The 56,452-nt window shown below is 51.9% G+C and carries 60 protein-coding genes and 1 other RNA gene (1 of these 61 cut by a window edge); 43 read left to right on the forward strand and 18 right to left on the reverse strand.

Going from position 1 to position 56,452, the window contains the following annotated elements:
* Window positions 1-207: 207 nt before the first annotated feature.
* On the reverse strand, window positions 208-540 hold the full coding sequence (locus FJ147_02090; GenBank protein ID MBM4254668.1) for a hypothetical protein: 333 nt from the start codon (window positions 538-540) through the stop codon (window positions 208-210).
* Between the two features lie 124 nt (window positions 541-664).
* The gene (msrA, locus tag FJ147_02095; GenBank protein ID MBM4254669.1) at window positions 665-1,234 is read right to left on the reverse strand and encodes a peptide-methionine (S)-S-oxide reductase MsrA; all 570 of its coding nucleotides are present in this window, start codon (window positions 1,232-1,234) and stop codon (window positions 665-667) included.
* Window positions 1,235-1,342: 108 nt separating this feature from the next.
* Here msrA and FJ147_02100 point away from each other — a divergent pair, with 108 nt between their 5' ends.
* The gene (locus FJ147_02100) at window positions 1,343-2,011 is read left to right on the forward strand and encodes a ribonuclease T(2) (GenBank protein ID MBM4254670.1); all 669 of its coding nucleotides are present in this window, start codon (window positions 1,343-1,345) and stop codon (window positions 2,009-2,011) included.
* A 46-nt stretch (window positions 2,012-2,057) separates the two neighbouring features.
* On the opposite strand, the gene FJ147_02105 is transcribed toward FJ147_02100, so the two are convergent.
* Complete coding sequence (locus FJ147_02105) at window positions 2,058-3,356, reverse strand: OmpA family protein (protein ID MBM4254671.1); 1,299 nt, start codon at window positions 3,354-3,356, stop codon at window positions 2,058-2,060.
* Between the two features lie 400 nt (window positions 3,357-3,756).
* Between FJ147_02105 and FJ147_02110 the strand changes: the two genes are divergently transcribed.
* The 3 genes from FJ147_02110 to mtnA all read left to right on the forward strand — a co-directional run bounded on the left by FJ147_02110 (window position 3,757) and on the right by mtnA (window position 6,841).
* Window positions 3,757-4,917 (forward strand): cobalamin-independent methionine synthase II family protein, encoded by a 1,161-nt coding sequence (locus tag FJ147_02110; protein ID MBM4254672.1) that lies wholly within the window; start codon window positions 3,757-3,759, stop codon window positions 4,915-4,917.
* 170 nt (window positions 4,918-5,087) lie between these two features.
* Window positions 5,088-5,666 carry a hypothetical protein gene (locus FJ147_02115; protein ID MBM4254673.1) on the forward strand — a complete coding sequence of 193 codons (579 nt, stop codon included), beginning with the start codon at window positions 5,088-5,090 and terminating at the stop codon, window positions 5,664-5,666.
* Between the two features lie 95 nt (window positions 5,667-5,761).
* The gene (gene mtnA, locus FJ147_02120) at window positions 5,762-6,841 is read left to right on the forward strand and encodes an S-methyl-5-thioribose-1-phosphate isomerase (protein ID MBM4254674.1); all 1,080 of its coding nucleotides are present in this window, start codon (window positions 5,762-5,764) and stop codon (window positions 6,839-6,841) included.
* Between the two features lie 77 nt (window positions 6,842-6,918).
* Here the strand turns inward: mtnA and nagZ are convergent, their stop codons facing one another.
* A complete protein-coding gene (nagZ, locus tag FJ147_02125) occupies window positions 6,919-8,004 on the reverse strand; it encodes a beta-N-acetylhexosaminidase (GenBank protein MBM4254675.1) in 1,086 nt (361 codons plus the stop codon).
* Window positions 8,005-8,358: 354 nt separating this feature from the next.
* On the opposite strand from nagZ, the gene panB reads away from it, so the two are divergent.
* From panB to FJ147_02155, 6 genes are all read left to right on the forward strand, one after another.
* Window positions 8,359-9,183, forward strand: coding sequence for a 3-methyl-2-oxobutanoate hydroxymethyltransferase (panB, locus tag FJ147_02130; protein ID MBM4254676.1), 825 nt, complete (start codon window positions 8,359-8,361; stop codon window positions 9,181-9,183).
* A 76-nt stretch (window positions 9,184-9,259) separates the two neighbouring features.
* Window positions 9,260-10,102, forward strand: coding sequence for a pantoate--beta-alanine ligase (locus tag FJ147_02135; protein MBM4254677.1), 843 nt, complete (start codon window positions 9,260-9,262; stop codon window positions 10,100-10,102).
* A gap of 104 nt (window positions 10,103-10,206) precedes the next feature.
* Window positions 10,207-10,698, forward strand: coding sequence for an SsrA-binding protein SmpB (gene smpB / locus FJ147_02140; GenBank protein MBM4254678.1), 492 nt, complete (start codon window positions 10,207-10,209; stop codon window positions 10,696-10,698).
* A gap of 90 nt (window positions 10,699-10,788) precedes the next feature.
* Window positions 10,789-11,143: a transfer-messenger RNA gene (gene ssrA, locus FJ147_02145) on the forward strand.
* A gap of 111 nt (window positions 11,144-11,254) precedes the next feature.
* On the forward strand, window positions 11,255-11,509 hold the full coding sequence (locus FJ147_02150) for a DUF433 domain-containing protein (GenBank protein MBM4254679.1): 255 nt from the start codon (window positions 11,255-11,257) through the stop codon (window positions 11,507-11,509).
* Window positions 11,490-11,858 carry a hypothetical protein gene (locus FJ147_02155; GenBank protein MBM4254680.1) on the forward strand — a complete coding sequence of 123 codons (369 nt, stop codon included), beginning with the start codon at window positions 11,490-11,492 and terminating at the stop codon, window positions 11,856-11,858. Before FJ147_02150 ends, FJ147_02155 begins: the two co-directional genes overlap by 20 nt.
* Window positions 11,859-11,881: 23 nt before the next feature.
* Here the strand turns inward: FJ147_02155 and FJ147_02160 are convergent, their stop codons facing one another.
* Both FJ147_02160 and FJ147_02165 read right to left on the reverse strand, forming a co-directional pair.
* Window positions 11,882-12,814, reverse strand: coding sequence for a hypothetical protein (locus FJ147_02160; protein ID MBM4254681.1), 933 nt, complete (start codon window positions 12,812-12,814; stop codon window positions 11,882-11,884).
* Between the two features lie 36 nt (window positions 12,815-12,850).
* Window positions 12,851-13,474: an ATP-binding protein gene (locus FJ147_02165; protein MBM4254682.1), complete on the reverse strand. Its 624-nt coding sequence runs from the start codon at window positions 13,472-13,474 to the stop codon at window positions 12,851-12,853.
* Window positions 13,475-13,641: 167 nt separating this feature from the next.
* On the opposite strand from FJ147_02165, the gene FJ147_02170 reads away from it, so the two are divergent.
* Both FJ147_02170 and FJ147_02175 read left to right on the forward strand, forming a co-directional pair.
* Entirely contained in the window at window positions 13,642-14,730 is a 1,089-nt protein-coding gene (locus FJ147_02170) for a DUF4236 domain-containing protein (GenBank protein MBM4254683.1), read from the forward strand.
* Window positions 14,731-14,911: 181 nt separating this feature from the next.
* On the forward strand, window positions 14,912-15,421 hold the full coding sequence (locus tag FJ147_02175; protein MBM4254684.1) for a hypothetical protein: 510 nt from the start codon (window positions 14,912-14,914) through the stop codon (window positions 15,419-15,421).
* 11 nt (window positions 15,422-15,432) lie between these two features.
* Here the strand turns inward: FJ147_02175 and FJ147_02180 are convergent, their stop codons facing one another.
* Both FJ147_02180 and FJ147_02185 read right to left on the reverse strand, forming a co-directional pair.
* A complete protein-coding gene (locus FJ147_02180) occupies window positions 15,433-15,933 on the reverse strand; it encodes an outer membrane lipid asymmetry maintenance protein MlaD (protein MBM4254685.1) in 501 nt (166 codons plus the stop codon).
* A gap of 122 nt (window positions 15,934-16,055) precedes the next feature.
* The gene (locus FJ147_02185; protein ID MBM4254686.1) at window positions 16,056-16,634 is read right to left on the reverse strand and encodes a hypothetical protein; all 579 of its coding nucleotides are present in this window, start codon (window positions 16,632-16,634) and stop codon (window positions 16,056-16,058) included.
* A gap of 115 nt (window positions 16,635-16,749) precedes the next feature.
* On the opposite strand from FJ147_02185, the gene FJ147_02190 reads away from it, so the two are divergent.
* The 7 genes from FJ147_02190 (at window position 16,750) to FJ147_02220 (ending at window position 25,511) form a co-directional block, all read left to right on the forward strand.
* Complete coding sequence (locus tag FJ147_02190; protein MBM4254687.1) at window positions 16,750-17,670, forward strand: cytochrome C; 921 nt, start codon at window positions 16,750-16,752, stop codon at window positions 17,668-17,670.
* A gap of 31 nt (window positions 17,671-17,701) precedes the next feature.
* On the forward strand, window positions 17,702-18,184 hold the full coding sequence (locus FJ147_02195; GenBank protein ID MBM4254688.1) for a cytochrome c: 483 nt from the start codon (window positions 17,702-17,704) through the stop codon (window positions 18,182-18,184).
* A gap of 284 nt (window positions 18,185-18,468) precedes the next feature.
* Window positions 18,469-19,779, forward strand: a complete 1,311-nt coding sequence (locus tag FJ147_02200) for a VWA domain-containing protein (GenBank protein ID MBM4254689.1) — start codon at window positions 18,469-18,471, stop codon at window positions 19,777-19,779.
* Window positions 19,780-19,821: 42 nt separating this feature from the next.
* Window positions 19,822-20,400 (forward strand): FHA domain-containing protein, encoded by a 579-nt coding sequence (locus FJ147_02205; GenBank protein MBM4254690.1) that lies wholly within the window; start codon window positions 19,822-19,824, stop codon window positions 20,398-20,400.
* Window positions 20,401-20,438: 38 nt separating this feature from the next.
* A complete protein-coding gene (locus FJ147_02210; GenBank protein ID MBM4254691.1) occupies window positions 20,439-22,115 on the forward strand; it encodes a Stp1/IreP family PP2C-type Ser/Thr phosphatase in 1,677 nt (558 codons plus the stop codon).
* Between the two features lie 15 nt (window positions 22,116-22,130).
* Window positions 22,131-24,632, forward strand: a complete 2,502-nt coding sequence (locus FJ147_02215; protein ID MBM4254692.1) for a hypothetical protein — start codon at window positions 22,131-22,133, stop codon at window positions 24,630-24,632.
* A gap of 24 nt (window positions 24,633-24,656) precedes the next feature.
* Entirely contained in the window at window positions 24,657-25,511 is an 855-nt protein-coding gene (locus FJ147_02220; GenBank protein MBM4254693.1) for an FHA domain-containing protein, read from the forward strand.
* A 62-nt stretch (window positions 25,512-25,573) separates the two neighbouring features.
* On the opposite strand, the gene FJ147_02225 is transcribed toward FJ147_02220, so the two are convergent.
* Window positions 25,574-25,729, reverse strand: coding sequence for a twin-arginine translocation signal domain-containing protein (locus FJ147_02225; GenBank protein ID MBM4254694.1), 156 nt, complete (start codon window positions 25,727-25,729; stop codon window positions 25,574-25,576).
* Window positions 25,730-25,811: 82 nt separating this feature from the next.
* Here FJ147_02225 and FJ147_02230 point away from each other — a divergent pair, with 82 nt between their 5' ends.
* Window positions 25,812-27,140 (forward strand): FHA domain-containing protein, encoded by a 1,329-nt coding sequence (locus tag FJ147_02230; GenBank protein ID MBM4254695.1) that lies wholly within the window; start codon window positions 25,812-25,814, stop codon window positions 27,138-27,140.
* Window positions 27,141-27,187: 47 nt separating this feature from the next.
* On the opposite strand, the gene FJ147_02235 is transcribed toward FJ147_02230, so the two are convergent.
* Together FJ147_02235 and FJ147_02240 are read right to left on the reverse strand one after the other, a co-directional pair.
* Window positions 27,188-28,426, reverse strand: coding sequence for a CoA transferase (locus FJ147_02235; protein MBM4254696.1), 1,239 nt, complete (start codon window positions 28,424-28,426; stop codon window positions 27,188-27,190).
* A gap of 88 nt (window positions 28,427-28,514) precedes the next feature.
* Complete coding sequence (locus FJ147_02240; GenBank protein ID MBM4254697.1) at window positions 28,515-29,756, reverse strand: CoA transferase; 1,242 nt, start codon at window positions 29,754-29,756, stop codon at window positions 28,515-28,517.
* A gap of 204 nt (window positions 29,757-29,960) precedes the next feature.
* On the opposite strand from FJ147_02240, the gene FJ147_02245 reads away from it, so the two are divergent.
* From FJ147_02245 to FJ147_02255, 3 genes are all read left to right on the forward strand, one after another.
* The gene (locus FJ147_02245) at window positions 29,961-31,331 is read left to right on the forward strand and encodes a short-chain fatty acid transporter (GenBank protein ID MBM4254698.1); all 1,371 of its coding nucleotides are present in this window, start codon (window positions 29,961-29,963) and stop codon (window positions 31,329-31,331) included.
* Window positions 31,332-31,484: 153 nt separating this feature from the next.
* Window positions 31,485-31,724 (forward strand): DUF4258 domain-containing protein, encoded by a 240-nt coding sequence (locus FJ147_02250; GenBank protein MBM4254699.1) that lies wholly within the window; start codon window positions 31,485-31,487, stop codon window positions 31,722-31,724.
* A 31-nt stretch (window positions 31,725-31,755) separates the two neighbouring features.
* Complete coding sequence (locus tag FJ147_02255) at window positions 31,756-32,031, forward strand: YgiT-type zinc finger protein (GenBank protein MBM4254700.1); 276 nt, start codon at window positions 31,756-31,758, stop codon at window positions 32,029-32,031.
* Window positions 32,032-32,368: 337 nt separating this feature from the next.
* Here the strand turns inward: FJ147_02255 and FJ147_02260 are convergent, their stop codons facing one another.
* From FJ147_02260 to gap, 7 genes are all read right to left on the reverse strand, one after another.
* Entirely contained in the window at window positions 32,369-32,902 is a 534-nt protein-coding gene (locus FJ147_02260; GenBank protein ID MBM4254701.1) for an HNH endonuclease, read from the reverse strand.
* Window positions 32,899-33,210: a hypothetical protein gene (locus FJ147_02265; protein ID MBM4254702.1), complete on the reverse strand. Its 312-nt coding sequence runs from the start codon at window positions 33,208-33,210 to the stop codon at window positions 32,899-32,901. Before FJ147_02265 ends, FJ147_02260 begins: the two co-directional genes overlap by 4 nt.
* 46 nt (window positions 33,211-33,256) lie before the next feature.
* Window positions 33,257-35,080, reverse strand: coding sequence for a sulfate adenylyltransferase subunit CysN (gene cysN / locus FJ147_02270; GenBank protein ID MBM4254703.1), 1,824 nt, complete (start codon window positions 35,078-35,080; stop codon window positions 33,257-33,259).
* The gene (cysD, locus tag FJ147_02275) at window positions 35,080-35,979 is read right to left on the reverse strand and encodes a sulfate adenylyltransferase subunit CysD (protein MBM4254704.1); all 900 of its coding nucleotides are present in this window, start codon (window positions 35,977-35,979) and stop codon (window positions 35,080-35,082) included. Before cysD ends, cysN begins: the two co-directional genes overlap by 1 nt.
* 172 nt (window positions 35,980-36,151) lie before the next feature.
* Window positions 36,152-36,721, reverse strand: a complete 570-nt coding sequence (gene secG / locus FJ147_02280) for a preprotein translocase subunit SecG (protein ID MBM4254705.1) — start codon at window positions 36,719-36,721, stop codon at window positions 36,152-36,154.
* A 12-nt stretch (window positions 36,722-36,733) separates the two neighbouring features.
* On the reverse strand, window positions 36,734-37,492 hold the full coding sequence (locus FJ147_02285) for a triose-phosphate isomerase (protein ID MBM4254706.1): 759 nt from the start codon (window positions 37,490-37,492) through the stop codon (window positions 36,734-36,736).
* Window positions 37,493-37,495: 3 nt separating this feature from the next.
* On the reverse strand, window positions 37,496-38,500 hold the full coding sequence (gene gap, locus FJ147_02290) for a type I glyceraldehyde-3-phosphate dehydrogenase (GenBank protein ID MBM4254707.1): 1,005 nt from the start codon (window positions 38,498-38,500) through the stop codon (window positions 37,496-37,498).
* A gap of 288 nt (window positions 38,501-38,788) precedes the next feature.
* Here gap and tolQ point away from each other — a divergent pair, with 288 nt between their 5' ends.
* The 20 genes from tolQ to FJ147_02390 all read left to right on the forward strand — a co-directional run.
* The gene (tolQ, locus tag FJ147_02295; GenBank protein ID MBM4254708.1) at window positions 38,789-39,460 is read left to right on the forward strand and encodes a protein TolQ; all 672 of its coding nucleotides are present in this window, start codon (window positions 38,789-38,791) and stop codon (window positions 39,458-39,460) included.
* A 96-nt stretch (window positions 39,461-39,556) separates the two neighbouring features.
* Window positions 39,557-39,898, forward strand: coding sequence for a protein TolR (locus tag FJ147_02300; protein MBM4254709.1), 342 nt, complete (start codon window positions 39,557-39,559; stop codon window positions 39,896-39,898).
* Window positions 39,898-41,307, forward strand: a complete 1,410-nt coding sequence (locus FJ147_02305) for a TonB family protein (GenBank protein ID MBM4254710.1) — start codon at window positions 39,898-39,900, stop codon at window positions 41,305-41,307. The genes FJ147_02300 and FJ147_02305 overlap by 1 nt, the downstream gene beginning before the upstream one ends.
* The gene (gene tolB, locus FJ147_02310) at window positions 41,304-42,632 is read left to right on the forward strand and encodes a Tol-Pal system beta propeller repeat protein TolB (protein ID MBM4254711.1); all 1,329 of its coding nucleotides are present in this window, start codon (window positions 41,304-41,306) and stop codon (window positions 42,630-42,632) included. Before FJ147_02305 ends, tolB begins: the two co-directional genes overlap by 4 nt.
* Window positions 42,633-42,665: 33 nt before the next feature.
* Complete coding sequence (gene pal, locus FJ147_02315; protein ID MBM4254712.1) at window positions 42,666-43,235, forward strand: peptidoglycan-associated lipoprotein Pal; 570 nt, start codon at window positions 42,666-42,668, stop codon at window positions 43,233-43,235.
* 30 nt (window positions 43,236-43,265) lie between these two features.
* The gene (gene ybgF / locus FJ147_02320) at window positions 43,266-44,132 is read left to right on the forward strand and encodes a tol-pal system protein YbgF (protein ID MBM4254713.1); all 867 of its coding nucleotides are present in this window, start codon (window positions 43,266-43,268) and stop codon (window positions 44,130-44,132) included.
* Between the two features lie 42 nt (window positions 44,133-44,174).
* Window positions 44,175-45,101, forward strand: a complete 927-nt coding sequence (locus FJ147_02325) for a bifunctional riboflavin kinase/FAD synthetase (GenBank protein ID MBM4254714.1) — start codon at window positions 44,175-44,177, stop codon at window positions 45,099-45,101.
* A gap of 18 nt (window positions 45,102-45,119) precedes the next feature.
* The gene (locus FJ147_02330) at window positions 45,120-46,106 is read left to right on the forward strand and encodes an RluA family pseudouridine synthase (GenBank protein MBM4254715.1); all 987 of its coding nucleotides are present in this window, start codon (window positions 45,120-45,122) and stop codon (window positions 46,104-46,106) included.
* A gap of 211 nt (window positions 46,107-46,317) precedes the next feature.
* Entirely contained in the window at window positions 46,318-47,643 is a 1,326-nt protein-coding gene (locus FJ147_02335; protein ID MBM4254716.1) for a transcription termination factor Rho, read from the forward strand.
* A 101-nt stretch (window positions 47,644-47,744) separates the two neighbouring features.
* Complete coding sequence (gene rpsB / locus FJ147_02340; protein MBM4254717.1) at window positions 47,745-48,530, forward strand: 30S ribosomal protein S2; 786 nt, start codon at window positions 47,745-47,747, stop codon at window positions 48,528-48,530.
* Entirely contained in the window at window positions 48,527-49,156 is a 630-nt protein-coding gene (gene tsf, locus FJ147_02345; protein MBM4254718.1) for a translation elongation factor Ts, read from the forward strand. The genes rpsB and tsf overlap by 4 nt, the downstream gene beginning before the upstream one ends.
* On the forward strand, window positions 49,153-49,884 hold the full coding sequence (locus tag FJ147_02350) for a UMP kinase (protein ID MBM4254719.1): 732 nt from the start codon (window positions 49,153-49,155) through the stop codon (window positions 49,882-49,884). Before tsf ends, FJ147_02350 begins: the two co-directional genes overlap by 4 nt.
* A complete protein-coding gene (locus FJ147_02355) occupies window positions 49,881-50,438 on the forward strand; it encodes a ribosome recycling factor (protein ID MBM4254720.1) in 558 nt (185 codons plus the stop codon). The genes FJ147_02350 and FJ147_02355 overlap by 4 nt, the downstream gene beginning before the upstream one ends.
* Before the next feature lie 30 nt (window positions 50,439-50,468).
* Complete coding sequence (locus FJ147_02360; protein MBM4254721.1) at window positions 50,469-51,260, forward strand: isoprenyl transferase; 792 nt, start codon at window positions 50,469-50,471, stop codon at window positions 51,258-51,260.
* A complete protein-coding gene (locus FJ147_02365) occupies window positions 51,260-52,060 on the forward strand; it encodes a phosphatidate cytidylyltransferase (GenBank protein MBM4254722.1) in 801 nt (266 codons plus the stop codon). The genes FJ147_02360 and FJ147_02365 overlap by 1 nt, the downstream gene beginning before the upstream one ends.
* A 33-nt stretch (window positions 52,061-52,093) precedes the next feature.
* Complete coding sequence (gene rseP, locus FJ147_02370) at window positions 52,094-53,161, forward strand: RIP metalloprotease RseP (GenBank protein MBM4254723.1); 1,068 nt, start codon at window positions 52,094-52,096, stop codon at window positions 53,159-53,161.
* A gap of 113 nt (window positions 53,162-53,274) precedes the next feature.
* On the forward strand, window positions 53,275-53,961 hold the full coding sequence (gene tsaB, locus FJ147_02375) for a tRNA (adenosine(37)-N6)-threonylcarbamoyltransferase complex dimerization subunit type 1 TsaB (protein ID MBM4254724.1): 687 nt from the start codon (window positions 53,275-53,277) through the stop codon (window positions 53,959-53,961).
* 313 nt (window positions 53,962-54,274) lie between these two features.
* Window positions 54,275-55,219 (forward strand): malate dehydrogenase, encoded by a 945-nt coding sequence (gene mdh, locus FJ147_02380; GenBank protein MBM4254725.1) that lies wholly within the window; start codon window positions 54,275-54,277, stop codon window positions 55,217-55,219.
* Between the two features lie 191 nt (window positions 55,220-55,410).
* A complete protein-coding gene (locus tag FJ147_02385) occupies window positions 55,411-56,253 on the forward strand; it encodes a fumarate hydratase (protein ID MBM4254726.1) in 843 nt (280 codons plus the stop codon).
* Window positions 56,254-56,265: 12 nt separating this feature from the next.
* Window positions 56,266-56,452: the start of a Fe-S-containing hydro-lyase gene (locus FJ147_02390; GenBank protein ID MBM4254727.1), read on the forward strand. The gene runs 380 nt beyond the window's last position; the window shows 187 of its 567 coding nt (coding positions 1-187); it begins with the start codon at window positions 56,266-56,268; the stop codon falls past the right edge of the window.

A 56,452-nucleotide genomic window follows, 5' to 3' on the forward strand; every position in this document is an offset into this window, starting at 1 on the left:
GCGCTTGGAGGTGGTGCGCCGTTCGGCAGACGCCAAAGGCTTTACCGTGTTGCCCCGCCGCTGGGTGGTGGAGCGGTCCTTCGGTTGGCTGGGGCGCTAGCGGCGCTTGTGTCGGGACTTCGAACATACCACCGTTTCCAGTGACGCTATGGTGTACTTGGCCAGTATCCGGCGCACGCTGCGGATGGTGACGACGGAAAATACGAATTAAAAAACACTTTCTAACACTGCGCAGATATTAATAAATGAGAAAGGCCAGCGGGAGTCATCGCTAAAAAGCCACCGCTCTGCATCTTGCGTCGTACGGTCTGTGTTCGAGCTTGGAGTTCGTTGAAAACAACTAATCGCGTCTTCGAGAACGGCACGCATCAAGGCGACCTCACCGCGGCTTGAATCCGTTCTGTTTACTGACCCATAGAATTGTTCTGGTAATACGGCGGCAGGGGGGAGCAACTGCGTTGCCGCCGTTAAGTCATAAAGGAACAATGGCAGTGCAGGTCGGTGAGATGAAGAAGCACGATTCGCTGAATGTTTCTTCATGGGGTATATTGCTGATTTTCCTGCTTTGAAGACAGGAAAAACCTCCTCCTTCTTTCTTATGTTTAGGGTTTCTCCCTACGATACTTAGGTAAAACAAGCAAGAGGAGAAAAAGTTGCACTGCGATCAGCGCTTTAATTTTTCGGTGAAGTACTTACGAAATTTCATAACCTTTGGGGCCACGACATACTGGCAATACGGTTGGTAGGGATTCCGCGCGAAATATTCTTGATGGTAATCTTCAGCTACATAAAAGGTGTCAAGTGGAGCGAGCTGGGTAACGATGGGATTCTCCCAAATTTTTTCTGCGGTGAGTTCCTTGATGGTTTCTTCCGCTGCGACCTTCTGTTCCTGCGAGTGATAGAAAATCGCTGAGCGATACTGTGTTCCCACATCTGCTCCCTGGCGATTCAAGGTCGTGGGGTCATGAATGGTAAAGAAGACTTTGAGTATATCTTTGTAGGAAACTTCGCGTGGGTCGAAGGTCAGTCGCACCACTTCAGCATGACCGGTATCACCCTCACAGACTTGGTAATAGGTTGGATTGGGCACAGTTCCCCCGCAATAGCCTGACTCGACCTTGTCGATGCCTTTCATGTCCAGGTAAACGGCCTCTAAGCACCAAAAACAACCTCCACCCAACGTTGCCATTTCTTTCCCGTTCTGTGTCGATGTGTGCACGTGTTCCGTACTCATTTGTGGTTCCCTCATTTTTTCTTCCTTCCCGGTGGCGGGAAGTATTTTGCTGTCCTTTGCCTACCATAGACTTTCTTCTATGTTTAGGGGTCATGGAGGGGTGGTGTTATGCGACGAAACAATTTCGTTTTTTGGGCCGTGCTGGTACTGGTGGTGATACTTAGGAGTGAGCGAGCCGACGCGCAATTCGGTACTTTCTTGCGCGATCAAGCTGGCCGGTTCGACTATTATGTCTTCAGTCTTTCCTGGTCACCCGAGTACTGTGCTGGAAATCCAGGAGGTGGTGGCTCGACTCAGTGCAATGGAGAGCGGCGGTTTGGCTTTGTGGTGCATGGCTTATGGCCGCAACACGATCGTGGCTATCCGCAGTTTTGTCGCAACAATTCTCAGGTCAACAAGGAGGTAGTCGAACGTCTCCTGCCGATCATGCCCAGTGAGCGACTGATTCGTCATCAGTGGAAGAAACATGGTACCTGCAGTGGAATGAATTCCGGACAGTATTTTGAGAAAGTCGAGGATGCGTTCGCCTTAGTTACCATTCCTCCACTGTATAAAAACCCTCAAGATGCAATGTCCGTTGCCCCTCGTCGATTGAAGAGTGATCTTGTTGCAGCAAATCGAAACTTCAGCGATCAGAACTTTGCACTCATCTGTAAAGGGCGGTTCCTGAGTGAAGTGCGGGTATGTTTAGATAAAGATCTGAACCCTCGGGCTTGCGGTAGGGAGGTGCGCGATTCGTGTCGTGCTGAGAAAGTGGTTCTTCGTCCAGTGCGGTGACAATAAACCGGGGGCGCGATTCACCGTGCCCCCGGTTGGTAGATTCCTATTTCTTTACAACTACCAACTCTAGGCGCCGATTCTGCGCTCGGCCTTCTTCGGTATCGTTTGAGGCAGTGGGTTTCTCTTGACCATGTCCCATGGTCGACAAACGAGCTGGAGCAATTCCACTTGCCTCCATAACGGCTTTGACCGAATCTGCCCGGTCTTGAGAGAGCTTCTTGTTAGCCTCGGCGTCACCGACACTATCTGTGTGACCTTCTAGTCGTGCTTCAGTCGAAGGATAGGCTGAGAGGATCGCGATCAGATCCTTCACTGTTTGTTCTGACTCCGGTGTAAGTTTTGTCGTTCCAAATTCGAAGTTCAGGTTATCAAAGACAAACGTCCGTGGAACAGTAGGATCTGCTGTGTCGGCCAAAAACTTTGCCAATCTATAGTTGAATGAACCCGAGGTGAGCGAGATAGATGCCCCTCCAGGTAACGCAATACTCTCGACTGGCGGCGCTGCCGGTGCAGGTGGCGGTGTCGGCTGTGCAACAGGCGCTGGCGGTGGCGGAGGAGGCGTTGGCCGAGCGACGGGTGGTGGCGTCATTTCGTGTTGGGCAACAGGCGCAGGTTGTTCGCTGCAACCGCGTGAGAAAAGAAACCACGGGATGAGAAGACCTGCGAGCAAGAGTGGGATAACCCACTTGCCTACGCCGCTTCCTCCGGTCGTAGTTTCGACCGCACGTGTGGCTGCAGCGCTGGCGGCTCCGGTAGCAACCCGTGCTGCTGTATCGGCCAAGCTAGAGCCGAGATTGCCGAGGTTCGCGAGCCCAAGAACGCCAGCAAGTCCTGCTGGCGCTGCTTTCGAGAGCAGATCTTTCTGGCCGAGGAGGAGACTGACAAGATTCGCTGGGTTCAGTCCTTGTGAAGTAGTTTCGCGTCCGAGTAAACCAAGCAGAAGCGGAGCAAGAAGACTGAGCAAGGAGGTTGCGGACGTTCCTTTGATTCCACTGCTATTCGCGACCAAGTCTGTCAGTGCTCCGAGTTTCCCACCGAAAACGATGCCGAGTAGATCCTTACCAGTCTTGAGGAAATCTTGTGTCGAACTCCCGCCACTGAGTAAGCCAGAAAGGTTACCCAAAAGGTTTGTCAGGTTTCCTTGTGTAAGTAAATTGATAAGCCGAGCAGGGCCGTCGGCGTTTGATGATGCAAAATTCAACAAACCTGCCAGTACACTGGGAATGGCACCGTCAACGGCCTTTTGCGTATTCGCGGGACTCTCTCCGATGAGCGCACTCACCTTCTGCATGATATCCGGAGTCAACGCCGTCTTTGCGAGATCTAAAATATTTACTGCCATACTCCTCCTCCTTACTGGAAAATTTACTTCCTTATCGTCATTGCTACAGTTAAGTGATGATCCCCTGCATTGCAAGAAAAAAGAGAGAAAGGATGTTTTCAGGTGGAGAAGCGTATAGACATGCCTCTCCACAGCACGCAAGTACGTAAAGTGGGGGAGGGAAAGGCAATGCGGGAGCCACTGTCTAATGCAATGCACGCACGATCACGATGTCCTTCTTGCTCATCTGGTGATCGAGATCAAGGGGAGGCAACATGGACCACGGAACGAAATGTGGTATAGTGCCGCCGCAATAAATGTCAGGTGCGAGTGTGAAACATGAAAGAGGCTCTTTGCTATCCTCATTCCTTTACATTCTCGTTATATTTTGTGCATCGCGTCTTTTGTAAGGGAGTCAAAAATGAAAAAGAGTGATACCCGCATTCTCACGACGCATGTTGGGAGTTTACCTCGCAAGGCTGCGCTCAGCGATTTGCTGATCCGTCAAGAACAAGGTGAAAAAGTTGATGTGGCAAACCTAGAGCGAGTTGCAGAACAAGCAGTGAAGCATGTGATTGAGAAACAGCTCGGAGCTGGTGTTGATATTGGAAATGATGGCGAGCAGCCACGGATCGGCTTTCAGACCTACGTGCCTCAGCGCATGACCGGATTTGCTGGAGAAAGTAAGCGGCCGGTTCCGCAAGATATGCGCGAGTTTCCCGATTTCATGGCGATTCTGCAACGGCGAGATATGGGTCGAGCGAAAGTCTTTAACGCACCAGAGGCGAGAGCTGAGGTTCAGTATGAAGACTTAACCGGCGTGCAAAAAGAGTGTGCTTTGACTCGTCGTTGTATGGACCAAGCGCCAAAGCAGTTTGTCGAGCGGTTTATGACTGCTGCCTCGCCGGGAATCATTTGCACGACGATGTTGAATGCCTATTACGATTCACACGAACGCTATGTGATGGCCGTCGCCGAACAAATGCGCAAAGAGTATGAGTCTATTCATGCACAGGGATTTGTGTTGCAACTTGACGCTCCCGACTTGGCAATGGAGCGAACCTTTTTGTTCCAAGATTTATCATTGCCAGAGTTCCAGAAGATCGTTGAATTACACATTACGGCAGTGAATCATGCGGTGCAGAACATCCCTGCTGATCGGGTGCGACTGCACGTGTGCTGGGGGAATTATGACGGCCCGCATAATCACGATGTACCGCTCGAAGACATCTTGCCGATTCTGTACCAGGCGAACGTTGGGGCATTGTCATTAGAAATGTCAAACCCACGCCATCAGCATGAATACAAAGTGTTCCGGAAACATAAATTACCCGATACAAAAATCCTGATTCCTGGAGTAATCGATTCAACAACGAATTATATCGAACCAGCAGAAGTGGTCGCCGATCGCATTTGCCAGGTCGTGGATGTGATTGGAGATCGCACGCGTGTGATTGCTGGTTCTGACTGTGGCTTTGGCACGTTCGCTGGTTGGGAAATGGTGGGTGAGGATGTCGTATGGGCGAAACTCAAAGCTTGCGCTGAAGGAGCGCAACTAGCGACAAAGAGATTGTGGGGATAAAAACAGGCGATAGGCTTCAGGCTGTAGGCTATAGGGCGAAAAGGCCATAAGTCAAAAAGGTAAGGCTGAAGAATTGTCCTACCCCTTTTCTCCCTGTATCCTTCGGCCTATAGCTTGAAGCCGGTTTTCTCATTCATTAGTTTGCGTTCTTGTGCTAAATTCCTTCGCTCATGTCATCGACAAATCCAAATCCTTCACCGAATACGACGCAGTCTCGTTCGATCCTCCAGACCATTGGTGCGGTATTCGATGGTATTCTTACATTTATCCGCAAAGCACCAATGGTCGTGTTGTTTGGTGCTTTTGCCGTCATTTTGTATTTTCAATACGACGACCAATCATCAGAAAAAGAACTCGCGAAATTCTCGCCGGTTCAGGAAATGGAACGCGAACCAGAGATTCCCGCGGATTTTCCGAAGGATGCCAATCCACACGTGTTGACCTGTGTTCACAAGGTGAACGCGGATCTCGATAAGAGCCTGTGGGCAGACGTGTATTACGGGATGGAAGTACGGCTCGACGGGAAGATGTTCGTCGCCAAGGTCACAGAGCAGTGGCAGGACTTGTCTGGCGATAAGCAAAAGACCGTCGTGCAGTTCATTGTCGACACCTGGGTGCAACATGCGCAGACCCTCAAGATATTCACTTCTGGTGAGGAAATGGATGAAGTGACGATCAAACGTCTACCGGATGACCACGTCGTGGCAACGTGGAAACCGGCAACTGGAGTCGAAATAATTAAAAATTAAAAATGGAGAATTAAAAATTGATATGAGCCTTCTTACTCATCAATTCTTCATTTTCCATTCTTCATTTTCCATTCTTCATTTTTCATTTGTGTAACATGTCTGATTTTTTTACTGTCGAATGGCAAGACAATGCGGTCGTGATGCTCGATCAACGACTACTTCCGACCAAAGAGATTTATCGCACCTACCGTGACTATCGCGGGGTCGCCAAAGGCATCAAAGATATGGTCGTACGCGGTGCGCCAGCCATTGGTGTTTCGGCGGCAATGGGTATTGCGCTTGGGGCGTATCAACTCAAGAAAGTGGGCGACGCCGAAGAGTTTGCACGACTCTGCCAGGTATTTGCAGCGACGCGTCCTACCGCGGTGAACCTGTTCTGGGCAATCGAGCGGATGCGTCGTGTGTATCAACGAGCGCAGAAGCAGGGCACCGACGCGATCCGTGAAGCGTTGACACGCGAAGCGTTGAAGATGCATGCGGAAGATATTGCTGCCAATCGTCGTATGGGCCGCTACGGAGCGACACTCATTCCTAAAGACGCAACCATTCTTACGCACTGTAATGCTGGGGCGTTAGCAACGGCTGGCTATGGCACTGCACTGGGTGTGATCCGTACCGCGTGGGAACAAAAGAAGAACATCTCAGTTTTTGTTCCTGAGACTCGGCCGTTTCTTCAAGGTGCGCGATTAACGGCATGGGAGCTGCAAAAAGAAGGTATTCCCGCAACGCTGATCACCGACAACATGGTTGGTCACTTTATGCAGCAAGGGAAAATTGACTGCGTGATTGTCGGCACTGACCGCACTGCTGCCAACGGAGATGTCGCGAACAAGATTGGTACCTACACGTCGGCGGTGTTGGCCGCTCGTCACAAGGTGCCGTTCTATGTCGCTGCGCCAACGTCGTCGATCGATCTGGCCTGTCCGAGTGGTAAGCAGATCCCGATCGAAGAACGCTCCTCACGTGAAGTGACGCATGTCTTTGGTAAGCAAGTCGCGCCAACTAACATGCGGGTTGCAAATCCGGCTTTCGATGTCACGCCGCACGAACTCGTTACGGCGATCGTGACAGAAAAAGGGGTGGCGCGAGGGCCGTTTCAGCGAACGCTCCCGCAGTTAGTCAAGGAGCAGGACGTAAGGACGAAAGGACGAAAAGGCGAAAAGGCGAAAAGATAAAACGTGCAAGACAGCGACAGAAGTCCCCCTCTTTCTTTTTCGCCATTTCCCCATTTTACTTTTTACCCCTGCCTTTATTACGCCGTCGTCCGTTGAATCTCCTCGACGAGGCGTGCGTGTGCCTGCGAGCCGATTGGCTCTGTAACAGAGGTCCGACGTTGTTGATGGTTCTTCAGTGTGGCAATGCGGTGGGCTGCTTCTTCCACGCGAGTGTGAGCAAGAACGCCGCTTTTTACCGCTTGCTCGCACGCATTGCGGGCCGATATTGCCAGGTCAATTTTATGACAAACCAGCAGCATGTCTGCACCAGCAGTGAGGGCACTGATAACGGCTTGATCGATAGTCGAGTGGCGAACCACTGCACCCATTTCCAGATCATCGGTGATAATCACACCATTGAACCCCATCTGCTGTCGCAGTAAGCCCGTGAGAATTTTCTGTGATGCAGTAGCGGGAAACTCCGGATCAAGCGCAGTGTAGACGACATGCGCGGACATGATCATTTCGATTCCCTCCGCAATGAGCTGCTGAAAAGGGTACAGATCAACCGTGCTCAATTCTTCAAGGCTGCGCTCGTCCTTGGGTTGGTCATCATGCGAGTCGAGTAAGGTCCCACCGTGTCCTGGAAAGTGTTTGCCACAGGGAATAAGTCCCGCGTCGCGCAGCCCACGCGCTTGCGCGCGCCCAAAAAGTGCGACCTGATAGGGATCAGTCGAAAACGCCCGATCGCCAATAACTGTATTGGCTGGGTTGGTAAGCACATCAAGCACGGGCGCGAAATCGAGATCAATGCCGACACTGCGGAGTTCGTGCCCCATAGCAAGGCCGACTCGATAGGCGAGATCGACAGAATTGGCTTGGCCCACCTTAAACATGGCGGGAAAGTGCGTGAACGGCGGTTGCAGACGGTGGACGCGACCTCCTTCGTGATCCAAGGCGATGATAGGCCGGTGTGTAGCGAACAATGAGTGAATTTCTGTACACAGGCTCGCGAGTGCCTCTGGAGTCGTGTAATTGCGACGGAAAAGAACAATGCCCCCGGGGCGCAACTCTTGGAGTTGTTGACGTGTTTCATTGTCTAACTGTGGTCGGGGAATGCCGACCATGAACAAAGAACCAAGGGTATCTTGCAAACGCATACAGGGCAGTTTAGCAGGGATCATACGAAGGACAAATCTTGAGAGGGAGGCTACTAGACAAGCGAAAGAAAAGTGTGCTATCTGCGCTGCCAAATTTTTCGCTGTACTTTCGACGATGAGAGGGAACTTGCGAGAGGAGCTGATGATGGGCGACGAAGTTGTCGACCCAGAAGCAAGACTCGCTAGGAGAGAGAAGAGAGTAGAAGGCGACCGCTTGGATCCACTATTAATTGGACCGAGACGGATGGCGATATAGGGAAACGGGTAGAAGGCGAAACGGGCAAAGGGCGTTCGTTATTCAGAAAAGGAAAACCGTGCCCCGCTTTTCTCCAGTGATCTATGCAGCCTTTCGGGCTTGGTTGTGAGGAGGAGAGACTCATGACCGCTGCTGCACCTAAAGTGACTGTCCCTGAACTGCAACGTTTCAAAGCCACGGGGCAGAAAATCACGGCACTTACCGCCTACGATTATCCGTTTGCCCGTATTCTCGACGGCTGTGGGATCGATGTGTTGTTAGTTGGTGATTCTGTCAGCACCGTTGTCCAAGGGATGGACACCACCATTCCGGTTTCTATGGACGAGATGGTGTACCACTGTAAGCTTGTCACGCGCGCACGTCCTCGTGCCTTGGTGGTAGGGGACATGCCATTCTTATCGTATCAAGCTGGCACTTGCGATGCGATTGCCAACGCTGGCCGCCTGTTGAAAGAAGGTGGCGTTGAAGCCGTTAAGCTAGAAGGTGGTGTAAACATCGCGCGAGTGATGAAGGCGATCGTGAATGTCGATATTCCGGTGATGGCCCACATCGGCCTGACTCCGCAGTCGGTACATCGCATGGGTGGGTTCAAAGTCCAAGGCAAGAAATCTGGCCGCCAGCCTGGCGCACGCGAACGTCTGATTGAAGATGCCCAGGCTGTCGCTGATGCGGGGGCCTTTGCCGTTGTACTTGAAGGGGTACCAATGGACCTTGCCCACGAGATTACTCAGATGCTACCGATTCCGACGATTGGCATTGGTGCCGGGCCATATTGCGACGGGCAAATTCTCGTGATTCACGACATTCTTGGTTTGTCTGAGCGCTATGCGCCGAAGTTTGCCAAACGGTATGCCGATCTGCACGGCGTCATCTCTCAAGCGGTGAATACCTATATGAGCGAAGTGCGTAGCGGGACGTTCCCGGCGGATGCACAGTCGTTTCATTAGAGGCTAGAGGCTTGGGACTAGGGGCTTGGTAGAGATGGGAACACAAGTCTCTAGCCTCTTGTCATCGAGTTCATATATGAAAATCATCAACCATATTCCAGACATGCAGCAGTGGTCAGAAGCGCGTCGGCTCGAAGGAAAGAAGATTGCCTGCGTGCCGACGATGGGTTTTCTTCATGATGGGCATCTCAGCTTAGTGCGTGAAGGGAAGAAGCGTGCGGACCTTGTTGTTGTCACGATCTTCGTGAATCCGATGCAGTTCAACCAAGCTTCGGACTTTGACAAGTACCCGCGCAATGTTGAGCAAGATCAGCGCATGCTCGAAGAAGTGGGAACCGACGTGCTCTTTTATCCCACCGCACCAGAAATGTACCCAGAGAATTTTCAGACTGCGGTTGAAGTAGAAAAGGTCACCCAACCGCTTTGTGGAGCATTTCGTCCGGGACATTTCCGTGGTGTCACGACGGTGGTTGCCAAGCTCTTCAATATCGTCAAACCGCACTTTGCCATCTTTGGCGAGAAAGACTTCCAGCAGTGTGTGACGATTCAGCGCATGGTCAAGGATCTCAATTTCGATCTTGAGATTATTCCTATGCCAACGATCCGCGAGACTGATGGCATTGCCATGAGTTCGCGCAATGCACGATTGAGCGAGAGCGAGAGAAAAACTAGTCTTTGCATCTCGCGCGCGCTGAAACAAGCGCAGGACCTGGTCACCAAAGGTGAAAAGCAGAGTGACAAGATCTTACAGATGGTTCGTGATACCTTAGCGCAAGCTGGTGGTACACGGCTGGAGTACGCGTCGTTGTGTCATCCTGAAACGCTGGAAGAAACCACGCAAATCTCCGGGCCAACGCTGCTCGCAATTGCCGCGTGGGTTGGCGAAGTACGGTTGATTGATAATAGAGTGCTGCGATAAGCTTTCAGCTATCAGCCTTCAGCTTTCAGCCCAAAGATGTTACTGACAAGTATACGATCCAGGTTTAAGCTGATCGCTGAAAGCTGACTGCTGAAAGCTGTGACATGCCACGCCCAACCACACCCCAAGAAAAAACGATTTGCGTCAACCGTCGCGCGCGCTTCGACTATGAAATCGAAGAGAAGTTCGAGGCGGGCATTGTGCTGACTGGTGGTGAAGTAAAGTCACTGCGTGACGGACGAGCGCAACTGAAGGACAGTTATGGGCGCGTCGAGAGGGGAGAGATGACCCTGATCAACGCGCATATCAACGCCTACGAGCCTGCCCATTATTTTAATGTTGACGCTACGCGCACGCGTAAACTTCTGATGCACAAGAAGGAGATCATGCGGTTAATGGGAAAAGTGCAGGAGCAGGGGTTGACCCTGATTCCATTGCGCTTATATTTCAAGAATGGTCGTGCGAAAGTTGAGTTAGCGCTCGCGCGTGGAAAGAAGACTTACGATAAACGCGAAACGATCCGCGCTCGTGAAGTCCAGCGTGATATCGCGCGTGGGATGCAGCGCAACTTGAGAGACAAAGTGCGTAGTACGTGATGCGTGTTACGTGTTACGTAGAGCGTCGGAGAATCATACCTGACCTCACGAAAGGGCGTCCACGTAATACGAAACACGTTCTACGTCTGAGGGGGCGATCTGGGTTCGACGGGGGCTGGAAAGCCAAGGCGGCAATGTCGGGGGCTGTTTACCCGTAAAATTGACAGACTGCAAATTTAGCTGCAGACAACGCTGAATACGCCCTCGCTGCCTAGTGCAGTGAGCGTTCTACCGGTTCGCGCCCGTAGGGCCGACTAGGACGTCATAAATCGGGATAGGGTCTGCGTTGCGCCGCAGGGCGCAGGTCCGAAACTTCGCTGCTGCTGATCCTAAAGAATCCCGCTCACGGGAGTTGATAGGATAAGAACAAATCGTGAGCTATGCATTGTAGATGCTTTCGGTAGACCACTCTCGGACGGGGGTTCAATTCCCCCCGCCTCCATTTTCTTTTCTTACTGCTCCATCTTTTTGTGGGCAAAAAATCTTTTACCTTCATCGCAGTTCTCGTTGTAGATTGGTACGCGCGCAGGCAATATCTCTGGGGAGGAGTATTTCTATGGACTGGCAAGAGCGCATTGTTGTGAATCCTGACATCTTGGTTGGAAAACCAGTGGTAAAGGGCACTCGCTTGGCTGTTGAATTTATTGTCGACTTGTTAGCACAAGGATGGCCAGAATCGGAAATCCTACGTAACTATCCTGGCCTGACTCGTGACGATATTCTTGCCTGCTTAGGTTACGCGAGTGCAGTGTTGCGTGCTGAGAAAATATATCCCTTGAGGTTCTCGGAGAATGCGCATTCTCGCCAATGAAAACTTTCCCGGCGATGCGGTAGAGGCTCTCCGGCAAAAAGGACATGATGTCGTTTGGGTGAGGACGGATGCGCCAGGAAGTGACGATCGAACCGTCCTTCAGAAAGCACGGCAAGAAGAACGGATCCTTGTGACATTTGATAAAGACTTCGGTGAACTCGCCTTTCGCTTTGGTCTTCCTGTGACAAGTGGCGTTATTCTCTTTCGTGTCAGAGCACCTTCCTCGGAATACGTAGCGCGAGTTACTGTAACGGCAATCGACAGCCGATCGGATTGGGCTGGGCATTTCTCGGTAGTTGAAGAAGGCCGAATTCGTATGGTGATTCTTTCTCCGGTAAGAACTACCTGATTTCTGATGGCACTTCTCACTTCTTACAAAGATGAAAGGAATTGCCCCAAATCTGTTTCGTCAAGTTCTTCCCTTTTCATCTCGCGAGCAATCCGCCAATTTTCACTTTTCCCCCAACTGCGAGTTGCACTTCCAAGCTTTTCATACGGTTCTAGCGCTTGATATGTTTCTCCCTTGAAAGCCGCTTTTATCGCACGAACTGTGAAGTAATTCTCTGTCGCGCGACGCTCAAGGATATGACACTTGATCCCTACTCGACGACAAAGGTCGACAAACGCTTGTCTCTGCGGGGACAGAGGTTCGTTGGCTTGCGAACGTTCACTGTCGATTACTGCAAAGATATCTGAGGAAATTCGCTTAATCTCTTCAAGTTCTCCGTCACGTGACCCATGGATCATCTGCGAGCCACCCAGGGGTAGAAGGACGACCTGGTGATCTTTTTGGTACAGGCGAAGCAGTTGCTGAATTGTCTTAATTTCGGTGCTACCTTCCACGAGTAGAATTTTATTGAATCCCAACTCTCGGTAGCCAGAAAAACTCAACTCTCCAAGAAATTCCGCCAAACGTAGAGTATTGTCGAATTGGACGACTTCGCTTTGCCCTTCAGTAACCTTACGGACAGAGTAGATCCTTTCTGAACCGGCTCGTGCTAATCCGATGCTATGAGTTGCGAAGAGCACTCCTTCACTGGCGTAATCGCCTAATGTTGTGAGGAAGTCGAGTTGAAGCGATGGATGAAGATTGAGTTCTGGCTCGTCTATAAGTATCCAAGCTGGTTTCCTGATTGCAGCAGAGGCAAGAACAAGAATGAACTGTGCCAATCCTGCGCCAAGTTCTGGCAGCTTATAAGGTTTTTCGTTGACGACGAGTTGGAGCGTTTGTCCATCCGAGGTAGGGTTTATTTCTAGCGCTTCAAATCCAAACAGATGTCTTAGGTTTTTTGTGAGGTTATGAATTACATTCTGCTGCCGTTTTGATTTTCCTAGCTTGTATTATCTCCGGATTTGAACGAAAGCTTGCCCGACTTTGATATCAAAATAGTCCTCGTTAGAAGTGAAGCCGAGAATGTTTCTGAATGGTCCAATATACAGGGTATTTGCAAGTGATTGAAAGAATGGCAACAACATCTCCACGTCGGCGACAGGGCTTTGATCGACCTGCTGCAAGAGCGTTCCGTTTGAAGAAGGTTTGTGTCCACCGAAGTCTAACCAATTATCGTCGACAGATAATCGAAGGAATGGAGTATCGGAGTTTCTAGGGAGTTTTAGAGATACTCGTGTGACAGCCAACTGATGAATGCTAGATGTTGGAGAAAACGTGAAGACAAATTGGATCTCTAGATCCCGGTTGTTGCCGTTATTGAACACCTCTTCGATATCAAAAACGGATCTAGGAAAGTTGAAACTAGCAGCCTTGGTCATAGTAGCTATAATCCCATCAACGTTGGTTCCGATCTTTTGGAAAAGCTCTCGGAATTCATAGAAGAACTTGAGCAGTGACGACTTCCCAGAGTTGTTCACGCCAATGAAGCTCGTAAAACCCTTTCGGAGTGTGAAGCGAGCGGGCTTCGAGTCATTGAAACAGCGATAATTTTTGAGCGTTACTCCAACTGCCATCGCATCTCCTGTCACTTTTGGTGCCGAAAAGTTTCTTTTTATTTGGCATAGCGTTCCCTCATGATTAATGCAACGCGAGCATCGTCATGTTTTCTTTTTCCCTACAACGAGTTTTTTTCCTACCCATTTTCCTTTAATAACGATAGAGAGAAGAACGGAGGTTGCGTATGGGGTTTCGCTTTTTCAAACGGGTAGGGCTGGCCAAAGGGGTGACGTTGAATTTGAGCAAGTCTGGCGGATCGGTGTCGCTTGGGCCGCAAGGTGCGAAGTTGACGCTTGGACCGCAAGGTGCGCGGATCAGTTTGGGTATTCCTGGCACCGGTTTGTATTACACGACCAACTTTTCTCTGGGAAAACTTGGCAAGATGTTTGGCGGTTCTTCTGAAGCGGAAGCTGCACAAACACCACAAGCTCCAACTGCAGAGGAGACGCAAGCTCCTTCGCAAACTCCACAAGAAACAGAAAATGCCAAAGCGACTAAAGAAGCGTTGACGCAACTGCAAGTTCCTGACGATCAAAAAGCACTGGCCGATGGCTGTAAGGCGCTGGCTGACGGCAATGAAGATGCCGCGTTCGCCCATCTGCAGCAGGCAACGCATCTTGCCGATGGGGCATTCTTAGCTGGGGTGTTAGCCTTCAAAAGAGAGCAGTTTGCCGATGCCGTGCAATACCTTGCCGCTGCAGCTGATAAAGAGGCGGAGCTCGGCCGGTACTTATCGAACTATGGGATCGGTGCAACCCTGAGCTTGCCTGTGACTGAGGAAGTGACCGCATTGATCACCCCGACGGTGCATGGTGCGTTACTTGCCTTGGCAGAAGCGTACCAAGCACAAGAGAAAATCCCGGACGCGATTGTTTGCCTTGAGCGGTTACAACAACGTGGGCCCGTTGATGTGGTAGTGGAATTATCCTTGGCCGAGTTACTCGCTGAAAACCACAGCGACAAAGAGACGCTCCAGAAAGTGGTAAAACTCACCGAAAGTGTAGAGAACGAGTCGGCCGTGCATGCCGCGTTGCTATTGTGTAAAGCCCAGGCCCTCCGAGGGCTGGGACTTCTTGATGCTGCCGCGGATGTCTTGACGACAACCTTACGCCGCCAGAAAGACCGTCCCGATGAGTTGCTGCGAGCGTTACGCTATGAGCGTGCGTTGGTCTATGAAGGACAAGGTCAGGCGAAAAAATCGCGCACGGAGTTAGAGAAGATTTACGCTGAAGACCCGAACTACGAAGATGTTGCTACGCGATTAAGGGTTTAGGCATGTACTGCCCTCGTTGTGGAAGAAAAATGCAGGTGCAAGCGCATCGACCCCACAAACAGGAAAAATGGCGATGCGGTGCCTGTGGCAAGGTTCGCATGAAACCAGTAGCGAATCGTGCTAAAGAACGTACACGTCGGTGGCAATAAATATGTGATGGCTTTGTGGAGGGGAGGTGGATATGAGGTTGAATCTCGCTGTCGTTTACGCTCTGTTCGTGATTGTTCTCCAGGCCTGTGGTTCTGACCACACTGGCGACCAAATTATCGATCTGCAGAAGCAGCTCTCTCTCCTATCGCGTCAGGTAGAGGACGGACGCAAAGAAATCACTGCACTGCAAGAAACAGATAAAGGTCTTCGGCAATCACTTGACGTTGCCGAAGCGGAAATTAATCGACTCAAAGCATTAGAGACATTACCGCCAAGCACGACGAAGGGATCGTTAGAAGAAGAAGATCTCTCGGTGACCCCAGTGCCGATGCCAACTCGACGATTACCTCTCGTGCCCAAATCGCGCCCGTCGTTTTCCGTCGCAACGGTGCAAAAAGACAAAACGAAGGTATCGTGCCCTCAAGTCTGGGCACTCCTCGGACAGGGAAGAAATGCAAGCGAAACCGCAAAAACGTTGCGAACTAATGTTGAACGGGTACGCTCATGTGAACAACAGGTGGGGAGGAGTCGGGTCCGTTAAGAGGTGACGCTCTATTTTTTTTTCGTGCCAGATGATTTTTTATCTGTAGCGGGAGCTTGCTGCTCACTCTGTCGCTGTCTGAAATTGACGTACGCAGACAGCAACCCTGGAAGATCGAGAGGGGATTCGGTTTCGCGCAATTTGCCGCCTGGTTTAACCAGTTCATCTGAACCACCAGGCGAAATTATCACATATCGTTCGCCTAACAAGCCTTTCGTTAAGATGGAGGCAATCGCGTCATCCTGTACAGGGATACCGTCGTGCAGTTTCAAGGAAACCTCAGCGCGCGTGCCGTTGAGTCGGATCGCAGTGACGTGGCCAATCCGAACGCCCGCAAGTTCTACAGGCGAGCCAGGGCGGAGGCCTCCAGCATTTGAGAAGGCAGCGTGAATGGTGTATCCACTGCTGTGTCCAAAATCGGCTTCTCCAAGTTGAGTGAACAAATAAATCAACGACAACGCACCAACCAGAAGAAACCCGAATACCCGTGCACCTAATCCTAGTGACTGCATGACAGGCGTGAGTGTAGCAGGCCGATTTCTCTCTCCCAAGGGCCTTTCTCTCTAGTACCGTAGCGCGTACGTAAGCTAAGATTCCTGGATTCCCCTCTTGAGCTTTCGGCCCGTAGCCTCGTTTATTCCTGCCTGACAATAATATTCCCTTCGCTTCGAACCGTCGCAGTTCCAGAATCGGGAGCGTTCAGATCAAAAGATACATCTACATCTTCGAGCGTGAGTTCGGTACTTGCGGAAAGCCCTTTCAGGCGTCCGCTCGTGTCTTGAAAGAGGGCAATTGGATCACCTCGGTCAATTGTTCCATCTTGATTAACTCCGACTTGATCGAGAAGAAACACGATAGTGAGATCACCCGCGGCCAAGTGTGAGACGCTGAAGCTCCGATCTTCACCGATAATGCCAACTTCGGCATCTCGAAAGTCCTGAAACGTGCCAGGATCACGTAAGTCAACAAAAACAAAGACGAGGAGTGGTCGCGCGGTAGCTGGGCGCAGGTTAAAAATGTTGCCTTGCACAACGGTTTCCTCCACGCGACGAGTTCCACTCTGGCCGCCTCCGGCTTTTGCGCCGAAACGAAACGAGGATTCTCCACCTTTGCCGATACGTAGACCATCTTTTTTATTGGTACCGAATTCGAGATCGCTACCACACGCAATACAGAAGCAAGAAAAGAAGACCAGAATAATTCCACGCCACATGCCATACCTCCCACTACTCAGAAGTTGTGTAGAACAAATCTGTGGAGAGGTCAAAAGTGACCAAAGGACAAGGATAGTTGCAAACAGACGGTATTCCCCATAAGAAAACGACGCCATGAGAAATTGGAGATTGCGGATTGCGGGTTGCGGATTGCGGATTGGGCTGTGTCTTATCGGGGCTATTCTCTTGGTATCGAGTAGAGATGGTTGGGCGCTAGAGAGTGATCTTGTCACCAAAGGCCGTTATGTCTTTGCGCTTTCTGGTGGTTGTGGTTGTCATACGGCAGAGGGTGGACCAACCAATGCAGGTGGTCGACCCTTACAGACACCATTCGGTACATTCTATGGGACCAATATTACTCCTGATCCCAACCACGGCATAGGCAAGTGGACTGATAAAGAGCTGATCGATAGTCTGCGTTTAGGAATACGACGGGACGGATCAGTGATGAGTCCGGTGATGCCGTATCCAGCCTTTAGCGGCATGAGCGACGAAGATGTGGTCGCCTTAGTTGCCTATTTGCGTACGTTGCCTGCCATCGCACGAGAAAATCAGCCTCACAAGCTGTCTATTCCCTTCAGTAATATCGGTAATCGTCTCTGGCGGTGGTTGTTTTTCACTCCGATGACAGCTCCAGCACAGGCACCGACAGCGGGAATTGAGCGAGGACGTTACATTAGTGAGCATGTTGCACATTGTCAGGAATGTCATACTCCTCGTACGCTGTGGGGAACGCTTGATCGTTCTCGTGATCTGGCTGGGAACCCCAGCGGCATTGATGGTGAAGTGACGCCGAACATTACTCCTGATCCCGAGACTGGCGTGGGCAAGTGGAGCGATGACGAGATGGTCTCGTTACTCAAGAGCGGGTTTCTGCCCAATATGGACAACGTGCAAGGATTGATGGCCTTGGTAATTGAGGGAGTACCCGAAGGCGGTTACAAAGATATGACCGATGCGGATGCGCAAGCTATAGAGCAATATCTCAAAAATATTCCGCCGATCGTGCAGAAAATCGAGACAAAAAATAAATAACTGTGTTCCTAATGCAGGAGAGGAGAGCGGGATGAAACGTAGTGTGTTGACGGTGGGAATAATCGTGGTGGCAGGGTGGTTAGGAGTAAGTGTCGCTCATGAGAATCATGCGAAGCACTTGCCTGATGGAAAGGACGTCATCGCTTTTCGCACCTACCTGATGGAAAGTATTGGTGATAACGCCAAGGAGCTGAACGACAAGATTAAAGCGGGAAAAGTGAAAGAAGCAAAAGTGAACGCTCAGTCGATCGCACTCCACTCGACTCGTATCGCCGAGCTTTTTCCTAAAGGAAGTACCTCAGAGACTTCTCGCGCAAAAGACGAGATCTGGCAGAAGTGGGATGAGTTTGTCAAAGCTTCGGATGAGTTTCGTGTCAATGTCGATGCTCTTGGTGCTGCTACTGCTGACAACAACGTAGAAGAGGCCAAGACGCAACTCAAGAAAGTCTTTGCTGACTGTAAGAGCTGCCACACTACCTTTCGTAAGCCAGATAAAGATGAACAAAAAAACTGATTGTGCGTCTCATACGTAGATAAGAAAGTGTACGGCAAGAGATCACGTCACAGAGGTGCGGTTTTTTCTCAGTCAGGGGTTGCGATCTCACAAATGATGATTATTTTCTTACGCATTGAGTCTTCCACGTGTCTGTTCTCCCCAGCAGACGAACGTGGCCAAAGCCCCCGGGTTTACCCTCCTTTATCCGGGGGCTTTTTCTTTTTGTTGGAGTCTTCCTTTGCTGCCGAATATTTACTTGCACCGCTATAGGAAACGTGAAATAAAATTGTATAGCTCCTTGTATGGAGGTGCCTTCCGTGTCAGGTCTCACCGGTTTTCATGCGTTATGCAGTCGAGATGCGGTCCTGAGCAGTGCTGAAAATTTCATCCTCTATCTCCTGCTCGAAACTAAAGCCCAAGGGGCCACCGCAAAAGGGCGCCTACCGCTCAATCTTGGTATTGTCCTCGACCGTAGCGGGTCGATGTATGACGAGAAGCGGCTCGACTACGTCAGTGAAGCGATCAAATATCTCGTTGATCAACTCGGTCCCAATGATCGCGCAACTGTTGTTGCCTTTGCTGATAAGGCTGCAGTCGTCGCTACGGCAGACGATCTGCAACGTGATAAGAGTCGAGTGAAAAGAGCTATCGATGACATTGACCAGTTAGAGATTGGTGGCGGCACCCAGATGGCGTTGGGAATGGAAGCTGCCATTGCGGAGATCGAAAAAAACTATTCGCCTAATCGACTCAATCGCCTCCTACTTTTGACCGATGGGCAAACCTACGAAGAGCGAAAGTGCTTCGATCTTGCTCGTAAGCATCGTGATCGCATTTCCTGTAGTACGCTAGGTGTGGGCATTGAGTTTAATGAAAAACTGCTCATGGAAATAGCCGAAGCGAGTGGGGCGAACTATCATTTCATTGCTGAACCGGCGACCATTCCGGGAATCTTTTCGCGTGAACTCGAAGGTCTCCGGAATGTGGCGCTGACAAACGCACGCATTGAAGTACGGCTTAGTGCTGGCGTGCAAGTCAAGGAAGTCTTTCGCGCCAGTCCACAGATTTACCCCATCAAAGAGGCGACTCCAGATGCTGAACGATTGCTCAAGATTCCCCTTGGTGATGTCGAATCGAGCACGCCAAGTTCTGCACTATTAGTGCTAGTGCTTCCGCCTCGTAAACCTGGACGTGTTCGCATTGCCCATGCGCAACTCTGCTACGACACGCCAGACGCACGAGACCAACGTGATGATGCGGAAGCTGTCGTTATGTACACGCTTGAACGTGATGCTGTCGGTAAAGCGAATGGCTACGTGATGAACCTTGTCGATCAAGTCAGCATTGCGAAAATCCAGATGCAAGCCGAGGCTGCAGTGGCATCGGGGAATGTTGATAAAGCAACCCGTTTGTTGGGAAACGCGATTGCTGGAACGCAGCGGTTAGGTAACACCAAGGCGACACAGGCATTAGTCTCGCTCCAGAATGAAATGAAGAAGACTCAGAGCCTTTCGACTCGGGCTGCGAAGACACAATTACTGACGGCACAAGCGACGCTACGAAAAACTCAGATGCTCGATCCAGAAAGCGTCAAAGACGCACTCCGGGAGTAATGACCAGAAAGTTCGGAGTTTAGAGTTAATAAGGAGAAATATATGATCCGTTGTTCTGAGTGTGGCCACGAGAACATGGATGGGCTCGAATACTGTGATGCTTGTGGAGCGAAGCTCCCGGTTGGCACCCCAGCTGAACCTGCTGCCGTGGCAGTTCCTGCAGTCGCTCCCGTTGTAGCCCCAGAGCCACCCTCTGCCGAAGCCAGTGCTCCTGCTGAACCTGCTGCCGTCGCTACCGCTGCTGTTACTCCTGCTACTCCAGCCCCAGCGCCTACACCTTCCACGGGAACCATACAACAGGCGCAATTAACTATTTTGCGCGGTGGTACGGTTGGGAAAGTTTTTCCTTTGCAAGCGGGCGACAACCTGGTTGGTCGCTGGGACCCCGATTCTGGTTCTTTTCCTGAAGTTGATATGGAACACGATGATCCTGAAGCACGGATCTCGCGCAAACATGCTCTCATTCGCATGAACGATGCCATTACCATCGAGGATATTGGGAGTCTCAACGGCACGTTCGTTAACCGTGGCAAGCGACTGGAACCAGGATCACCGGCAGAGTTAAAGGATGGTGATGAAGTGATCGTTGGTAAGACGTTCTTCAAACTGTCCATAGGATAGCCTGTATCGTTGACCTTCTGAACCGAGGCTGGTGAACTATGAGCGCAGTCCCACAACCGGCCTCCCTGCCGCTTTCATCGACAGATATTTCCTGCCCTGAGTGCGGGCAAGAAAATCCTGCAGAGGAGGCCTATTGCACTGCGTGCGGTGCCGCGTTGCAAAGTGAGCCGTTGCCACCGCCGTTAACTCCCCTTAGTCCAGGAACGTTACTCGCGGACACGTATACGATTGAGACAGTTGAACCTCTGGGACGCGAGAATCGTTACCTCGCTGTTGATGCAACCTCGCCGGGGGGCTCAGTCCTGCTGCGTGAACGTGCCGGTGAGGAGGCTGAGCCGTTCCAAACGCTTATTGCCCGTACTGCCGAACTGAAGCATCCAGCGTTCTTGATTCCTGACCGCGTGATGAGTCAAGACGATCGCGTGTATCTTGTCTGCCCTCGAGTCCCTGGCATCAAGTTGTCCGAACGGATCGATTGCACGAGCGAGCGCGAAGCGGTGAGTTGGGGAGTACAATTGTGCCAGGCCTTGGGCGTGTTGCATCGGCGAGAGTTGCTCTGCGTAGACTTACCGCCCGAGGGTGTGTTGCTTGACAAAGAAGGGCGGGTGCGAATCACGCAGCTCAATGCCTCGGTGGCGAAGGGGGAGGTTCTTGATCCGCCACGTGTCACTGATGGTTATTCCGCTCCCGAAGCCTATAAGCCAGGGTTGTTTGCTGCGACAGCCGATGTTTTCGCCGTAGGCGCACTCTTATATACGTTGCTCGTGGGAAAGCGGCTGCCTATCGAGGGCTGGCTTGTGCAGTATGAACCGCCGGTGTTCTATCCAGAAAAGGTCCTCTCGCCTAATCTTGAACGCGTGTTGCGTACAGCGTTAGCCCTGGACCCCAAAGAGCGATATGAGAGTCTCGATGCCCTCAAGGCAGCACTATTGACCTGCAACCAGAAGAGCCTGGTGCGTTCGGCGTGGTTGACAGACGTGGGTCAGATCCGGGAGCACAACGAAGATGCGGTGCTGGTCAAGGAAGACGGGCAAGGGACTGTTGCTGGCAACGCTTTCACTGGTCTGTATATCGTTTCTGATGGTATGGGCGGTGCAGAAGCCGGAGAAGTCGCCAGCGCGTTAGCGATCGAGACTGTTGCTCGACACATCGAACGTGCGCGCGTCGAGACGCCACCCCAAGACGAAGCCGCGTGGGAACAGTGTCTGCGTGAAGCTGTTGAAGCAGCCAATGCGACCATTCTGACATACGCAAAAGACCACCCGAGTGCGGCAGGGCTTGGGGCAACAATCGTCGTTGTGTTACTGCAGAACCAGCGCGCAACATTGGCATGGGTGGGAGACAGTCGGATTTACCTCTGGGAACAGGGACAGCTTCAACAGCTCTCGCGTGATCACTCGTTGGTGGCGCGCTTGGTGGAGATCGGCCAACTCACGGCTGACGAAGCACGCACTCATGAGCATCGCAATGTCTTGATTCGCTCGTTAGGGAGCAAAGAGCAAATTACTGTCGATACCATCAGCCGGCCACTGCGCCGGGGAGCACGATTGTTGCTCTGTAGTGATGGTTTAACCTCTCACGTAGAAGATGGGGCAATTGCCGATATTCTGAGCCGTCATCGAGAACCCGTTGCTGCGACGTCGGAGCTGATCGTTGCTGCGAATGCTGGGGGAGGAAGCGACAACATTTCGGCTGTGGTAGTATTTCACGAGTAGTGAGGACTATCTGCCATGCCGCGCAACGAGAATGGACAGCTTGAGCCTGGAACGCTTCTCGCGGGAAGATACCGTGTCGAGCGCTTCCTCGCTGGCGGTGGCATGGGGCTTGTGTACATTGCCAATGATCAACGTCTGGCAGATCGACGCTGTGCAGTCAAAGAGATCTTTGACCGATTTACCAACCCAGAAGAACGGGCCCGAGCCATTGAGTATTTTCACCGTGAGGCAGATACCCTCGCCCAACTGAATCACCCTGCGATTCCCGCCATCTTCGATCGTTTCGGTGAAGGTCATTGCCATTACCTGGTGATGGATTTCATCGAAGGAACCAACTTGGAAAACGAGTTGGCCAACCAAGGAGGTTCGCTTCCTGAGAGTCGTATTATTGAGGTTGGTCGTGAATTGAGCGACGTCCTTTCCTATCTCCACAGTTTTGAACCTCCGGTCATCTACCGTGATATGAAGCCCGGCAACGTGATTATCACGCCGAGCGGACGAATAGTGCTCATCGACTTCGGGATCGCGCGTATTTTTACTCCCCAAGGCAAGGCAACGTTGATTGGGACTCCAGGATTTGCGCCGCCGGAACAGTATGCTGGGTCAGTCGATCAGCGTTCTGATATCTACGCTCTCGCTGCGATGATGCACTACATGCTCACTGGCCGTGATCCAGAGAAAAATCCACCATTCTCGTTCCCGCCAGTCCATTCGCTCAAACCAGAAGCCTCGCCGTTTCTAGCCCAAGCCATTGATACTGCCCTGGCGTACAAACCTGAAGAGCGTCCCGAGAGTGCTGAGGCATTTAAGGAGATGTTTCTCTATGGACGCGGGCTTAAGGCGCCGGTTGTGCCCCCAGCGTCGAAGTCGGCAACGCAACCTCTCCAGCCCTTGGACGGTGCCGTTGGCACGAATGTCGAAGTTGCCGAAGAAATGCGACCGGTGCGTAAACGACACTGGGGACGACGACTCGCAGCTCTCGTCTTGATTGGGTTGTTCGGCAGTGTCGCATACAGTGTGGTCACCAGCCCCGATTTGTTGAACGGTAACGTCATGACTCGCTGGGGAGAACAGATCCCTTGGCAGAGAATTGAAGCGTGGCTACCGGAATCGCGACAAGAGCAGTTTCGTCAGTTCGTCGCGAACCTTCCTTGGGAACGTGAGAAACGCGTACGTGCGTTGCGAGCCGACCCTCTTGAGCTAGTGTCAGTCAAATTGTTGAACACGTCGCGCGATGGGACCCCACTGCCCACCCAGAAAGGCACCTATCTTGATAGTGAAGTCCAATATCTGACATGGGAAGTCGTCTTGAAGAACCGTCTGGCTGGAGTGGAAGGGGCAACCTATCGACTTGAAGGGCGTTTTTTTGATCCCGAAGGTGGTGCTGCTGGGAAGAGTGAAGGGGGCCGGTTTGTCCGGCCAGAAGAAGAACAAGTCAGTCTTCGTGGCGTCACCCTGCTCGAAGGACTTAAGGAGCGAGCAAAAGGAAACTATCAGTTTGAGCTGTACTGGGGCGAGAAGAAACTTGCTACGCAAGATATTCGTATCGAAGCTGAGCCCAAGAAAGTCGCTGCTGCCGCAGTACCTCCCTCCGAAGGCGGAACCTTGCCAGTGCCCGTACGGCCAACGTCACCATTGCCTGATCCTGCAATCGAAGAGCGTACCCGCCGTCTTGCTGAAGAAGCGAAACGTGCGGCTGAGGAGATGAAGCGCCAATCTCTGATTCATGAGCGTAGCAAGAAGCCACTGGATCTCGTCTCCGTGCGTTTTAGCAATACCAGCAAAGAGGGGAAGCGCTTATCAGGACAAGGAGATAAATTTCCGGCATCGAAAGTCCGCTTCATTGGTTGGGAAGCGCAGTTTCGTAACCGCTTGTTAGAACTGGTCCCAGCGTATCATCGAATTGAAGCAACCTACTATGCCCCGAACGGTCAACCTCTAGGAACCGTGCAGGATGCAAAGCAGGTGGAACTTGAAGCGAAGGAGGTCACGTTTACTGCACGAATTGGGAGGTCCACCGGTGGGGCATTTGTTCCTGGAACCTATCGTGTCGACTTTTATCTGAATGGATATCCACTGTCATCAAAGAAGTTCACGGTTGAGAATGATCAAGAACAGCTGGTGAGTAGAGAACCTCCACCCCCGGTGCGAGAAACTCCCCGAGATGAACCTCCACCACGTGAGGAGCGCCCTTCGTCACGTGGTGATCTTGCCAGTATGCTTCAACATCATACCGGAAGTATGCTTGGGCTAGATGGCGGACGCGAAGTGACGCTGGAACTGGACTTTCATCCCCAACGAGACGGAAGCCTGCGAGGGGATGTGATCATCCATGAACCGGGATTTGGGACTACACCGCTGATGGGAAAAACCGATGGTGAGAAAATCGAGTTTCGCAGTCCAACGGGGCGCGGCACCTTTCATTTCCGGGGTTGGCGAGATGAAGATCGCCTTACCGGAACGTATACGATTCTCCCCTCAGGAGATGAGGGGCGCTGGTCAGTGAAGATTCGCTGATGGCCGACAACTGAGAATGAAAAAATGGAACTTTCACGTGAACGATTGATTCTCTTTGCTGGAGCTGGACTGCTCGGCGGTATTGCTGGGTGGGCTATCGCTGACCCACTGGCTGGTGTTGGTAATGTCTATCAGCGTGCGGTGGTGATTGGTGCAGTGGTGGGAATCTTTGTTGGAATCTTCCTTGGGGCGATCGAAGGCCTGAGTGCTGGACACAAAAACCAGATTCAACAGGGTGTCATGCTAGGTGGTGGAGCTGGGCTCATCGGTGGTGGCCTGGGGCTGTTAATGGGAGAGCTGGCGTTTGGCGCACTCGGTGGCATGGGTGGTCGAATGCTCGGGTGGAGTATCTTTGGCATTGCCGTAGGATTGGGCGTTGGTTGGGTTGGTCGTTCGTTTGCACGTCTTCGTAATGGCGCGATTGGTGGGTTACTCGGTGGTGCGATCGGCGGGGCAATCTATCACGTAGTGACAGCTATGTTGCCACAGACAGCTGGTCGTGGAATTGCGCTGGCACTACTCGGAGCTATGATTGGACTTGGCATTGGGCTTGTCGGTGAAATCCTCAAACGCGCGTGGCTGATGGTGGTTCGCTCCCAGAGTCGTAATGCCCGAGAGGGGAAAGAGTATCTGCTTAATAAATCGAAGACCCGTATTGGGAGAGCGGAAGAAAGCGACGTTGGTTTATTTGGTGATCAGAGTGTAGCCAATTTCCATGCAGTGGTTGAACGACAGAAAGGGAAATTCCTTCTTGCTCGTGGAGAAGGTGCCGTGCGTGTTAATCAACAGCCAGTGACGCAGCCTGTGCAACTGAAGAACGGTGATCGTGTAGAGGTCGGCGGCACGCTGTTTCTGTTTCGCGAACGTACTGGTGCATAGATATAGAATTGTAGGGTGAAAATGCGAATCTATCTTAAGCAAAACTCTTCACTCTTCACTCTTCACTCTTCACTGAGCAAAGACGGTCCCCGACTCCTGATTCCTATCCTCACGATTGGTTTTTTTATAGCGGTGCTTCTATTCGGAGTCACTGGTGCGAAAGCCGCCGACACCATAGTCGTATCCCTGACGAATCCACGCCTAGAGAACTTTGCCAATGGTGGAGCAGTCGGGCTCTACTTCAGTGCGACTGATACACAGGGCCATCCCGTCGGCCAGCTCAGTCCTGAGCATGTCGAAGTGAAGGAAGATGGGCAGAAAGTCGAAGTCGTCGATTTTCGCGGAGAAGAACAGGGGAGAGCCGTTGATATTGTCGTAGTTTTCGATGTCACCGAGAGTATGCAACCGTTCATTGACGGGTTGAAAGAGGCCACCAACGACCTTGCGGATCGGTTAGGAAAAGCGAATCGAGACTATCGCTTAGGGCTCGTTACATTTGAAGATTACGTGACTCGACAAGATCCCGTCTTCACTCGGAGTGCGACGGAATTCAAAAGCTGGGTTGGTTCGCTACAGGCTGCTGGTGGTGGGGATATTCCCGAGAATTCGCTTGATGCACTGGAGGCCGCTAGTAAGTTTCCCTTTCGGCCTGACGCGCAAGCAGTGATTATTCTTATTACTGACGCACCAAATCATTTCCGCGGTGACGGGTCAGAAAAGAACAATCCATATAACCGTGAATTTACACCTCTGACGGTCGACGAATTACTTCCTGACTTGAAGAAAGCCAACATTAACGTTGTGTCTATCTCGCCTCCCCCGTTTGCTGCGCCTGATCTGCATAGCATTGCGAAAGAGACCGGGGGGCAGCATTACAATATCGTCAGCGAAGGTCGGCGATTTCCTGAATTGATCGGCGAAATCGGGCGGTCATTGGCATCGCAATATTTCCTTTCCTATGTCAGCCCACGACCAGTTGAGGATGGCACCAAACGTAACGTTTCCCTCACCGTGACATACAAGGAAGCGGCTGGTGAGGACCGCACTGCGTATGAAGTGCGCGGTGTGGGCGGCGCACGAGTTGTGACTCCGGCAGTTCCATCTGGACGTCCAGGAGAGGTACCAACAAAGGTCCGCAGTGTGGTTGATTATAGCTGGTGGAATTTTCTCGTTCCGCTGCTTGCTGGAGTCGGGTTATTGGCGTTAGCGCGGGTGCGTTTGAGTGCGCTTCCTGCAGAGGTGATGGCGCGATTTGGTGGAAGTACATCTATCCCTGCGGCTACAAGTAGTAGTGCGCCGAGTCCAGCCGCCGTGGTTGAGAAACCCGCTCCCTATGCCCGCCTCATGCGGCAAAGCCCATTCGACGAAGTGCCGCGCGAAATTGCTTTTTCCCGTGATGAGTTCGTCATTGGTCGAGGCGAAGAATGTGATGTCATTGTCCCGCACTCGTCAATTTCCCGTGAACACGTTCGCATCAAGAAGCTCAAGCCTGGCTATGTGATCTTCGACCTCAAGAGCAAAAACGGCACGACTGTCAACGGGCGCCCGATCGTTGAGAACCTCCTCAAGGACGGAATGGCCGTCAAGATTGGCGATATCGAATTCATCTTCCGTGCGGCGAATGTCTAAGCTATTCAAGGGCCGCTCAGAGTAACGAGCCAGGCTTGAGAGGTGCTTTAAGTCAACACATCCTGCGCTTTGAATGCTGCAACTTGTTCTGTACTGTAACCCAGAATATCGCGTAATACATACTCTGTATCTTCCCCAAGCAAAGGCGCGGGTTTACGCACTGACAGTGATGTCTGTGACAGTTGCCAGGGAATGCCAACGTGTTGTTTCTTGCCGACCTCAGGATGGTCGGGATAGGTGAAGATTGGTCGGCTGTTGAGGTGCGGATCGGTTGAGAGATCCTTGTTGCTCATGACTGGTGCTGAGGGAATACCTGCCGCTTGTAGCTGTGTGGTTGCGTCTTCGGGCGAGCGTTGCTCGGTCCATGTGGTGATAATGGCGTCAAGTTCTTCTTCATGCTGTTTGCGCGCTTGCAGTGAAGAAAAGCGTGGACCATTTGCTAATGCGGGTTGACCAATCGCGGTACAGAATTTTTGCCATTCGGCTTCGTTGCGAACCGCAAGACTGACCCAGCGATCTTTCCCAGCGCTGCGATACACTGCGTGTGGCGACATGTGGAGATCATGGTTACCATCACGCTCTTCTTGGCCGCCGTTCATGCTGTAATCGAGCAGCCCTTCGGCAACCATTGCGGTTGAGGTCTCCCATTGTGATAGATCGATATACTGCCCTTTGCCAGTACGAGCGCGGTACATCAGTGCGCACATGACTGCGAACGCACCGTGCAATCCACCATTGGGATCGCCATAGGAGATACCGACGTGCATGGGGCGCCAGCCTTTATAGCCAGTAAGTGAGGCTAAGCCACTCATTGGAACCTGAGCTGGCCCGTATGAGATGTACTCTTTTTCTGGTCCAGTGGTGCCATAGCCAGAGAGCGAGATCATGATGATCTTGGGATTAATTTGCTTCAGCGTCTCATAGCCCAATCCCATACGGTCCATTACGCCACCGGCAAAGTTTTCCGTGACGATATCACTTTTGGCGACTAACTGTTTAGCAAGTTCGAGCGCTTCTGATTTCTTCAGGTTGAGCGACAGTGACCGCTTGCCTTGGTTGTACTGATTAAAGTAGCCGCTGCTATTCACGCCGGTTGATTGGCCATTGGGCCACGGTGGGATCAGCCGAGTGATGCATGGGCGCGTTGACGTTTCCACGCGAATCACTTCAGCGCCAAGATGAGCAAGCTGGAGCGTGCAAAACGGCCCAGCCCATACCCAGGTGAAGTCGGCGACGCGAATACCCTCTAATGGAAGACGGGCCATGTGGTTTCTCCTATGATTCATTGCGGATTGGCGATTGCGGATTGCGGAATGGAAAAGGTTAAGAAATTTTTCTTTCGATAATCCGCATTCCGCAATCTACACTCCGCAATTAGATGATTCTTTGTTGTTTCAACTGCCCAATCTCAGCTTGTGACAATCCCAGCTTGCCGTAGACTTCGTCATTATGTTGCCCGAGCAACGGTGCTGGGCGACGAATCTCCCACGGGCTTTCTGAGAATTTGTACAACGCTCCGGGATATTGCAGTGGGCCAGTAGTTGGATGATCGATCGTCGCGAAAAAGCCGCGTGATTTCAGATGTTCATTGTTAAAGAGATCCCCCATAGTCGATACGGGAGCAATAGGGACACGGCGCGACTGACATTTGTGGTAGAGGTCCATCACTGATTGATCTTTGATCCAATCCTGCAGCATCGGACCGAGCACATCCCAGTTTGCTGCACGACTGAAACGATCAGCGAAGATTTCTTCGCCCGCCCATTCAGGATTGTCCATGACGCTGACGAAGTTCTTCCACTGATGTTCCTCAACACAACACAAAAAGATCCAGCCATCTTTGCATTCGAGAAATTCGAGCGGCTGAATCGGTTTTTGTCCGAGGCGAGAAGAGGGCAGGTTCATGTAGGGCCAAAACTCAAAGGTTAATTCAAGAATTGCCAGTAAGCTTTCTTGAATCGAGACCTCGACATGCTGACCTTCCCCGGTACTGAGGCGAGAGAACAACGCACCTAACGAGGCAATGGCAGCATTAACACCGCCTTGATAACCTGCCTGTTGGCCAAAGGTGCGGAGCGGTGGCATTTCGTCGGTGCCAGGGCCTCCACCGTTGAGATGCGTGATGCCGCCTGCACTCCAGGTTGTGAGGTCGGTTGCCTGATAATCACGATGTGGGCCACTGAGGCCAAACGGTGCAATGGTTGTCATGACCAGAGACGGCTTCACTTTCTCGATCCGTGCGTAATCGAGTCCTACGTCAGCCATTTCTGTTGGGTGATAGTTATGAATAAGCAAGTCTGCATCTTTCAGCAGACGGTGGAAAATATCTTGCCCCTGGCTCTGTTTGAGATCTAAGGTCACCCCTTGTTTGTTGGTATTTAGATAGAGAAACAACCCGCTCTTTTCTGGATGTGGGATGTGGCCAGGGTAGGGGCCGCGTTGCCGCGCAAGGTCGCCTGATGGTTCTTCGATCTTGATCACTTCAGCGCCCATATCAGCCATCAATTTTGCCGCGTAGGCTGCAGAAACCAGGTAGCCACATTCAATAATGCGAACACCCTCAAGGGCACGCTCTGCCATGACGTCCTCCACAGATGCGTCTACCGTGCGTGTCATTGCGTGAGGTAGACGAAGTCGATATTGGAAACCGGTTTAGCAGCCTCGTTTTCTGGGGTCTAGGGTCTGGGGGTTGGGGGGCTGGGGGAGGATAGGAAAAGTAGTCAGTAGTTAGCATTCAGTAGTCAGTAGCGAAAAAACGCTTTTCCCCATGCTGACTACTGGCTACTAAAGAAGTTAGTTGCTGAATTCGGGAGTAAACGCATGGGCATTCTTGCTCGCTTAGGATTAGCAATTACCCGGTGGACTGAACGTTGGGTGCCAGATTCATGGGTCATTGCCGTGATGCTGACCCTGGTTGTAGCGGCTTTAGCAATCGTCGTTGGTGGTGCTACTCCCGCGAGTGCGTTGGAAGCCTGGGGAAAAGGGCTGTGGGCGCTGCTTACATTAGCGATGCAGTTTACCTTGATGATGGTGGTGTCGTATGCCTGCGCAGTTTCACCACCAGTGAAGAAATTGTTTGAATGGATGGCCTCGCGACCTGATCCAGAGCATCCACGTCAGGCAATTCTCCTGATGGGGCTATTTTCGACCGTGACCGCGTGGCTCAATTGGGCGTTTAGTCTGGTGGTATGTGCTGCGTTTCTACCCTTCCTTGTGCGGGCGAATCCACGGGCTGATTTTCGCCTATTGGTGACATGTGCCTATCTCGGACTCGGTACGATCTGGCACACCGGACTCTCAGGCTCGGCACCGCTGATTATCGCTACACCTGATAACTTTCTTATTAAATCAGGAGTTCTTCATGAACTGGTTCCAACCTCCCAGACCATGTTTAGTACATTCAATTTGGCTTATGCTTTGGTTGCAGGACTCATTGGCTTGGTTTTTGTTGCCCTCCTGGTTCCCTCTGCAGAGCAGACTCTCACCGTCTCCGAAGAACAGACCGCGCGGTTAATGGCGACGAATACCGTAAAGACGAGACCAACTGAGATGATCCCAGCAGAGCGGCTAGAGTGGTGGCCTGGGTGGTCACTGATTGTAGGGGTCGCGATGCTCGGTGTTTTTGCGCTTCAAGTACAGAAGGTTGGACTTGGACAAGCCTGGACAATCGACAACTATAACTTGTTGCTGCTCGCGTTGGGATTATTGCTACACTGGTATCCCAAGTCGTTCCTCTCGGCTTGTGAAGAAGGCATTAAAAATACCTGGGGAATTGTGGTTCAATATCCACTTTATGCCGGAATCTTTGGTTTGATGTCGTACACCGACTTAGGAAAAGTGCTTACCCATTTCTTCATTCAAGCAAGTTCGCCGCGGCTGTTTCCCGTTGTGGTCTATCTCTATTCAGCGGTGCTGAATTACTTCATTCCTTCGGGCGGGTCGAAGTGGATTGTCGAAGCGTCGTATCTGATCCCTGCTGGACAAGCGCTTGGTGTGTCGATTCCGACTGTCACTCTGAGTTATGCCTACGGCGATATGACCACAAACCTCATTCAGCCATTTTGGGCAATTCCGATTCTTGCCGTCGCTGGTTTGCGTTTTGGCGATATTATGGGCTACTGCTTTATCCTGACCGGGTTGCTGCTTGTGTTTAATATCTTTGCGTTGCTGCTGATTCCGTTGCAGCTCTAAAAGTGTAGGGTGAGTCACCCCTAAAAACGGCAGCGTCGTCCTGTCCGCCTGCTGCCGGTTTGCTATTCTCTGCCTCCATACGCTATCACTTCGCTCAGTGTGAGTTAGACCTGCGTCTCCATTAGCTGAAGTCGGAGTTTTCTCGTTGAACGTATGTATCCCCGTATCTTGCAACGGATTCAGACGTTGGTGCGGCAGGGAGACTATGTCCTGTCTGTTCATGTCGAGAACGAATTGGCTAACGATGGCTTTACCGAGCAAGACCTTGAAACCGCAATCTTCAACGGAAGTATCGTGCGAAGGGCAAGAGATGCTATTAGTCGCCCCAAATATATTGTTGAGGGAACAGCTTTGGACGGACGCGGCTTGACGGCAGTGGTGCAACCATTTTAGACGCGTCAGCTTGTTGTTATGGTGACAGTCTATGAAACCTAAAAAAGAAATAGACATGACTGGTGAAGTCTGTGTTCGGTGCTGTACCGGACAGCTGGAAGCGGTCTGTGAGCGCGAATACTTTCGGCATGGTCAGGCACTTGTGATTATTGAGGATGTCCCTGCTTGGGTGTGTCACAAATGTGGGGAGCGTTATCACCACGCTCACGTCTACAAGAGGATGCGGCAAATCGCCGCGCAGAGCGATCAGATTACCGAACATGTTCGCGTTCCGGTGGCGCACTACCAGGAAGAGGGAACTGCATAGGCGACAAGATTCCCGTAGAAAAAAGGAGGGGACTAATGTCCGACGAGCCGAGCGCAGTGGGGATGGAACGCAAACTGGCGGCGATCTTTAGTACCGATGTCGCGGGCTACAGCCGCCTCATGGGCGATGATGAAGAAGCCACCATCCGCACGCTCACCGCGTATCGCATAGTCATCTCTTCATTGATCCCGCAGTGTTAGATCGGCAGATTGCAGCGTTGCGCAGGGCAGGGCTCAAATAATTAAAAATGAAAAATCAAAAATGAAGAATGGGAGGAGAGGCTATAGGCTTGAGGATACAGGCTGTAGGGGAAGACGGAAAAAGTAAACCCTTCGATCTATCGTCGTTGCTCTAATAATAATTTTAGTAACACGCGCTGCTCTTCTAGTAACTTTCGCTGCTCCTCTAGTAATGTAACTTGTTGCGTTTGCAGTTGTTCCAAGACCGTGACAAGGTCTCGATATCGTGCGAGTAGTCGTTGTTCTTGACTGTGATGGTATCGACGAAGGCGAAGCGCGACAAGGGGCGGACGATTCAAGCGTAACCTTCGTAAGGTGAACGCGCCTATTGGTGTAATCGAGTATAGCGTTCCGTCTGTGAGCATGAGGAGGTGGGTCGCGAAAGCTTCTTTCCTTGGATTCCACAAATGCGGCTCATTTTCATCTGCTGACCAGTAGTCTGCTTTGTATTGATTGCAGCGTGGACAGCAATAGAGCAGATTAGCGAGGTCATCAGTCCCATCTTTAGACTGTGGGCGAAAATGATCAACCGTGAGCTCTCCTCCTGTATCAGTCTCGGTAACACCACAATACTCACAGGAAAACTGCGCTCGTTCGCGCACTTGGAGTCGGGTCGTTTCGTCAATGTTCATGCGGACTGTACAGGTGATGGGTGTGGTAGTTGCCTCTGCAATGCCGCAATATCGCGCCGGAGCATCTCATTGTGAGTCTCGATCTCTTGTATGCGCTGCGTAACGGCGAGGAGTCGTGCTACTCCCGTGTCGACTTGGGTTTGGAGAGTCGTAAGAGTAGCGGAAGAAGAGGTTTGGGAGAGGAGTTCCTCCTCTTCTTGGTCTTGTTGAACGTACCAAGCGTCTAATTGCGCCTGTTCATCGGAAGATAAAGCGCTACCACGTGTGGCTTTATCGTGTAGCTGTTTTCCGAGATCAGTCATGCTCATGATCGACCCCTTTTCAATCCACTGACTGTAGCACTATAGGATCCCTCTACGCGAGCACCTCCATAATCTCATCAACGCACGCCTCGGCTGTGAGATTTAACGTATGCAGATGAATCTCAGGTGCCTGTGGTGGCTCGTAGCTGCTGTCGATGCCGGTGAAATTCTTTAGCTCGCCGCGTCGTGCTTTGGCGTAGAGGCCTTTCACGTCGCGGCGTTCGCATTCTTCAATCGGTGTATCGACGAAGACTTCGAGGAACTCGCTGGCATCGAACAAACTGCGCGCCAGTTGGCGTTCGGCGCGAAACGGTGAGATAAACGAGACGAGCACAATCAGACCGGCGTCAACAAAGAGTTTTGCCACCTCGGCGACACGGCGAATATTTTCTACGCGGTCTGCTTCGGTGAAACCCAGATCACGGTTGAGTCCATGCCGAACATTATCGCCGTCGAGAATGTAGGTGTGCTTGCCTTCAGCATGTAAACGCTTCTCTAGCAGATTGGTAATCGTCGATTTGCCCGAACCCGAGAGACCGGTGAACCACAAGCAACGCGCTTGTTGGTGTTTAATTTCAGCACGGGCGGATTTGGTGACCTGGATGGCTTGCCAATGGACGTTTACCGCACGACGCAAGGCGAAATGGATAATTCCGGCACCGACGGTCTCGTTGGTCAACTTGTCGATGATAATAAATGCACCCAAGCGCTTGTTGTCAGTATACGGCGCAAACGGGACGAGACGGTCGAAGCTAATATTGACTGTGGCAATTTCGTTGAGACTTAATGTCTTGGCCGCTAGACGAGCGCCAGTGTTAATATCAAGCCGATACTTGATATCACTCACTGTCACGCTTGCCGCCTTGGTATGAATCAGGGCAGCATAGGAGCGTCCAGGCAGCAGGGGCTGTTCACTCATCCAAAAGAGATCGGCCTCGAACTGATCGGCGGCTTCGACTGGGTGAGATGCTGCGGCAATGACATCACCACGACTCGCATCGATTTCGTCTTCGAGGACTAACGTGACCGACTCGCCAGCATGGGCTGCGCTTTGCGAACCGCCAAAGACGGCAATGTCTTTGATGCGACTTGCAACCCCAGAAGGGCTGACGCGGACAATGTCTCCAGGCTTGACCGTGCCGCTGGCGACGCGGCCAGAAAATCCGCGAAAATCGAGGTTCGGTCGATTAACCCACTGCACTGGCATAGCAAACGGCTGCGTCGTTTCGCGCTCATCAGCCGGGACGGTTTCAAGCCACTGCAATAGACTCGGCCCGTGATACCAAGCGAGTTCGGCAGAGTTCGCTTCGACGATGTTGTAGCCTTCAAGCGCTGACATCGGAATTGCCGTGATTGTTTCAAAGTGCAGTTCTTCGGCAAAGCGGCGATACGCAAGTTCGATCTCGTCAAAGACGAGTTGTGAACCATCGACCAGATCCATCTTATTCACTGCCAGTGCTACGTGTTGGATGCCGAGCATCGAGACAATGCGGCTGTGGCGTTTGGTCTGTACCAGGACCCCTTTGCGCGCATCGATCAGTAGCACTGCCGCTTGTGCTGTCGATGCGCCGGTCGCCATATTGCGCGTGTATTGTTCATGGCCTGGGGTGTCGGCAACGATAAAGCGACGCTGAGGAGTGGCGAAAAAACGATAGGCGACATCAATGGTGATCCCCTGTTCCCGTTCCGCCTGCAGCCCGTCAACCAGTAGCGCAAAATCTAAGCGCTCACCTTGGGTGCCGAATTTTTTCGAGTCCCTTTTCAACGCCTCCAATTGATCTTCAAAGATCAACTTAGTCTCGTACAGCAAGCGGCCAATCAGCGTCGATTTTCCATCATCAACACTGCCGCAAGTAATAAAGCGCAGCATGTCCATCAGAAATACCCTTCCTGCTTTTTGCGCTCCATGGAACCAGCACCGTCATGATCGATCACACGTCCCTGGCGCTCAGAGGTTGTCGCGCCGAGCGTCTCGGCAACAATTTCTTCAAGTGTCTCGGCGTTACTCTCAATTGCTGCGGTCAACGGATAACAACCGAGCGTACGAAACCGCACCTTCAGCATTTGCGGCGTTTCGCCTGGTTGGAGTGGCAGGCGATCATCGTCGACCATAATCCACTGGTCATCGCGTTTGACTACCGGACGTACAGCCGCAAAATACAACGGCACGATGGGAATATGCTCTTGGCGGATATACCCCCAGATATCAGCTTCGGTCCAATTAGACAGGGGAAACACCCGGATCGTTTCACCGGTATTGATGCGCGCGTTATAGAGATTCCACAGCTCCGGACGTTGGGCTTTGGGGTCCCAACGATGACCCGGCGCACGGAACGAAAAGATCCGTTCTTTGGCCCGCGACTTTTCCTCATCACGCCTGGCGCCACCGAATGCGACATCGAAGCCGTGCATATCGAGTGCTTGCTTCAGGGCTTCCGTTTTCATGACGTCGGTATGATACGCTGAGCCATGCGTAATCGGACCAATGCCTTCGGCAGGTCCGCGCGGGTTGGTATACGCGATCAGCTTGAAGCCAGCTTCTTTCGCCATGCGCTCACGAAACGCGATCATCTCGCGGAATTTCCATTTGGTATCGATGTGCATCAGCGGGAAAGGAATAGGGCCGGGATAGAATGCCTTCTGCGCCAAGCGCAACATGACAGAGGAATCTTTGCCGATCGAGTACAGCATCACCGGTTTTGTTGCCGTTGCCGCAACCTCGCGGATGATTTCGATCGCTTCTGCCTCAAGCTCTGAAAAAAACGTGTCGCTCATTTTGTGAATCTCAATCTTGGCCCCCTTTACGAGAAAGGGCCGCGCACAATACCAGGGAACTCTCAGACTCAGAGAAAATGTCACTCCTCTCTGAGTAAGAATAGCTTGATCAATCTTCGCGTTGCAAGCAAGGACGCCTGTACCTCATGCGCTGAATCTGTAATTGATCTTCTTACTTTGGCGCAGGTGATGGCGTGGGAGCGGATTCTGGGGTCTTTGCCGCTTCACTATTTGTCGCGGGAGTGGTCGGAGCTGTGTTTGTTGCTGCCGTTCCTTGCGCAGGAGTTCCCACGGTCGTTGTCGATACAGTTACAGAAGGATCTGTTGTCGGAGGAGCCGAAGACGTAGGCGCGGGGACCGCCGATGGCGTTTGCGACGCTGCTGGTGCTTCCGCAGGCTTATCGCCTGTTGTCCCGCTTTCACCCGCTGGGGCTGTTGATGGTTGTTCGGCTGTGGTTGGAGCTGGTGCTGCGGCGGGAGCCGGTTCTACATCGAACACACTCTTCTTTGTTTGCCGTGCTGTACCGTAGGTCAGAAATAGCGAAGTGGCCATAAAGATGGCTGCCGTCGCTGTCGTGAGCTTGGTGAGAAAATTGCCTGCTCCTGAGCTACCGAAGATCGTCTGACTTGAACCACCAAAGACGGCGTTGACATCAGTGCCCTTGCCAGTTTGTAGCAGAACGACCACAACGAGAAAAATGCATGCCAAAATATGAAGAATGGTAAATGCTGTGCTCCACATAATCGGGCGATCTTAGCGGAATTGTACGATGCGGGCAAAGGCCTCGGCTTGTAAACTTGCTCCACCGACCAAAGCACCATCAATATCAGGCTCTGCCATGAGGGAATCTACGTTGTCTGGCTTGACGCTACCTCCGTACAACAGTCGTACAAGTTCGGCAGACGAACGATCTGCGAGGTCTGCTAAAGTCATACGAATCGAGGCGTGCACTTCTTGAGCCTGTACCGGTGTCGCTGTTCGTCCTGTGCCGATCGCCCATACTGGCTCATACGCAACAACGAGTGAGGCAATCGCTTGCGCATCGAGTCCTTGCAAAGCCCCACGCACCTGACGAGCAAGGGTGGCTAATGTTTCTCCCTGGTCTCGTTGTTCGAGGGTCTCGCCAACGCAAACGATAGGAATCAGCGCGTCGCGACGGGCAGCTTGTACTTTCTTGGCGACCTGTTCGTCGGTTTCACCGAAATACTGCCGCCGTTCTGAATGGCCGATGATGACGTACGTACAGCCCAACTCCTTCAACATGGGGCCGGACACTTCACCAGTAAAAGCTCCTTGCGGCTCCCAGTGAAGGTTTTGTCCGGCTAAGCGAATGGAAGTGCCTGCTAACAACCGACTTGCCGTCTCCAGGGTACTGAAAGGTGGAGCAACCACAACTTCTCGGTCTGCGGGGCGACCGATCTGGGATTTTAACGCGGACAGTAATCGCTCAGCTTCGGCCCGCGTGCCGTGCATTTTCCAGTTGCCTGCAATGAGAGAACGTCGAATCGCCATAGCTTACAGTTTCTGGCCAATGTAGACGGCCACATCTCGCATCCGATTGGAGAACCCCCACTCGTTGTCATACCACGATAAGACTTTCACAAAATTGTTGTCCATTACTTTTGTCAGAGCGGAGTCGAAAATTGAGGACGAAGGGTTCCCATTAAAGTCGACAGAGACCAGTTCTTCTTCGCAGTATTGAAGCACACCTTTGAGTGGCCCTTCAGCAGCCGTGCGAATTGCGGCGTTAACTGTTGCTTCGGTGGCGGGCTTTTCCAGTTCGGCCACAAGGTCAACCACTGAGACGTTAGCAGTGGGAACGCGTACGGCCATGCCGTCGAGTTTGCCTTTGAGTTGCGGAAGCACTTCGCCCACGGCGCGGGCAGCACCGGTGCTGGTCGGAATCATCGATTGCGCAGCCGCACGTGCGCGACGGATATCGGAGTGTGGCAGATCGAGAATGCGCTGGTCATTGGTGTACGCATGAACGGTCGTCATCAGTCCGCGCTTGATACCAAAGTTGTCATTCAGTACTTTGGCGACTGGTGCCAGGCAATTTGTTGTACACGAAGCGTTCGAGATCACCGTGTGCTTCCCTGCATCATACGCGGTGTGATTAACGCCATAACATAGCGTGATGTCCGCACCTTTCGAAGGAGCGGAGACGAGGACCTTTTTCGCACCGCCAGTGAGGTGTGCCACTGCCTTGTCTTTGTCGGTAAAGATTCCGCTACACTCCAGTACGAGATCAACTCCGAGTGACTTCCAGGGCAGTTTATTGGGGTCACGCTCTTGTAAAATCTGGATACGTTTGCCGTTGACGACCAGAGCGTCTTTCTCGGCTTTGACTTCTCCATTGAGGCGACCATGTACGGAATCGTACTGCAAGAGATGGGCAAGAGTTTTTGCGTCGGTGATGTCGTTGATGGCGACAAAATCGAGTTCAGGTTGTTGCAAGCTCGCGCGCAATACGTTGCGGCCGATGCGGCCAAATCCGTTGATGCCTACTTTCACAGCCATAGTTCCCTCAGCAAGAAAAATTTCTCTTATCCTCGCGTATTGATCTTTGGCAGTCAAGCGAAAAACCCATACAAAAGGATTGTCTTGTGAAGTTGATTATCTTATGTGAATTGACTGACCTTGGTTTCTGCATGTATTACTACTGAAGACATGTGGTGGAGAGGTTGCATGAGGTGGAGGAACGTCGGTTTTCTCGTGCTGGTGCAGAGTAGTATGGACGCACTCTTTCAGCAGGTTGCTGCCCAAGTGGAGGAGGCACCAGTTCTCGCTGCGGATAGTATCCTCGATATGGTCACGCACTCTGGGCTTGTCGTCCAGATGGTGCTGTACCTCCTGCTGTTTTTTTCCATTATCAGTTGGGGGATTGTTTTCTATAAATTTCTACAGATCTTTAAGGCTCGTCGTGAGTCTGAGCGCTTTGCGTCGGTGTTTTGGGAGACAAAAAACTTTTCGTCTATTCATGGAGCTTCGCTGGAAATGAAAGAAAGTCCAGTGGCACAGGTCTTTCGCGCGGGTTACCAAGAATTGATGCGTTTGGTGCGTACCCGGAAACAACCGGCAGCAGTAGAAGGCGAACCACTGAGTACCCCAGAGGAAGGTGGGATCGAGAATATCGAGCGGGCGATGCGGCGGGCAATGCGTTTACAGATTACTCGCCTGGAGCGAGGTTTGATATTTCTCGCGACTACGTCCAGCACTGCGCCCTTCGTTGGGCTATTCGGTACCGTGTGGGGTATTATGGACGCATTTCGTGGGCTAGCGGTGACGAAGACCTCTAGTATTCAAGCGGTTGCCCCTGGAATTGCGGAGGCCCTGATTGCGACCGCGGTCGGGCTGTCAGCCGCAATCCCTGCGGTCATGGCCTACAATTATTTCAGTCGTCAGATTCGTGTATTGACCGCGGACATGGAGAACTTTGTCGCGGAGTTCCTCAATATCGCTGAGCGTCACTTCCTCTAAACCGCGGTGTTTGTAGGACGAGGAGTTGTTGTGGCATTTGATCAGCAACAAGAAGACAGTATTTCTCAGATCAACATCACACCGCTTGTGGATGTGATGCTTGTTCTCCTGGTGATTTTTATGGTGACTGCGCCCATCCTTCAGCACGGGGTGGCGGTAGATTTGCCTCAAGTTGCTGCCGGACCGGTAGATGGACCGGATACCAGCCTTGTGATTTCAGTAAGCAAAGATGGCAAAGTCCATTTAGAAAACCGCACCCTGAGTTTGGCAGAATTGCAGCACCGACTGACCGAGAGTGTTCAGAAAGCACCAGGGCAGGCCGTCTACCTTCGAGCAGATAAGGGGGTGCCGTACGGAAAAGTCGTGGAAGTGATGGCGGTACTCCGTAATGTTGGTGTGAAAAAACTCAGTATGATGACCTCTCCAATAGAAGACTAATGAATCTCGCGACTGAATCATACGAAGAGCCACAGCACGATCGTGGTATCGGCCGCATGATTGCAGTGTCGGCGATGCTGCATGCTGTGGTGATCGGGGCCCTCGTTATCACTGGACACCTGCACTTCACCAAGCCAAAGGAACCCCAGTCAACTGCCTATGAAGTGACGCTTGTCGGCCCTACTGGCACTGGCAAACGGAAGGGGGCTGAAGATCGTGTAGCTGCGCTTCCGCGTTCGTCTGCAGTAGAAAAACCTCCCTCTCCCTCGGCAAAAGGTGAGCAACGGGAGTCGCTCCCAGCCAAACAAGAGCCCCAGGCGAAGCCACAAGCTCCTCAAGAGAAACCAAAATCAGTCGAACCCGAGAAGGTGAAGGTAAAAGAGGCACCTGCAGAAAAACCGAAGGAGGTGGCTAAAAAGGTAGAACCGCCCAAGCCAAAGCCGCCACCGGCGGTACAGGAGAAAGAACCGCCGAAAGCAGTTGCTGCCGCGAAGCCAGTCGAAAAGAAACCGCCACCTCCTCAAGAGAAAAAAATAAATGAGGTGAAGGCAAAAGAGCCGGTGAAGCCGAAGATGGAGGCGCGGCCGGTAGAAAAGAAAGAAACACCCAAGGAAAAACCTGCGCCGAAAAATGAGCAGGTGAAAGTTCAGGAAAAGAAGCCTAACGAGGTAGCGAAAGCCAAGGAACCGCCGAAAGTCCAGCCTCCGCCATCTAAACCTAAACCAGAAAAGAAACCACAAGAAACGGCGAAAACGATAACAAAGGAACAGACGAGCGAGCCCAAGAAGATAGAGAAAAGCGAGAAAGCTGATACATCTCAGGCAAAGTCAACATCATCTGAGACGGTAAAAACACCTGTGCAGTCGTCAACTTCTGCTGCTGATGCAGCCCAGGCCAAAAAGGATGACGAAGCGCGTGAAAGAATGATTGCTTCAGCAGTTGAACGCGTACGTGAACGAGAAGAAGTCGCAAGTCGTGAGAACGGTATCGCCAAAGCTATCGACCGGGTACGGCAAGGGGTAGGTAGTCGAGAGGCGCGCAGTAAAGAGACGGCATCACAATCGACGGCACAATCAGGTCAAAACAAAGAAGATGGCGACGGGCGCGTAGCGAAAGCGAAGGTCTATGGCCCAGAGTTTCTGGCCTATACGGAGAGTATCAAACAAAAAGTGAAAGACGGCTGGATCGTGCCCGATCGGAAGCCAGGGCTAAGAGCAGTGGTGCAGTTCGCCGTGGGAGCGGATGGCACGGTAGCCGATGTTGAACTTATACAACCTTCGGGGGATCGTGGCTTTGATCAATCTGCGTTGCGGGCAGTGAGAAACGCGAAACTTCCGTCTCCGCCTGAGATGTATCGGGAAGACTTTATCACGCAAAAGGTCCATATGACGTTTGGAGGTGAGGAGTGAGTGGGATAGGGCTGAGAGCGGAACCAGCGGCTGAACGATATAATCGTAACCGCGTCACAGGTCTATTATTGGGGGTGGTCGTGCTCCTCGTGATGAGCCCTCTTACTGGGAAGGCACAAATCAATTTGCAAATTACCAAAGAGGGGGGGCAGAGTTTACCTATTGCGATCGCACCGCTCCAGGGAGCAAATGGCGCCGAGGGATCAGGGATTGGGAATGAATTTGCTGAAGTGTTGTCTCGCGATCTCGATTTATCCGGTTATTTTCGCGTTATGAGTCGAGGCGGAGAGGCTGGAGCAGGAGAGGGAGTCTTAGCGGAAGACATCAACTTCCAGAATTGGTCAGATCTCGGAGCGCTGACTCTCGTCAAAGGAGTGGTTTCTTCTGAGGGAGATAATCTGACAATTGAGGCACGGCTCTTTGATGTGGCTTTGCGCAGACAGCTGGGTGGGAAACGCTATCGGGGCGAGCGGCGAGAATTACGGCGCATGGCTCATCGTTTTGCCGATGAAGTCATGCTCTTACTGACTGGAGAGCGTGGCCCGTTTGACTCACGTATCGCGTTTGTTTCGACTCGTGGTGGTGGCCGAGCCAAAGAGTTGTATGTGACCGACCTGAGTGGGCGACAGATTTCTGCCCTGACACGAGATCGGAGCCTCAGTTTGGGGCCAAGCTGGGACCCTTCTGCAAGTATGCTAGCGTACTGCTCCTATCGTCATGGTGGACCATATCCATATCTTCTTGATGTGCGCACTGGCGACCAAACCCGCTTGTCGTCAACTGTGGGGTACAGTGGTGGGCGATGGTCACCCGACAGCTCAACAATCGCTGTGAGCCTGGAGCAAGATGGAAATTCAGACCTGTTTCTCCTGACCCCTGAAGGTCGTGTAGTGCGACGCTTGACCGAGGACTCGGGGATTGATGTCTCACCGACTTGGTCACCGGATGGTCGACGTATCGCGTTCTGCTCCAGTCGCCGTGGTGGACCTCAGATTTATGTCATGGATGTCGGTAGTGGGAACATCCGCCGGCTCACGTATCAGGGAGACTACAACACTTCACCGGCGTGGTCGCCCAAAGGCGATTTGATCGCTTACACTACTCGTTCTGGTGGATTTCGCGTGATGGTGATGCCTGTAAATGGCGGAGAGCCGCGCTCACTTGGTGCTGGAGAGGACCCATCGTGGTCTCCAGATGGACGCTATGTTGTCTTCAGTCAACGTGGCCGCTTAATGATTGCGCGCCGCGATGGGAATAGCGTGAAAGAATTGACTCGTGGGGGGGGAGATGATACTAGTCCCGCTTGGTCCCCACGCCTGGAATAGCCAGGAAGAAAAGAAGAAACAACTAAGGTAAAGATGCGGAGTGTGTGTATGCGGAGCTGGCGAATCCTCGGTGTGTTTTTGTTGACATTGTTGGTGAGTGGATGCCCGAAGCAACAGCAAGGACCAGGCGATAGTGATCTAAGTGGGCCTGGAGGTGCGGGAGGACTTGGTTCTAGCGGAATACAAGATCGGAATCTGGCAGCGAAGGACCCAGGCCAGCGTACTCGTGAACGTATCGAACGCGAAGGTGCTGATCGAGGAGCGGGCGGCCCGTTGAGTGATGTGTATTTTGATTACGATGCCTTTGATCTGTCAACCGAGGCGCGTAATGCCCTACAATCTCACGCTGATTGGTTGAAGAATAATTCTGGGGCGAAAGTTGAAATTGAAGGCCATTGTGATGAGCGCGGAACGGTCGAGTATAATCTCGCACTAGGAGCCAAGCGAGCGAAAGCCGCTCGGGACTATTTGGTAAACCTGGGGGTTGATGCGAATCAGTTGTCGACAATTAGCTATGGAGAGGAACTCCCGGCTTGTAAAGAGTCGACTGAAGATTGTTGGCAGCAAAACCGCAGAGCGCACTTTTTGTTAGTTGGTCGATAATCTCAAAACTCCTACGATTGACAACTACCTGTGAAAACAATTGCTACTGTTAGTTCAATAGCCCTTCTGACCTGCGTCTGGGTGAGCGGATGTGCAACTCAGGCGGATCTCCAAGCGCAAAATCGAGAGAATGATCAGCTCCGCACGCAATTGGCTGACAGCCGAACAGTCAATGACGCCATGCGGCGAGAACTCGAAAAGATGCGCGGTGAAATGGAAGAGTTGCGTTTCCGTGTAGACCGAGCATCAAAGACTCGCCCGACAACAGTCGTCGCCAATCCTCAAGTACAAAACTTGGAGGAGCGGATCGCGTCGCTGGAACGCCAACTCAGTATGCGAAGAGAAAGTACAGTACCACGGCCTGTGCCAACGCCGTCGACAGCGATTCCGGCGCCGACAGCGACGCCACCGCCAGCCGAGGCGCCGCAAGTGGCTGCGGTTCCGCCCCCACCGACTCCGCCGCCCCCACCGCCAGTGCTCTCGCTACCACTCGAAGATGAGATTCTCCTTGCAAAGGAATCACCTGAAGTGCAAGAAGATTATCGGGGCGCATGGCAAGCTCTCAACGGCCAGCAATATGACAAGGCTATTCAACAGTTTCGGACTTTTCAGCGTAAAAACCCGACGTCCGAGCTTGCAGACGATGCTCAATACTGGATCGGCGAAAGTTACTTCACGCGCAGAGACTATAATCGCGCGATTCTTGAATACAACGATGTCTTGAAGTACCGTAAAGGCGACAAAGTTGCGGCTGCGCTGTTACGACAATCGCAAGCGTTCGTTGAAATTGGTGATAAAACTGATGCTCGGCTCATTTTGCAGAAGCTCATTAATGATCACCCGAACTCCAGACAAGCGAAAGAGGCACGCGAAAAGCTTCAGAGCCTTGGTCGTTAATCTTCGCAATTTTCTGCAACCCACAGACCTGACGTAGGGATTATGGAGGTTATTCGTCACATTACCTCCCGCCGTCGTTTTTCTCGCCCAGTGATTAGTCTGGGGAATTTCGACGGTGTTCATCTCGGTCATCAGGCAATTCTTGCGAAAGCCATAAACGAGGCTCGTGCGATACAGGGAACTGCATTAGTTCTCACTTTTCACCCTCACCCACTCACGATTCTGCGACCACAGAACCCCCTTCCGCTTATTTCGAGTCTCCGCGAAAAATTGCTATTACTTCGTTCTCTGAAAGTAGATGGGGTTATCCTGCAACCCTTTTCGTCAGCGTTTGCTCAATTGACAGCTGAGGAGTTTGTCCAACGTTATTTGGTGAATACTGTTGGGGTGGAAAGAGTGGTGGTTGGTCATAATGTCAGTTTCGGGCATCGTCGATCCGGGAATGCAGAGACGCTTGTCGCGCTGGGAAAGCAATTTGGTTTTGCCGTCGATGTTGTTGGCCCGGTGCTGATCGATGGTAAAGGGGTGAGCAGCACGGGTATTCGTACCTTACTTGGGACTGCCAGCATGCGCGAGGTCACCAGCCTCTTAGGGCGTGCATATGCGGTGAGTGGACGTGTGGAAAAAGGGTTCCAACGGGGACGTACTATCGGCTTTCCGACGGCCAATCTCCGCCCTCGTGCTGACCTGCTCTTACCGAACGGAGTTTATGCGGTCACGATTGACGTTGATGAGAAGACGACCGTACCGGGCGTTGCGAATGTTGGTATGAACCCCACTTTTGGTAACAAGCGACGAACTATTGAAGCCCACCTCTTTGATTTTTCCGCAGATTTGTATGGCAAACGCCTGCGGGTCAGTTTTGTTGAGCATATCCGTGAAGAACGAAAGTTTCCCTCTGTGCCAGAGTTAATTCGTCAGATTCAAGAAGATGCCAATCGTGCGCGGGCACTCCTCGCCGGACAATAACGTTTCCTAATAACTGATATGCAACAACTTGTGATTCCTGCGCAATGGACTGGTCAACGCCTGGATCGCGCGCTTGCGGAATTGCTGTCGACCTCACGCTCTCACGTCAAGATGCTGCTTGAACATGAGTGCATCCGTATTGCTGGTACGGTGCCAAAAGCGGGGTATATCCTGCATGACGGAGATTTGGTCGAGGTTCAGCCCTTCGACGATCCTCCGGCTGCTGCGGTAGCGCAAGACATTCCACTTGATATCCTCTACGAAGATGAATTCCTTGTCGCGCTTAACAAACCTGCCGGTATGGTGGTGCATCCTGCTCCAGGACAATGGTCGGGAACTGTCGTCAATGCACTTCTTGCGCGATGGGGATGGGAAAGTACCCCTGGAGCCTTTCGCCCAGGAATCGTTCATCGCCTGGACAAAGATACCTCCGGGGTTTTATTGATTGCCAAAGATACGAAGACGCAAGAAGCCTTAGCACGACAGTTCAAGGAACGACAGATAAAGAAAACGTATCTGGCGGTAGTATGGAAGCACCTCCTACCGCGAACTGGAACGATTGCTTTATCGGTTGGTCGTCATCCGGTCGATCGCAAGAAGATGGCGGTGCAAGTTCGTAACGGACGCATGGCAGTAAGCCACTATCAGGTTTTGCATGAAATTCCCCATCTTTCTCTCATCCAACTGCGCTTAGAAACTGGTCGTACACACCAACTGCGAGTGCATTTGGCAGCGATTGGGCATCCGATTGTCGGCGATCCCGTATATGGGGCCCGCTCTCACCCTCAGCAGGTCGCAGAGGCCGTGTTGTCTTTTTCTCGCCAGGCGCTCCATGCGGTGAGCCTCATGTTCCGCCACCCGGTGTTGCAAACGCAACTCTCGATTCGCGCTCCATATCCAGAGGATTTTGCTGCGCTTGTGAATTTGTTTCGCGGCAGTGAAAAACCCACGGTGGAAACTGATTCACCTGACAACATTGTCATTGACAGTAGGAAGGGAATTTAGTAACGTAAAACACGATTTCGTAGCACTTGATCGGAAGAATTCTCTCACCACTTTTTTTCCTTTCTCAGCAGCGTATTGAGCGCCTTCTGGTCGCTTTTAATTCCCGACTATTATCGCCCAATGTCGCTGTCTTATAGCAAGGCCTCTTTGGAGTGGAGGGTAAGCTCCAGGATCGTGTTCAAGTGCATCGCGCAAAGGGAGGAATATCTGCATGGGTCGGACGTCCACAAAAGCAGAGACCGGCGAGCCTAGAGAAGTCCGGGTCGATGTGGCCGAAGAAGAAGACGGTCTTAATCTGAAAGCTCTTAAAGAGAAGAAGATTAGTGAGCTTGCACAAATTGCCCGTGACTTCAACGTCGACGGCGCCTCAAGTCTTCGCAAGCAAGACCTCATCTTTGCTATTCTTCAGGCGCAAGCCGAACGAAGTGGCTTCATTTATGGAGAGGGGGTACTGGAGATTCTCTCCGATGGGTTCGGTTTTCTCCGGTCACCGGATTACAACTACCTCCCAGGACCGGATGACATTTACGTCTCACCCAGCCAAATTCGCCGTTTCAATCTCCGTACTGGTGATGTTGTCGCCGGGCAGATTCGTCCACCAAAAGAGGGGGAACGCTATTTTGCCCTCCTGAAAGTCGAGGCGACCAATTACGAGGAACCTGAGAAAGCGCGCGAGAAAATCCTCTTCGACAACTTAACGCCGCTCTATCCACAGGAGCACCTCAGGTTAGAACATGGCCCTGAGGAGTACACTGCGCGCATTATCGACTTGCTGACGCCGATCGGCAAAGGGCAACGGGGCCTCATCGTTGCTGCCCCGCGTACCGGGAAAACCATGATGCTGCAGAGCATTGCGCATGGGATCGCGCAGAATCACAAAGAGGTGATTCTTATTGTCCTGCTCATTGACGAACGGCCAGAAGAAGTGACGGACATGCAGCGTAGTGTACGTGCAGAGGTTGTGAGTTCGACATTCGACGAACCAGCCACCCGTCACGTCCAAGTCGCTGAGATGGTCATAGAAAAAGCGAAACGTTTGGTTGAGCATGGGCGGGATGTTGTGGTGCTGCTTGACAGTATTACCCGTCTCGCGCGTGCCTATAATGCGGTCGTTCCTCCCAGTGGGAAACTCCTATCGGGTGGTGTGGATGCCAACGCTCTCCGTGGACCAAAGAAATTCTTTGGCGCAGCTCGGAACATCGAAGATGGTGGAAGCCTCACTATTCTAGGCACCGCCCTCATTGATACTGGGAGCCGGATGGATGAAGTGATCTTTGAAGAGTTCAAAGGGACCGGCAACATGGAAATCCATCTGGACCGCCGCTTGATGGATAAGCGCATATTCCCAGCGCTTGATATTAACCGCTCTGGAACCCGAAAAGAGGAACTCTTATTGCCTCGTGAAGTGATCAACCGCGTGTGGATTTTGCGCAAACTGCTCTCGCAATTGAACACGGTTGAGGCAATGGAATTTCTCATGGATAAGATGCAAGGAACCAAGAACAATCAAGAATTCCTTGAGTCGATGAACCAGTAACGATGACTGTGCGTTGCAAAGACTACCCCCTTTTGCTACAAAAATCGCCCAGTTATTCCGTAACATGCTAACAAGTACGTATTAAGAGAAAGGCAGGATTCATGGCCGAGGTGACGATTAAGCAACTCCTTGAGGCTGGAGTCCATTTTGGACATCAGACTAGTCGGTGGGACCCAAAGATGAAACCCTTCATTTTTGGTGCACGCAACGGCATTCACATCATCGATCTGCAACAGACGGTAGGCATGCTGCGCGAGGTCTGCTCATTTGTACGCGACCTTGCCTCGCAGGGCGGACAATTTCTGTTTGTTGGCACCAAAAAGCAAGCCCAAGAAGTTGTCCGTGAAGAGGCAGAACGGTGTGGCATGTTTTTCGTCAATGATCGTTGGCCGGGTGGTATGCTGACGAACTTCCAGACCATTCGTAAGTCGATTGAGCGCTTAAAGAAGCTTGAAGAAATGCTGGAGAATCCGTCGGTTGCCGATGCACTCACAAAACGTGAAATTCTTGGCATGAGTCGGGAACGCGATAAGCTGATGGCTGCGCTTGGTGGTATCAAGAACATGCGGAAACTGCCTGATGCGCTGTTTGTCGTTGACACCAAAAAAGAAGAAATCGCAGTGAAAGAAGCGAATAAGCTCGGGATCCCGGTCGTTGCGCCTGTTGATACGAACTGTGATCCTGATGTCGTATCGCACAAAGTGCCTGGGAACGATGACGCGATTCGGGCGATTCGCTTGTTTACCAACGTCATTGCAGAGGCTGTACTGGAAGGTAAAACGACGTACGACGAACGGCAGCAGGGAGAAGGACGAGACACTCAAGTTGATGCCCGTCCGTCGGAAGGAGAGGCTCCCTCCGTTGACGAGCAGGGAGGTGCGGCATGAGTGAAAAATCTACCTCGATGGCCCAGATCAAAGAGCTACGAGAGCGAACTGGCGCTGGAGTAGTTGATTGCCAGAAAGCGCTCAGCGAGAGCAGCGGGAATATCGAAAAAGCGATTGATTATCTGCGTGAGAAAGGACTTGCCGCTGCAGCAAAGAGGGCTGGGCGAGCAGCCGCGCAAGGAGTGGTGGGGTCATACATTCATGGTGGCGGAAAAATCGGTGTGTTGATAGAAGTCAACTGTGAGACCGATTTTGTTGCTCGCACAGAAGAGTTCCAAAAGCTAGTGAAGGATATTGCCATGCAGGTGGCAGCGGCGAATCCTCGGTACGTGCGTCGTGAGGAAGTCTCTGACGTCGAAAAACAGCGTGAGCGAGAAATCTATCGCACGCAGACGTTGGAGTCTGGTAAGCCTGCGGCAGTTATTGATCGTATTGTCGAAGGCAAGATGGAGAAGTTTTACAGCGACATCTGTCTCCTGGAACAGCCATTTATCCGGGAGCCGGGGAAGACGGTAGAGCAGCTCATCAAAGAAGTCGTTGCTCGTACTGGAGAAAACGTTGTCGTGCGTCGGTTTGCACGCTTCCAGATTGGCGAAGGAGACGGCGCTGCCGGACAAGCAGAATGACCACTGCGTCACCTCGTTATCGACGTATCTTGTTGAAGATCGGTGGGGAAGCACTTGCCGGAGACTTCGGATACGGCATTGAAGAAGACATGCTCTCGCGTGTTGCGCATGAGGTAAAGGAAGTTCATGACTCTGGTTGTGAAGTCGCAGTAGTTGTCGGTGGAGGCAACATTTTTCGTGGTGTGGCTGCCAGTGCCAAAGGGATGGGCCGTGCTACTGGTGACTACATGGGAATGCTCGCTACGGTTATCAACAGCCTGGCGATGCAGGAGGCTTTGGAGCAACTCGGGACTCCCACGCGGGTGATGTCAGCGTTGACGATTACACAAGTGGCAGAGCCCTACATTCGTCGACGTGCAACGCGTCACTTAGAGAAGCGGCGTGTGGTGATTTTTGCTGCAGGAACTGGGAATCCCTATTTTACTACCGATACTGCAGCAAGCCTTCGGGCGATGGAAATCGAGGCAGAGATCATCTTCAAGGCGACGAAAGTTGATGGCATTTACGATGCTGACCCAATGAAGGTGCCAAATGCCAAACGATACCAGAAACTGACGTACATCGAGGTCTTACAGCAGAACCTCAAGGTGATGGACTCGACAGCCATTTCCTTGTGTATGGATAACCAATTGCCGATTTTGGTCTTTAGCCTGCTTGAGCCAGGGAACATTAGGCGCGCTGTGTTTGGTGAACCGGTAGGAACCTTGGTACATGGAGGTCGTTCATGAATGCCCAGGTCGTTGATGCCGTAAAAAAAGAGATGGAGCAAACACTCGCTGGGTTGCGGAAAGAACTCACCAAAGTCCGCACTGGTCGAGCATCCACTGCGTTGATTGAGGGGCTTCTCGTTGAATACTACGGTAACAAGTCTCCTCTCAACCAACTTGCGGCGCTATCCGCGCCTGAGCCTCGTCTGTTGGTCATTCAGCCGTACGATAAAAGCGTCATGAATGTCATAGAGAAGGCGATCCTACAGTCTGATCTGGGGCTGACGCCGGTGAATGATGGCAAAGTCATTCGCGTGCCGATTCCGCAACTGACGGAAGAACGGCGGAAAGAGCTCGTGCGTCACGTCAATAAGGTGGGGGAGGATTACCGCGTATCAACACGTAATCATCGCCGCGATGCGAATGAGCGCATAAAAAAATTGCAAAAAGATAAACAAATTACCGAAGATGAGGTGCGTACAACACAGGACCGAATACAAAAATTAACTGACGAATACATCGATAAGATTGACAAAGTCCTCAAAACAAAAGAGGACGAACTCATGGCTGTTTAACCATTCACGTGGTTTTACCATACCTTCTCTGTGACGCGCTCTCTTTCTCCTTCTAACACTATTAACGACGGTCTAGAAAAAGACCGCCTCCCTCGGCACGTCGCCATTATTATGGATGGAAACGGACGCTGGGCGCAGCGCCGGAGCCTTGGTCGCGTGGAAGGCCATAAGCGTGGGCGAGAAGCTGTCGAAACGGTCGTCGAGACTTGTCGGGAAATCGGTATCGACTACGTTACCCTCTACGCGTTTTCAACGGAGAACTGGCAGCGTCCACCAACAGAAGTACGAGCCTTGATGGCACTGCTGCAACGCTATTTGCGTAGCGAACTGCCACAAATGATACGAAAGAATGTCCGCCTTCGTGCGGTTGGTGACTTGGATCGCTTACCTGCAAAGGTCCGCGATTCACTCGACAACGTGATGACGGCGACGCGTAACAACATTGGACTCACAGTGATCCTTGCGCTCAGTTATGGCGCCCGCGAAGAAATCATTCAAGCCACGCGCACGCTTGCCCTTGCCGTCCAAAGAGGTGAACTGGCTCCCCAAGACATAACGGAACAGCATTTCACCCAGGCGTTGTGGACCGCTGATATTCCTGATCCTGATTTTCTGATTCGTACGAGTGGGGAATTTCGGTTGAGTAATTTTTTACTCTGGCAATTGGCGTATACTGAACTATATGTGACAGACACGTTATGGCCAGATTTTACGCGTGACGAATTCCTCCGAGCGCTTGCGAACTACCAGAACCGCGAGCGGCGTTTTGGCCGTACTGCTGAACAACAAACCGCTACTGAACCGAGACGAGCAACGCGTTAATCACCATTGTGTTGCGTGACCGCCTTCTTACTGCTGCCGTCGGTGTCCCGCTATTAATTCTCTTAGTCTGTTGGTCTCCCTCGTGGCTTTTTGCTACGGCGATTCTGCTCTTAACGGGGATCGGGCTGTGGGAGTATTTCTCGCTGACACGTCCCTTGTCATCATTGCCATCTGCGGTTGGGGTCGGGTGGGGACTTGCGGTTGCGGTAACCATGACAGCATCTTCCCTCTCTTTGAGTGTCACGGTGTTGTTGTTGGGGCTGTTCGTTGTCTTCGCTCTGGCGTTGCGTAATCACCAACCTGAACGTGGCCTTGTTGACGTCAGTTTGTCATTGCTTGGGGTCGTGTATGTTGGTTTCCTCCTGCCGCATCTCATATGGCTAGGGGAAGTACCGAACGGGCGATGGTGGGTGTTCTTTCTGCTCTTGGCCGTGATGCTTGGCGATTCGGCGGCGTATGCTGTGGGACGCATATGGGGATCACGTAAACTGCTTCCACATATCAGTCCAGGAAAGACTGTTGAGGGGAGTCTTGGGGCATACCTTGGCAACTGCGGTGCAGCGATCGGAGCCTGGTTGTGGCTTCTTCCTGACCAGACGCTCGTTGAACTCTTATGTATAGCCTTGGGCCTAGGGAGTGTTGCTCAAGTTGGTGATTTGTGTGAGTCTGCGATTAAACGAGCATGTGGGGCGAAGGATTCGGGTCATATTTTTCCCGGCCATGGCGGTGTCCTTGATCGAGTCGATAGTTTGCTTTTTCCCTCAGCCATGCTCTATTACTATATTACGTTGTCAGCCTAGACTCTCACCTATGAGAGAGGAATAGGGGAAATCATGGATCCAATTGTCATTATACAAGTCATTATCGTGTTTGGGCTGATTATCTTTGTCCATGAATTAGGCCATTTTCTTGCGGCGAAAGCGGTTGGCGTTGGTGTTGAACGGTTCTCGCTCGGATTTGGCCCAAAAATCTTCGGCAAACAAGTCGGCGACACTGAGTATCAATTGAGTGCGATTCCTCTTGGTGGCTATGTGAAGATGGTTGGGGAGGAGCAGCAAGAGGAAGGCGGAACCCCGATCGACATTGAAAAATCCTTCTCGCATAAATCTCTCCCACGGCGCTTTCTCATCGTCTTTGCCGGACCTTTTTCAAATATCGTCTGGGCCTTCATCATCTTTGTTGTCCTGTTTATGAGTTTTGGGTTGCACGTCCCGCTCGATCTGCCGCGCATTGGTGGGACCGTCCCAAATCTCCCTGCGGCCAAAGCTGGCATAGAAAAGGGAGATGAGGTGCTCAGTGTCGCTGGCGCACCTGTGACCACCTGGAAAGAATTGGCCGACAAGATTCAGCAGAGCCAGGGAAACCCTGTCGTGCTGTCCGTCAAAAAGAAGGATGGGGGTACAGCAGAACTAACGGTGACTCCAGAATCGCGTGATGATCCGACAACTGGCGCTTCACGCTATGCCATTGGTATTACGGCAGACTCAAAAGTTGAGGAAGTGTCCTTTGGTCGAGCGCTCAGTGTTGCGGCGCAAGAGACCTGGGCGTGGACCAAGTTAATTTTTCAGAATCTCTTGATGCTCGTGACAGGAAACGTCTCGCCCAAAGAACTTGGTGGGCCGATCCTTATTGCGCAAGAAGCTGGGCGGCAAGCGAAGCTTGGACTCGACTATCTCCTACGTTTTGCTGCGATTATTAATGTGAATCTTGCCGTGTTTAACTTGCTGCCGATCCCGATTCTTGATGGTGGCCACCTGATGTTCTTCACGATTGAAGGCCTCCTCGGACGTCCACCCAGCATGCGTTCGCGGGAAATGGCACTGAGCTTTGGTTTTTTGGTCATCATCACCCTCATCGTCTTTGTGATGTACAACGACATCGCACGGATTGTGATGGGATAATATGGCAAAGCCAATGAAAAATTAAGAATTAAAAATGAAAAGTGGAGGGCAAGAATGCGCCTTGTTCATTCTTCATTTTGCATTTTTAATTTTTCATTCTTAATTGATTTTTCATGCTCCTCCTCGGCCTTGATACCGCCACCCAAATCGCCAGCGTCGGTATCACACGTGGTGAAGAAGTCTTAGCCGAAGCCTCGACTCGGGCGACCTCCAATCACACCGAAACACTTTTACCGCTGATCGCTGAAGTGCTTGCCCAAGCGCAGGTGACTTTACCAGACATTGAAGGGATCGGTGTTGCAATCGGTCCAGGGTCGTTTACCGGACTGCGCATCGCGCTAGGGACGGTCAAAGGCTTAGCGTATGCGACGGGCCAGCCGGTTGCTGGAATTCCCACGCTAGAGGCGCTCGCTTATACAGTGAGTGATTGGGCAGGGCTCGTCTGTCCAATTCTCGATGCACGCAAACGCGAAGTCTATACCGCACTTTTTTACCGCAGTGCGAGTGGCGAGATTGCGCCAGTACGGTCCGCCCAGGTTTCGACATTGAAATCTGTATTAGAGCAGATTTCAGCCCCGTGCCTTTTTCTCGGAGACGGAGTCGAAACCTATGGGGAAGCGATCCGGGAACACTGTAGCGACCGTGCCCATCTGCTACCATTTGAGACCTATCATCCCCGTGGCGCTGTCGTTGCTAAATTAGCGTGGCGACGATTGTCTCGTAGTGACGCTGACGACATTGCCACACTAGTTCCCTCGTATGTTCGACCACCAGAGGCGGTGCTCAAGCGGACCTCGTAGGTCCCGCAAAACTCCACTCGCTCATTGGGCCCTCGGGTAGCGTGCGCGCGCGAATATGGCGCTATGATGGAGCATCGTGTCTCTCGTACGCGCCACGAATTCTCGACACGCTCTTTCGTGCGCATAGCGCGCGCTACGAACTGCGAACATTTTGCCACTGCAAGACTCCCTAGTGTTCCCGTGCCCTAGACAAATTGGGTAGATTTTGGCATCTTTCCCCAGTCTTTCAGGAAACTTAGAAGTTGCAGAGTTTCCCACTCTTTACAAGTCTTTTTTTCCATCCATAAGTTAACGTTCTGGAGAATATATACACATGGCACGAAAGAAAATTGCTCTCATCGGCGCTGGTAATATTGGTGGAACTTTGGCTCACCTGTGTGCTCTCAAGCAATTAGGCGACGTTGTCCTCTTTGACGTAGTTGATGGCCTTCCTCAAGGAAAAGCCCTCGACATTCTCGAAGCTGCTCCGATCGAAGGCTATGACATCAGTCTTAAAGGCACGACGAAATATGAAGATGTGGCAGGTGCAGATGTTTGTATTGTCACTGCTGGTGTGGCCCGTAAGCCTGGTATGAGCCGTGATGATCTTCTCGGTATTAACTGCAAAATCATGAAGGACGTCTCTGAGAGCATCGCGAAATATGCTCCCAATGCGTTTGTGATCGTTATCACCAACCCGTTGGATGCAATGGTGACCTTGTGCAAACGGCTGACGAAGTTCCCGAAGAATAGAGTCGTCGGCCAGGCTGGAGTACTCGATTCGTCACGCTATCGCACGTTCATTGCCAACGAACTGAACGTTTCAGTACGTAATGTTACGGCAATGGTGCTCGGCGGCCACGGCGACGATATGGTGCCGGTTCGCAGTTACTGCCAAGTCGGTGGCCAACCCGTCGATCAACTGATTCCTGCAAAACGTTTAGACGAAATCGAGCAACGTACCCGTCAGGCTGGTGGCGAGATTGTGGCGTTGTTAAAGACTGGCTCAGCGTTCTACTCGCCAGCTTCTGCTGCGATTCAAATGGCAGAGGCCTATCTGTTCGATAAGAAACAAATTCTTCCGTGCGCGGCCTATCTCGAAGGCGAGTACGGCATTAGCGGTGTCTACTTTGGCGTTCCGGTGGTGATTGGTGCTGGTGGGATCGAGAAAGTGGTCGAGTTGAAGCTCAGCGACAAAGAAAAGCAGGAAATGCAAGTGTCTGTCAGTCACGTGCAAGAACTGGTGACGGCGATGGATAAGGTGTTGGCTGCTGCGTAACGGTGGACGATAATTGTCGCTAATAAAAATGATGTGCCGATTTTACCGTGTCCCAACTTGTGAGGCTTGGAGAAAAGAGTACAAGGTTAAGACATGAAACGTAGATATGTACAACGTAAAAGAAGAGGCGGTGTGGTTACGCATTACGTTTTACGTATCACGCTTTGTTTGCTGACAAAGAGAAGAGTCTTATGCGAACGATTGAAACGCAAAAAATTACCGACACCATCATTCAGCTGTGTATGGAAGCCAACTTTGTTCTTGGCGACGACATGCTGAATGCGTTTGACAACGCCCTCAGCAAGGAGCGCTCTCCTGCGGGCCGTAGTGCGTTGGAGATGATCAAAGAGAATGCCCAGATTTCGCGGACGCAGCGATTGCCGTACTGCCAAGATACCGGCTTTGTGATCTGCTTTGCCGACATTGGGCAAGATGTGCATATCACTGGTGGTTTCTTAGAAGATGCGATCAACGAGGGCGTACGCAAGGGGTACAAAGAAGGCTACTTGCGTGCATCGATCGTAGGTGACCCATTTAACCGCAAGAATACTGGGGACAACACGCCAGCGATTGTCCACACGCAAATCGTTCCTGGTGACAAATTGACGCTGATGGTCATGGCCAAAGGTGGTGGCTGTGAGAATCGCAGTAAATACAAAATGTGTACTCCGGCTGAAGGTATCGAAGGCGCGAAGAACTTCGTGATTGAGTGCATCAAGACCGCTGGCCCAGACGCCTGCCCACCGTTGATTGCCGGTGTCGGTATCGGTGGCACCTTTGAGAAGGCGGCGTTACTCTCGAAGCGTGCGCTCTTTCGTGGCATTGGCGAACCGAACCCGAGTGCTGAGTTACAGACCCTCGAACAAGAGCTACTCACCAAGGCCAACAAGTTGGGCATCGGTCCGCAAGGATACGGCGGTGATACGACGGCATTTGCGATTCATATCAATACGTATCCGTGTCATATCACGAGTCTACCGGTGGCAGTGACGATCGAATGTCATGCCCATCGCCATAAAGAAGCTGTGTTATAAGGAGCGACGCGCATGGCAGGTGACGAAGTTCGAAAACTCACAACCCCCCTCTCCGACGAGATTGTTGCTAGCTTGCATGCTGGTGATCGTGTCCGTCTTTCCGGCGTGATCCTCACTGGTCGTGATGCTGCACATAAACGACTTGTTGATCTCCTTGATGAAGGGAAGCCGCTTCCCATCGATGTGCGCGGACAGATCA

It is taken from the genome of Deltaproteobacteria bacterium (assembly GCA_016874775.1).
Taxonomy (GTDB): Bacteria; Desulfobacterota; Binatia; order Bin18; family Bin18; genus VGTJ01.

Excerpts from the sequence above, each read along its gene's own strand:
- FJ147_02090 (MBM4254668.1), bottom strand. The coding sequence starts at position 540 with ATGAAGAAACATTCAGCGAATCGTGCTTCTTCATCTCACCGACCTGCA.
- msrA (MBM4254669.1), bottom strand. The coding sequence starts at position 1,234 with ATGAGTACGGAACACGTGCACACATCGACACAGAACGGGAAAGAAATG.
- FJ147_02100 (MBM4254670.1), top strand. The coding sequence starts at position 1,343 with ATGCGACGAAACAATTTCGTTTTTTGGGCCGTGCTGGTACTGGTGGTG.
- FJ147_02105 (MBM4254671.1), bottom strand. The coding sequence starts at position 3,356 with ATGGCAGTAAATATTTTAGATCTCGCAAAGACGGCGTTGACTCCGGAT.
- FJ147_02110 (MBM4254672.1), top strand. The coding sequence starts at position 3,757 with ATGAAAAAGAGTGATACCCGCATTCTCACGACGCATGTTGGGAGTTTA.
- FJ147_02115 (MBM4254673.1), top strand. The coding sequence starts at position 5,088 with ATGTCATCGACAAATCCAAATCCTTCACCGAATACGACGCAGTCTCGT.
- mtnA (MBM4254674.1), top strand. The coding sequence starts at position 5,762 with ATGTCTGATTTTTTTACTGTCGAATGGCAAGACAATGCGGTCGTGATG.
- nagZ (MBM4254675.1), bottom strand. The coding sequence starts at position 8,004 with ATGATCCCTGCTAAACTGCCCTGTATGCGTTTGCAAGATACCCTTGGT.
- panB (MBM4254676.1), top strand. The coding sequence starts at position 8,359 with ATGACCGCTGCTGCACCTAAAGTGACTGTCCCTGAACTGCAACGTTTC.
- FJ147_02135 (MBM4254677.1), top strand. The coding sequence starts at position 9,260 with ATGAAAATCATCAACCATATTCCAGACATGCAGCAGTGGTCAGAAGCG.
- smpB (MBM4254678.1), top strand. The coding sequence starts at position 10,207 with ATGCCACGCCCAACCACACCCCAAGAAAAAACGATTTGCGTCAACCGT.
- FJ147_02150 (MBM4254679.1), top strand. The coding sequence starts at position 11,255 with ATGGACTGGCAAGAGCGCATTGTTGTGAATCCTGACATCTTGGTTGGA.
- FJ147_02155 (MBM4254680.1), top strand. The coding sequence starts at position 11,490 with ATGCGCATTCTCGCCAATGAAAACTTTCCCGGCGATGCGGTAGAGGCT.
- FJ147_02165 (MBM4254682.1), bottom strand. The coding sequence starts at position 13,474 with ATGGCAGTTGGAGTAACGCTCAAAAATTATCGCTGTTTCAATGACTCG.
- FJ147_02170 (MBM4254683.1), top strand. The coding sequence starts at position 13,642 with ATGGGGTTTCGCTTTTTCAAACGGGTAGGGCTGGCCAAAGGGGTGACG.
- FJ147_02175 (MBM4254684.1), top strand. The coding sequence starts at position 14,912 with ATGAGGTTGAATCTCGCTGTCGTTTACGCTCTGTTCGTGATTGTTCTC.
- FJ147_02180 (MBM4254685.1), bottom strand. The coding sequence starts at position 15,933 with ATGCAGTCACTAGGATTAGGTGCACGGGTATTCGGGTTTCTTCTGGTT.
- FJ147_02185 (MBM4254686.1), bottom strand. The coding sequence starts at position 16,634 with ATGTGGCGTGGAATTATTCTGGTCTTCTTTTCTTGCTTCTGTATTGCG.
- FJ147_02190 (MBM4254687.1), top strand. The coding sequence starts at position 16,750 with ATGAGAAATTGGAGATTGCGGATTGCGGGTTGCGGATTGCGGATTGGG.
- FJ147_02195 (MBM4254688.1), top strand. The coding sequence starts at position 17,702 with ATGAAACGTAGTGTGTTGACGGTGGGAATAATCGTGGTGGCAGGGTGG.
- FJ147_02200 (MBM4254689.1), top strand. The coding sequence starts at position 18,469 with ATGGAGGTGCCTTCCGTGTCAGGTCTCACCGGTTTTCATGCGTTATGC.
- FJ147_02205 (MBM4254690.1), top strand. The coding sequence starts at position 19,822 with ATGATCCGTTGTTCTGAGTGTGGCCACGAGAACATGGATGGGCTCGAA.
- FJ147_02210 (MBM4254691.1), top strand. The coding sequence starts at position 20,439 with ATGAGCGCAGTCCCACAACCGGCCTCCCTGCCGCTTTCATCGACAGAT.
- FJ147_02215 (MBM4254692.1), top strand. The coding sequence starts at position 22,131 with ATGCCGCGCAACGAGAATGGACAGCTTGAGCCTGGAACGCTTCTCGCG.
- FJ147_02220 (MBM4254693.1), top strand. The coding sequence starts at position 24,657 with ATGGAACTTTCACGTGAACGATTGATTCTCTTTGCTGGAGCTGGACTG.
- FJ147_02235 (MBM4254696.1), bottom strand. The coding sequence starts at position 28,426 with ATGAATCATAGGAGAAACCACATGGCCCGTCTTCCATTAGAGGGTATT.
- FJ147_02240 (MBM4254697.1), bottom strand. The coding sequence starts at position 29,756 with ATGACACGCACGGTAGACGCATCTGTGGAGGACGTCATGGCAGAGCGT.
- FJ147_02245 (MBM4254698.1), top strand. The coding sequence starts at position 29,961 with ATGGGCATTCTTGCTCGCTTAGGATTAGCAATTACCCGGTGGACTGAA.
- FJ147_02250 (MBM4254699.1), top strand. The coding sequence starts at position 31,485 with ATGTATCCCCGTATCTTGCAACGGATTCAGACGTTGGTGCGGCAGGGA.
- FJ147_02255 (MBM4254700.1), top strand. The coding sequence starts at position 31,756 with ATGAAACCTAAAAAAGAAATAGACATGACTGGTGAAGTCTGTGTTCGG.
- FJ147_02260 (MBM4254701.1), bottom strand. The coding sequence starts at position 32,902 with ATGAACATTGACGAAACGACCCGACTCCAAGTGCGCGAACGAGCGCAG.
- FJ147_02265 (MBM4254702.1), bottom strand. The coding sequence starts at position 33,210 with ATGAGCATGACTGATCTCGGAAAACAGCTACACGATAAAGCCACACGT.
- cysN (MBM4254703.1), bottom strand. The coding sequence starts at position 35,080 with ATGGACATGCTGCGCTTTATTACTTGCGGCAGTGTTGATGATGGAAAA.
- cysD (MBM4254704.1), bottom strand. The coding sequence starts at position 35,979 with ATGAGCGACACGTTTTTTTCAGAGCTTGAGGCAGAAGCGATCGAAATC.
- secG (MBM4254705.1), bottom strand. The coding sequence starts at position 36,721 with ATGTGGAGCACAGCATTTACCATTCTTCATATTTTGGCATGCATTTTT.
- FJ147_02285 (MBM4254706.1), bottom strand. The coding sequence starts at position 37,492 with ATGGCGATTCGACGTTCTCTCATTGCAGGCAACTGGAAAATGCACGGC.
- gap (MBM4254707.1), bottom strand. The coding sequence starts at position 38,500 with ATGGCTGTGAAAGTAGGCATCAACGGATTTGGCCGCATCGGCCGCAAC.
- tolQ (MBM4254708.1), top strand. The coding sequence starts at position 38,789 with ATGGTCACGCACTCTGGGCTTGTCGTCCAGATGGTGCTGTACCTCCTG.
- FJ147_02300 (MBM4254709.1), top strand. The coding sequence starts at position 39,557 with ATGCTTGTTCTCCTGGTGATTTTTATGGTGACTGCGCCCATCCTTCAG.
- FJ147_02305 (MBM4254710.1), top strand. The coding sequence starts at position 39,898 with ATGAATCTCGCGACTGAATCATACGAAGAGCCACAGCACGATCGTGGT.
- pal (MBM4254712.1), top strand. The coding sequence starts at position 42,666 with ATGCGGAGTGTGTGTATGCGGAGCTGGCGAATCCTCGGTGTGTTTTTG.
- FJ147_02325 (MBM4254714.1), top strand. The coding sequence starts at position 44,175 with ATGGAGGTTATTCGTCACATTACCTCCCGCCGTCGTTTTTCTCGCCCA.
- FJ147_02330 (MBM4254715.1), top strand. The coding sequence starts at position 45,120 with ATGCAACAACTTGTGATTCCTGCGCAATGGACTGGTCAACGCCTGGAT.
- FJ147_02335 (MBM4254716.1), top strand. The coding sequence starts at position 46,318 with ATGGGTCGGACGTCCACAAAAGCAGAGACCGGCGAGCCTAGAGAAGTC.
- rpsB (MBM4254717.1), top strand. The coding sequence starts at position 47,745 with ATGGCCGAGGTGACGATTAAGCAACTCCTTGAGGCTGGAGTCCATTTT.
- tsf (MBM4254718.1), top strand. The coding sequence starts at position 48,527 with ATGAGTGAAAAATCTACCTCGATGGCCCAGATCAAAGAGCTACGAGAG.
- FJ147_02350 (MBM4254719.1), top strand. The coding sequence starts at position 49,153 with ATGACCACTGCGTCACCTCGTTATCGACGTATCTTGTTGAAGATCGGT.
- FJ147_02355 (MBM4254720.1), top strand. The coding sequence starts at position 49,881 with ATGAATGCCCAGGTCGTTGATGCCGTAAAAAAAGAGATGGAGCAAACA.
- rseP (MBM4254723.1), top strand. The coding sequence starts at position 52,094 with ATGGATCCAATTGTCATTATACAAGTCATTATCGTGTTTGGGCTGATT.
- tsaB (MBM4254724.1), top strand. The coding sequence starts at position 53,275 with ATGCTCCTCCTCGGCCTTGATACCGCCACCCAAATCGCCAGCGTCGGT.
- mdh (MBM4254725.1), top strand. The coding sequence starts at position 54,275 with ATGGCACGAAAGAAAATTGCTCTCATCGGCGCTGGTAATATTGGTGGA.
- FJ147_02385 (MBM4254726.1), top strand. The coding sequence starts at position 55,411 with ATGCGAACGATTGAAACGCAAAAAATTACCGACACCATCATTCAGCTG.